This is a genomic window from Moorena sp. SIO4A5 (genome assembly GCF_010672005.1).
Lineage (GTDB): Bacteria > Cyanobacteriota > Cyanobacteriia > Cyanobacteriales > Coleofasciculaceae > Moorena.
This window is the reverse complement of the sequence record NZ_JAAHHZ010000017.1, coordinates 16660-60523: the sequence shown is the minus strand read 5'-3', so window position 1 is coordinate 60523 and position 43864 is coordinate 16660. Positions and strand designations below refer to the sequence as shown.

41 protein-coding genes are annotated in these 43864 nt (G+C 44.4%); 25 read left to right on the top strand and 16 right to left on the bottom strand.

Annotated features, from left to right (window positions below; all coding sequences use genetic code 11):
* The 6 genes from F6K57_RS08835 to F6K57_RS08810 form a co-directional block, all read left to right on the top strand.
* Window positions 1-861: methyl-accepting chemotaxis protein (locus tag F6K57_RS08835; RefSeq protein ID WP_293066663.1), on the top strand; the 861-nt coding region annotated here is incomplete at its 5' end.
* 358 nt (window positions 862-1219) lie between these two features.
* On the top strand, window positions 1220-1366 hold the full coding sequence (locus F6K57_RS08830; RefSeq protein WP_293066660.1) for a hypothetical protein: 147 nt from the start codon (window positions 1220-1222) through the stop codon (window positions 1364-1366).
* Window positions 1332-3365 (top strand): Hpt domain-containing protein, encoded by a 2034-nt coding sequence (locus tag F6K57_RS08825; protein WP_293066657.1) that lies wholly within the window; start codon window positions 1332-1334, stop codon window positions 3363-3365. The genes F6K57_RS08830 and F6K57_RS08825 overlap by 35 nt, the downstream gene beginning before the upstream one ends.
* Window positions 3366-4032: 667 nt before the next feature.
* Window positions 4033-4236 (top strand): hypothetical protein, encoded by a 204-nt coding sequence (locus tag F6K57_RS08820; RefSeq protein WP_293022230.1) that lies wholly within the window; start codon window positions 4033-4035, stop codon window positions 4234-4236.
* Window positions 4237-4429: 193 nt separating this feature from the next.
* Window positions 4430-4882, top strand: coding sequence for a helix-turn-helix domain-containing protein (locus F6K57_RS08815; protein WP_071102586.1), 453 nt, complete (start codon window positions 4430-4432; stop codon window positions 4880-4882).
* On the top strand, window positions 4842-5027 hold the full coding sequence (locus F6K57_RS08810; RefSeq protein WP_293036872.1) for a hypothetical protein: 186 nt from the start codon (window positions 4842-4844) through the stop codon (window positions 5025-5027). Before F6K57_RS08815 ends, F6K57_RS08810 begins: the two co-directional genes overlap by 41 nt.
* 239 nt (window positions 5028-5266) lie before the next feature.
* Here the strand turns inward: F6K57_RS08810 and F6K57_RS08805 are convergent, their stop codons facing one another.
* The 3 genes from F6K57_RS08805 to F6K57_RS08795 all read right to left on the bottom strand — a co-directional run bounded on the left by F6K57_RS08805 (window position 5267) and on the right by F6K57_RS08795 (window position 9340).
* The gene (locus F6K57_RS08805) at window positions 5267-7126 is read right to left on the bottom strand and encodes a TonB family protein (protein ID WP_293066652.1); all 1860 of its coding nucleotides are present in this window, start codon (window positions 7124-7126) and stop codon (window positions 5267-5269) included.
* A gap of 31 nt (window positions 7127-7157) precedes the next feature.
* Entirely contained in the window at window positions 7158-8387 is a 1230-nt protein-coding gene (locus tag F6K57_RS08800; RefSeq protein WP_293066649.1) for a transposase, read from the bottom strand.
* 242 nt (window positions 8388-8629) lie between these two features.
* Window positions 8630-9340 carry a precorrin-2 C(20)-methyltransferase gene (locus F6K57_RS08795; protein ID WP_293066646.1) on the bottom strand — a complete coding sequence of 237 codons (711 nt, stop codon included), beginning with the start codon at window positions 9338-9340 and terminating at the stop codon, window positions 8630-8632.
* 47 nt (window positions 9341-9387) lie between these two features.
* On the opposite strand from F6K57_RS08795, the gene F6K57_RS08790 reads away from it, so the two are divergent.
* Together F6K57_RS08790 and F6K57_RS08785 are read left to right on the top strand one after the other, a co-directional pair.
* Window positions 9388-10092, top strand: coding sequence for a lipase (locus F6K57_RS08790; protein ID WP_293036849.1), 705 nt, complete (start codon window positions 9388-9390; stop codon window positions 10090-10092).
* Window positions 10093-11035: 943 nt separating this feature from the next.
* A complete protein-coding gene (locus F6K57_RS08785; protein ID WP_293066643.1) occupies window positions 11036-13135 on the top strand; it encodes a pentapeptide repeat-containing protein in 2100 nt (699 codons plus the stop codon).
* 36 nt (window positions 13136-13171) lie between these two features.
* On the opposite strand, the gene F6K57_RS08780 is transcribed toward F6K57_RS08785, so the two are convergent.
* Complete coding sequence (locus F6K57_RS08780; RefSeq protein WP_293066640.1) at window positions 13172-13777, bottom strand: Uma2 family endonuclease; 606 nt, start codon at window positions 13775-13777, stop codon at window positions 13172-13174.
* 624 nt (window positions 13778-14401) lie between these two features.
* On the opposite strand from F6K57_RS08780, the gene F6K57_RS08775 reads away from it, so the two are divergent.
* The 3 genes from F6K57_RS08775 (at window position 14402) to F6K57_RS08765 (ending at window position 19156) form a co-directional block, all read left to right on the top strand.
* Window positions 14402-15076 (top strand): response regulator transcription factor, encoded by a 675-nt coding sequence (locus F6K57_RS08775; RefSeq protein ID WP_293018598.1) that lies wholly within the window; start codon window positions 14402-14404, stop codon window positions 15074-15076.
* A 367-nt stretch (window positions 15077-15443) separates the two neighbouring features.
* On the top strand, window positions 15444-17393 hold the full coding sequence (locus F6K57_RS08770; protein WP_293066637.1) for a CHASE2 domain-containing protein: 1950 nt from the start codon (window positions 15444-15446) through the stop codon (window positions 17391-17393).
* Window positions 17394-18364: 971 nt separating this feature from the next.
* Window positions 18365-19156 (top strand): DUF928 domain-containing protein, encoded by a 792-nt coding sequence (locus F6K57_RS08765; RefSeq protein ID WP_293066634.1) that lies wholly within the window; start codon window positions 18365-18367, stop codon window positions 19154-19156.
* A 16-nt stretch (window positions 19157-19172) separates the two neighbouring features.
* Here the strand turns inward: F6K57_RS08765 and F6K57_RS08760 are convergent, their stop codons facing one another.
* A complete protein-coding gene (locus F6K57_RS08760; protein WP_293066631.1) occupies window positions 19173-21971 on the bottom strand; it encodes a CHAT domain-containing protein in 2799 nt (932 codons plus the stop codon).
* A 355-nt stretch (window positions 21972-22326) separates the two neighbouring features.
* Between F6K57_RS08760 and F6K57_RS08755 the strand changes: the two genes are divergently transcribed.
* From F6K57_RS08755 to F6K57_RS08710, 10 genes are all read left to right on the top strand, one after another.
* The gene (locus tag F6K57_RS08755) at window positions 22327-27261 is read left to right on the top strand and encodes a filamentous hemagglutinin N-terminal domain-containing protein (RefSeq protein ID WP_293066628.1); all 4935 of its coding nucleotides are present in this window, start codon (window positions 22327-22329) and stop codon (window positions 27259-27261) included.
* Window positions 27262-27695: 434 nt separating this feature from the next.
* The gene (locus tag F6K57_RS08750) at window positions 27696-28565 is read left to right on the top strand and encodes a calcium-binding protein (RefSeq protein WP_293066625.1); all 870 of its coding nucleotides are present in this window, start codon (window positions 27696-27698) and stop codon (window positions 28563-28565) included.
* A gap of 177 nt (window positions 28566-28742) precedes the next feature.
* The gene (locus F6K57_RS08745) at window positions 28743-29084 is read left to right on the top strand and encodes a hypothetical protein (protein WP_293066622.1); all 342 of its coding nucleotides are present in this window, start codon (window positions 28743-28745) and stop codon (window positions 29082-29084) included.
* A gap of 41 nt (window positions 29085-29125) precedes the next feature.
* Window positions 29126-30799, top strand: a complete 1674-nt coding sequence (locus tag F6K57_RS08740; protein WP_293066619.1) for a ShlB/FhaC/HecB family hemolysin secretion/activation protein — start codon at window positions 29126-29128, stop codon at window positions 30797-30799.
* A gap of 570 nt (window positions 30800-31369) precedes the next feature.
* Window positions 31370-31639 (top strand): ribbon-helix-helix domain-containing protein, encoded by a 270-nt coding sequence (locus F6K57_RS08735; protein ID WP_293066616.1) that lies wholly within the window; start codon window positions 31370-31372, stop codon window positions 31637-31639.
* A gap of 8 nt (window positions 31640-31647) precedes the next feature.
* Window positions 31648-31992 carry a type II toxin-antitoxin system RelE/ParE family toxin gene (locus tag F6K57_RS08730; protein WP_070391078.1) on the top strand — a complete coding sequence of 115 codons (345 nt, stop codon included), beginning with the start codon at window positions 31648-31650 and terminating at the stop codon, window positions 31990-31992.
* 560 nt (window positions 31993-32552) lie between these two features.
* The gene (locus F6K57_RS08725; RefSeq protein WP_287313252.1) at window positions 32553-32819 is read left to right on the top strand and encodes a DUF1778 domain-containing protein; all 267 of its coding nucleotides are present in this window, start codon (window positions 32553-32555) and stop codon (window positions 32817-32819) included.
* 277 nt (window positions 32820-33096) lie between these two features.
* A complete protein-coding gene (locus F6K57_RS08720) occupies window positions 33097-33882 on the top strand; it encodes a Uma2 family endonuclease (RefSeq protein ID WP_293022743.1) in 786 nt (261 codons plus the stop codon).
* Window positions 33879-34049, top strand: a complete 171-nt coding sequence (locus F6K57_RS08715) for a hypothetical protein (protein ID WP_293066605.1) — start codon at window positions 33879-33881, stop codon at window positions 34047-34049. Before F6K57_RS08720 ends, F6K57_RS08715 begins: the two co-directional genes overlap by 4 nt.
* Before the next feature lie 151 nt (window positions 34050-34200).
* A complete protein-coding gene (locus F6K57_RS08710; protein WP_293066602.1) occupies window positions 34201-34773 on the top strand; it encodes a Uma2 family endonuclease in 573 nt (190 codons plus the stop codon).
* 115 nt (window positions 34774-34888) lie between these two features.
* Here F6K57_RS08710 and F6K57_RS08705 read toward each other — a convergent pair whose 3' ends face one another.
* The 4 genes from F6K57_RS08705 to F6K57_RS08690 form a co-directional block, all read right to left on the bottom strand.
* On the bottom strand, window positions 34889-35026 hold the full coding sequence (locus tag F6K57_RS08705) for a hypothetical protein (RefSeq protein ID WP_293066599.1): 138 nt from the start codon (window positions 35024-35026) through the stop codon (window positions 34889-34891).
* Window positions 35027-35029: 3 nt separating this feature from the next.
* The gene (locus F6K57_RS08700; protein ID WP_293022734.1) at window positions 35030-35353 is read right to left on the bottom strand and encodes a DUF433 domain-containing protein; all 324 of its coding nucleotides are present in this window, start codon (window positions 35351-35353) and stop codon (window positions 35030-35032) included.
* Between the two features lie 130 nt (window positions 35354-35483).
* On the bottom strand, window positions 35484-35876 hold the full coding sequence (locus tag F6K57_RS08695) for a DUF5615 family PIN-like protein (protein ID WP_293066597.1): 393 nt from the start codon (window positions 35874-35876) through the stop codon (window positions 35484-35486).
* Between the two features lie 2 nt (window positions 35877-35878).
* Window positions 35879-36253 carry a DUF433 domain-containing protein gene (locus tag F6K57_RS08690; RefSeq protein ID WP_293066594.1) on the bottom strand — a complete coding sequence of 125 codons (375 nt, stop codon included), beginning with the start codon at window positions 36251-36253 and terminating at the stop codon, window positions 35879-35881.
* A gap of 254 nt (window positions 36254-36507) precedes the next feature.
* Between F6K57_RS08690 and F6K57_RS08685 the strand changes: the two genes are divergently transcribed.
* Both F6K57_RS08685 and F6K57_RS08680 read left to right on the top strand, forming a co-directional pair.
* Window positions 36508-36762 carry a hypothetical protein gene (locus F6K57_RS08685; protein ID WP_293066591.1) on the top strand — a complete coding sequence of 85 codons (255 nt, stop codon included), beginning with the start codon at window positions 36508-36510 and terminating at the stop codon, window positions 36760-36762.
* A 1-nt stretch (window position 36763) separates the two neighbouring features.
* Entirely contained in the window at window positions 36764-37531 is a 768-nt protein-coding gene (locus F6K57_RS08680; RefSeq protein ID WP_293066588.1) for a peroxiredoxin-like family protein, read from the top strand.
* A 98-nt stretch (window positions 37532-37629) separates the two neighbouring features.
* On the opposite strand, the gene F6K57_RS08675 is transcribed toward F6K57_RS08680, so the two are convergent.
* The 7 genes from F6K57_RS08675 to F6K57_RS08645 all read right to left on the bottom strand — a co-directional run bounded on the left by F6K57_RS08675 (window position 37630) and on the right by F6K57_RS08645 (window position 42277).
* The gene (locus F6K57_RS08675) at window positions 37630-37794 is read right to left on the bottom strand and encodes a type II toxin-antitoxin system HicA family toxin (RefSeq protein ID WP_293066585.1); all 165 of its coding nucleotides are present in this window, start codon (window positions 37792-37794) and stop codon (window positions 37630-37632) included.
* Window positions 37795-37833: 39 nt separating this feature from the next.
* On the bottom strand, window positions 37834-38055 hold the full coding sequence (locus F6K57_RS08670) for a type II toxin-antitoxin system HicB family antitoxin (protein WP_293066582.1): 222 nt from the start codon (window positions 38053-38055) through the stop codon (window positions 37834-37836).
* A gap of 394 nt (window positions 38056-38449) precedes the next feature.
* Entirely contained in the window at window positions 38450-39556 is a 1107-nt protein-coding gene (locus tag F6K57_RS08665; protein WP_293022724.1) for a substrate-binding domain-containing protein, read from the bottom strand.
* A 14-nt stretch (window positions 39557-39570) separates the two neighbouring features.
* Complete coding sequence (locus F6K57_RS08660; protein WP_293022721.1) at window positions 39571-39867, bottom strand: hypothetical protein; 297 nt, start codon at window positions 39865-39867, stop codon at window positions 39571-39573.
* Between the two features lie 105 nt (window positions 39868-39972).
* On the bottom strand, window positions 39973-40320 hold the full coding sequence (locus F6K57_RS08655; RefSeq protein WP_293022718.1) for a hypothetical protein: 348 nt from the start codon (window positions 40318-40320) through the stop codon (window positions 39973-39975).
* Between the two features lie 167 nt (window positions 40321-40487).
* Entirely contained in the window at window positions 40488-42098 is a 1611-nt protein-coding gene (locus F6K57_RS08650; protein WP_293066577.1) for a VWA domain-containing protein, read from the bottom strand.
* The gene (locus F6K57_RS08645; RefSeq protein ID WP_293022715.1) at window positions 42080-42277 is read right to left on the bottom strand and encodes a hypothetical protein; all 198 of its coding nucleotides are present in this window, start codon (window positions 42275-42277) and stop codon (window positions 42080-42082) included. The genes F6K57_RS08650 and F6K57_RS08645 overlap by 19 nt, the downstream gene beginning before the upstream one ends.
* Window positions 42278-42424: 147 nt before the next feature.
* On the opposite strand from F6K57_RS08645, the gene F6K57_RS08640 reads away from it, so the two are divergent.
* Both F6K57_RS08640 and F6K57_RS08635 read left to right on the top strand, forming a co-directional pair.
* Complete coding sequence (locus tag F6K57_RS08640) at window positions 42425-43168, top strand: Uma2 family endonuclease (protein ID WP_293022712.1); 744 nt, start codon at window positions 42425-42427, stop codon at window positions 43166-43168.
* A gap of 121 nt (window positions 43169-43289) precedes the next feature.
* The coding region (locus tag F6K57_RS08635) for a Uma2 family endonuclease (RefSeq protein ID WP_293022708.1) at window positions 43290-43864 on the top strand (575 nt) is incomplete at its 3' end.

Below are 43864 nucleotides of genomic sequence, written 5' to 3'. Positions count from 1 at the left end.
TTGCTGCCACTGGCAATGGTAAGGTTACGCCAACTGGTGAATCTGATTAAGCAACTGGTTAATGGCATCTCCACCTCTAGTCAGGAAATGTTTTCTACCCTCGAACAGCAAGAACGCATTGCTGGTCAACAAGCTGCCTCGGTGAATGAAACCACCATCACCATGGATCAGCTCGAAGCGTCTTGCCGACAGTCCGCTGAGCAAGCCGATGCTGCCGCTATTGCTGCAAAGCAGGCACTTCAGCTCACTCAGAACGGTACCCAAGCAGTGGGGGAAACCCTCGACGGCATGTCTACCTTAGAAGAGAAGGTGGATGCGATCGCTAAACAGAGTATGCGTCTAAGTCAGCAAACCAATCAAATTGGTGACATCTCCGAGCTGGTTTCTCAATTGGCAAACCAAACCAATATGTTGGCACTGAATGCATCAGTAGAAGCCGTGCGTGCGGGAGAGCATGGTAAAGGCTTTGCAGTGGTTGCTGCAGAGATTCGTAAATTAGCAGACCAGAGTAAACAATCTGCCCAAAAGATTAATGTTTTAGTTTCTCAAATCCAGAACGAGATTAATTCAACGGTGATGGTGACGGATGAAGGAACTAAAACAGTAAAGACCGGAGTGCAAATCGCTCAAAAAACAGCTCAAGCTTTCACTGGGGTAGCAGATGCGGTCAACAATGTGGTGTTAAACAATCAACAAATTTCTCTGAATCTAAAGCAGCAAGTCGATGGCATTCAACAAGTTCTCCAAGCAATGAGCACTGTTAACAAGGGGGCAAAAGAAACTGTTATTGGCATCACTGAAAGTAGAGTGGGTACTGAGCAACTTAAGCAAGCTGCTGTGGAACTCAAGCGCATGGTTTAGTAAAGTTTAAACTCAGATATCTGTAAAGGTAGGGAACAGGGAATAGGGAATAGGGAACAGGGAATAGGGAATAGGGAATAGGGAATAGGGAATAGGGAATAGGGAATAGGGAATAGAAAACAGTAATAATATTTGATTATTACTTAAATAGATTCTTATTACTTCCGATATGATTTTTTTGGTACTGGTGCAAATTTAATTTAAATAAAAATAAGTGATATTTTTAATAGAGGAAGGAATATCGTGTTTTTTTTAAAAGTTATTTATTTCTGATTGTTTAAGTTAAATTAAATTATTTAACTTAAACAATTAAACTTGCTATAAAATAGTTAAGTAGTTTCTACAACTCCAAAAATTTATGTTCCCTGTTCCCTGTTCCCTGTTCCCTGCTCCCTGCTCCCTGTTCCCAGATCCGCTGTTCCCTAACATCCAAAAATTTGTACCTCACCTAATTGAAAAGTGCTGTAACCATGATAGAAGACGAAGAACTAAGAAATATTTATAAAATTACCAGCGAAGAACGTTTACAGAAATTAGAAATTGGTTTGCTGCATTTAGAAAAGTACCCACAAGACAACGCTACTTTGGAACAGTTACTGCGGGAAGCTCACAGCCTCAAAGGAGACTCCAGAATAGCGGGGATAGAGAATGTAGAAACCCTTATTCATGGTGTAGAAGACATTCTTGGCAGCATCAAACGTCAACAAACAGTTTTAACCCCACAGGTTAGCGATCGCCTTTATCAAGCCATAGATGCTATGGGTCTGCTGGTATATGAAGCAGTTACTGGTTCCGCAAGTGGTGTTGATACAGCACAGATGCTTGACTACTTGATGGCAACAGTTTCACAGCCATTGCAGCCAGACCAAGAAACTGTTCTAAAAAATGGCCATGTTTCCCAACCGGCATCAACTGTTATAGAAGATGAAGACTTGCGAGATATTTATAAAATTAGTAGCGAAGAACGTTTGGAGAAACTGGAAGTCGGTTTACTGCATTTAGAAAAGTACCCACAGGACAACGCTACCTTGGACAAGTTGCTGTGGGAAGCCCAAAGCCTCAAAGGAGACTCCAGAATAGCGGGGATAGAGAATGTAGAAACCCTCGCCCATGGTCTGGAAAACATTCTCGACAGCATAAAATGTGAACAGACCGTTTTCAGCCCACAGGTTAGCGATCGCATTTATCAAGCCATAGATGCCATGCGCCTCTTAGTATACGAAGCAGTTACTGGTTCTATCAGTGGGGTTGATATCGCCGAGATACTTGACCACTTGATCACAGCAGTTCCAGATATAGGTCAAGACCATTACTCACCCCCTGATGACTCACCCCCTCAAGTAGCTCAATGTGAACCAACTGAAGCAACTATTGAGGAGTCGCCACTATTACCGACTGTACCATTGCTTCCTAACAAAACTCCTTTAATAGTAACTCCAGAGGTTTCATCGAATCTTAGTGAACCCTACCGGATTGACACTATTCGGGTTCCAACGTCTTATCTTGATGCCTTAATAACACAAACCGGGGAACTAACAGTCACCAAAATTGGCATGGCTCATGCTATGGCTGAAATTGAGGAAGTGGCAACCCTATGGGAAGAGTGGAAAGCCTTTCATTGCCAAGAGCAATACCTGGATTCTTCATCCATAGGAACCAATTCCTATGTAAAACGCCTAGAACAAAAGATTAACTCTCTAAGAAGAGTAGCTGAAGAAAACACCACGAGACTAGACATCATTGCTGGGGAATTAGACGAAAAAATTCGCACCCTCCGGCTTCTCCCCCTCTTCACAGTGTTTCAGTTATTTCCCCGTATGGTAAGGGATTTAGCCAGACAACAATCAAAAGAGGTAGAATTAATCATCGAAGGAGGAGAAACCACTGCTGACAAACGCATCCTGGAAGAAATCAAAGACCCCTTGATGCACATGGTTCGTAACGCCATCGACCATGGCATTGAGACTCCCACTGAACGAGAAAAACTTGGCAAGTCTGCTGCGGCCACGATTTGGTTGAGGGGCTACCAAAGAACCAACACCATTGTTATTGAAGTAGTAGATGATGGACGAGGATTAGATATCGAGAAAATTAAGCAAACTGCTGTCCAGCGTGGACTCTGCACAAACGAAGAACTGGAACTAATGACTCCCAGACAGATTCACGCCCTGATCTTAGCTCCTGGCTTTTCAACCCGGACATTTATTACAGAAATTTCTGGCAGAGGAATCGGCTTAGATGTCCTACGCACGAAGGTTGAGCAGCTTAACGGCAATATCGAGATCGAATCAACCCCTGGTCTTGGATCTACCTTTCGCCTCCAGCTACGCACAACCCTGTCAACTGCTAATGTACTGCTGGTAGATGTTCAAGGGATTATCCATGGGCTACCGATTGAGTTTGTGGAAACGACTTTACTAGTTTCCCGGGAGCAAATATTTACGATTGAAGGTCGAGAAACCATCGCCTTAGAAGCAACCAAGCTTTGCTTCTTTGAAGGCTGAGCAGCATTACTACGACCGAATCTGGTTTACTCGTATTCGCTCGAAGCACTGCACCCCTTGATGACTGCCATTTTCCAAGATGTGTCAGGCAGTCAGCGTTGAATCTTTTTAAAATGCTACCCTGTCTTGATGCAATAGCGAGTGGTTTTGGCGCTGCGTGGGTCACCTGCGTCCGCACCTTCAAAGCCCCATGGGAACCCCCAAGAGCGCACTCCATAACGCTTTTATTGAAATTATTCAGAATTGCTGAAAGCACGGAATTCAAGACCCTGATTTATCCAGGGATAGCCAACTCGTCTTCCTGTGCGATTTCAGAACTATCAAGAAACTATAACTTATGACTTAGGAATTCATCAGTCGGAACTGATCAGGCAATTAACCATCCTGAAATCACAATTCTGAAGTCGTTTGACAGCCTAATTGCTCCCTGATGATGAGGAGATACACCAAAGGTTTTTTACGATTAACAGTATATTTACTAAATTTTTACATTGTCAAGCCAAATTATCATAGATCAGCCTTAAGACGTAAGTTTGGTTAAAAATACCTCAAAATTGTTGAAAAATTAATAAAATTAATATATAATTTATTTTGTAATTAATATTATTTAAATAGATAAAAAATAGCTACATAAACTAGCTAAAATAATTTAATTCAATGTAAATTTATGTCGGAACCTACCCCCAAGCCAGACACCTCTGAAATTAACGAGTGGCGCAGAAAAATCGAAATCGCTAACCACAACAACATTTTTGGCCACTGCCGGACTTGTGGCTATCAATGGGTAGATTCCTCAGTTGATAAAACCTGTCCTCAGTGTAGTAGTAATGATGTAGAACGTATCTCCTGCTGGCAGTTTCCCGATGAGTGAGTGAGCATAATCGGTGTTTGGAAGGGACAGGGAATGCGATCGCATCAAACTTGTCTCAAGTCCGACCGATAGCACACCTAAGGTCAATTTACAAAATTTTCCATAGCCTTCTCCTTTTCCTTAATCGGGGGTTGTCTTAATGCTTGCTTTTGCTTTATAATACAAGTATCGGAATAGTTTAGAATAAGAACTTATGAACAAGTGCGTTTGTACTACCGAAGCGGCATCTCTCCTAGGAATCTCTTCGAGACGATTGCGACAACTCCTAGAGAAGGGTCGCGTCCGGGGTGCTTATAAAAGTGGGAAATTCTGGATTATTCCTCTGTTCAACAATATGCCTCAAATCATTAAAGGCACTAGAGGACCAAAAGGCAAATGGCGTACCAGTCGTCCTCCGGCTCTAGCCAAGATTAATGTCAACCGCAATCACATTGGCTCGAATATCCACAAACGCCCGGAAGAGCGCAAGCCAGTGATTTCAGTAAAACGAAGTGGTAACAATTTATATGGCAACCAGGTAGAAATCCTCGGCCCATGTCGAATTACCTATCAGCCGGATAATCCACTGCCTTGTGGCGCTCGTCTATGGATTGAAACCTTCAGTGATGTCCACTTCATCGGTGGCAGTTTCCCTGCCAGTCGTTAATCGGGTTGAACGCGATGGACGTTCGCGTAGCGTCGGCTCTGCCGAGAGTCCCGCTTTCAGCGATCGCGTGGCCTATTGGCCAAGGTTGTCTCTCAGAATGCAGAATGCAGAATGCAGAATGCAGAATGTAGAATGTAGAATGTAGAAGGCAGAATGTAGAATGCAGAATGTAGAAGGCAGAATGGTTAATTCTTAATTCTAAATTCTTAATTCTTAATTCTAAATTCTTAATTCTAAATTCTAAATTCTTAATTCTAAATTCTTAATTCTTAATTCTTAATTCTTAATTCTTAATTCTAAATTCTAGAATTATTAATTCTTAATTCTAAAATAATGTTAATGCTCCATTGACCAACAACCCAGGCTTTAACTAACAGAAAGCTCTTATTTACATGACCTCGACGATGGTGTTGTAAAGGAGTCTATTCTGTTGCGCCTGCGAGCTGATCTAGATTTGAACTTGCATGCTTTATCCTCTTGTGAGTTTTGCTCTTCACTGGCTGCTGCTGCTGGAACGGATTCTTTCCCTGAGTTTTCATTAGTAGCTTGAGCTGGCTTGACTGGCACAGCTGTAGTGTTGGTAGTATTTTCCTGAGTCGGAGTATTTTCCTGAGTAGGAGTATTGTCCCGCACTGGTACTAACACCCTCCTGGGTTTAGGAGTATTTTCCTGAGTAGGAGTATTTTGCTGTACAGGCACTGCTCTAGGTTTAGGAGTATTTTCCTGAGTAGAGGTATTGTCCCGCACTGGTACTGACACCCTCCTGGGTTTAGGAGTATTTTCCTGAGTAGAGGTATTGTCCCGCACTGGTACTGTCACCCTCCTGGGTTTAGGAGTTGAGTCTTGGCTAGAGGTATTTTCCCGGACTGGTACTGACACCCTACTCGGTCTAGTGCTCGAATTTTCCCTAGCACTATTCGGTTTTACTGGAACTGATACTGTCCTATTGTTATCGGTAGAGTTATTGGAGTTATTGGTAGGAGTTTCTGGCTTAGGCACTACTATTACTGGGTTGTTGGCAGCAGCGTTTTCCCCACTAACAGTATTTGGCTTTGCTGGAACTGGCTGGTTAGCTGTTGACTCTTGGAAAACCGATAGACTAGGACAGTTGCCTTGATCATAGTCAAAGGCTACCTTGACCTGGTAGGGTTTTGTTGTACCACTTTGGTTGTTAAACTTGCGGAACTGAATATCTTCCAGTGCCTGCTGATTTAAAATGCCGTACCCTGCACTCTGAATCAGCTGTGCATTAGTCACTTCACCATCAGCACCTACTAAAATTCCGAAGACTGTTGTGCCTTCTAGTTTCTTAATACAAGCGTCTTTCGGATAAGTAGCACTAACTGTTATTGCTTCTGGTATGACTTCCTTTTTGGGTAAGGTATCTTTTACCAAAGCCATCCATTCTACCAGGTTTTTCCTAGCTTCCTCATCAGTGGTATTGGTTACATCTTTTTTCAGTTGCTTCCGCCGCATCCGCACTTGAGCTACTAAATTTTGCTCACGTTGTCGTGCGATCGCAACAGCACTAGAAGGTACTGGTTTAGTAGGCTCAGAAGGAGGAGGGGTGATGGAAAATTGTGGTGGTGGAGGAGGTGGAGTAACCGATACCGGTGGCTGTTGGTTAGGAACCTCTAATGGGTCAGGAATCTGGTTGCTAGAATTCCCAAATACTGGCAAGGAACCGGTCTGGAAGGAACCTGGATTCAAAGACTCTGTATCGAATTTGAACTGAGGTCGCGGTGGTGGGGCTGGTAGTGGTGTCCTGGGTTTTGGTGGTAGCTGGATCGGGAAAGACCCTCTGGTGATAATTGGTCTTTTGCGATTTAGCAGTGGTAAAGGATACTTACCAATTGTGGGTAAGGGTTTTATCGGTAGGGATCTCAGAGGTGGGGGTGTGGGAATTTTTTTCAGGGGCTTGAGAGGAGGTATTGAAGGTAGCGGTGGTGGAGGGGGTGGGAAAGCACTAAATAACGAAGGGATGGAGGGCTTTGCCGGAGTCTTGGCATTAGGTAGAGCTGGCAGGGTCAGTGGTGGTGCAGCAGACTTGGGCACACGGCTCAGTTGTTGAGGGCTTAACTCCAACACTTGCACCATTGAGTCTCCCTTAGGCTTTTGATTCTTCAACAAATCACCTAATATCGGTACGATTAGCATATGAACCCCCAGAGAAGCGGTAATAGAAATCACTAGGGGGTGACTCAGCATTTCTGGGATGTTTTTAATTAAAGAAGCATCAGACATGGCAGTTATTCTTGACGTATTTCCATAGTTGCTATTGACACTCCCCGGTCATTAGACGCGGGGATTCTTTAATCAACGACTCGACTTGCTGAACCTGGCCGGAACCAAGAACAGTAGAGGCCAAATCTCCTAAAGCGTTTAGGTCTGTGACCCAAGTTCCGGTGTGCCCCACCGTACTCAAAGCTCTTTTAAGGATGTTGATTGCGGCGTTGTGATCCCTATCTAGCTGACATCCACACTTACAGATGTGAGTCCTAGTCGATAGAGACTTTTTAACTATTTCGCCGCATCCGGAACAGTTTTGGCTAGTATAGGCGGGATTAACTGCGACAGTTACTTTTCCAAATTTAGTTCCAAAATGTTCCATCCATTTCCTGAATTGATACCAACCTGCGTCATTAATAGATTTGGCAAGACAAGGATTTTTTACTAGATTTTTAACTCTCAAGTCTTCGTAGGCGACCAGGTCGTTAGACCGGATTACGCAACGAGCCAGTCTCTTGGCATGTTCTTCACGCTGCCTACTTATCTTAAGGTGTGTCCTACCTAGCCTATTAATAGCTTTCTTCCGGTTAGCAGAGCCTTTCTTTTTTCGAGAAACCCGGCGTTGATGGAATTTAAGACGTTTTTCTACTGTTCTGTAAAAACGAGGATTGGGTTCAGTCTTTCCAGTGGAATCAGTATAGAAGTCTTTTAGCCCGACATCTAACCCAATGGCTGTACCAGTCGGATCTAATTCTTCTTTAATATCAGCTGAAACACAAAACTGGACATAGTAGCCATCAGCCCGGCGGACTATCCGAACTCGCTTTATTTGCTTCTTATCAAAACGCCACAATTCCCACGTTCCCTTCAACTTGAGCTTTCCAATCCCCTTTTTATCACTAAACGTAATTGACTTCTTGTCAGGGGAAAACTGCCACCCAGACTGTTTGTACTCCACTGAGCGACAGTTTTTTTGGAACTTAGGAAAACCTTTCTTTCCGGGTACTTTTTTCTTGCAGTTGTCAAAGAAACGAACGATTGATGACCATGCTCTCTCAGCACTAGATTGCCGAGCAGTAGAGTTCAACTCATTGGCAAAAGGAAAGTTTTTGGCAAGGACGGCGCTGTATTTGTTGAGGTCGAATTTATTAGCCCCTTTGTTGTCCATCCAGTACCTGAGACAGCTGTTGCGTATGAACTTAACTGTCCGGATTGCCTCATCAATAGCGGAGTATTGATGCCTTTTCCCCTTTGCCTTGAATTCTAAAACGATCACCAGTTTCGACCTCAACTTTCCTTTACTTTATTTTACAACACCCAGACTAAACTTTCGGATTATTTAGGAATATTTTTCTCACGGCGCGTCAAGCCGCTATTCGCTTTCATCCCCGGTCTAAAGACACGGGGTTGAAAGCGTTTATAATTTTATAAGAGTGATGGTCCTGGGCCTAGCTATAACAACTAAATCGATGGCTGAAACATTGCTATCTATTGGTTTGCTATCTATTGGTTTGCTATCTATTGGTTTACCTTAACAATTAGCAGAGAAAAATAGGGTAATGCCAAGTTAGGGCGATCGCATAAATTATGATAAATCACCTGCTCCGGTAGAGTTGCTCGTTCAACCACATAGGCATTTTCCAACAACTGATGTCGATGCAGCACTTGCCACACCTGCTGATAAACTGAACTGACTTTGAGCAAGACTACTACATCTGCCCAATCCAAAACCTTTTCCAGTTCCTCCACATTATAGAGAGCTGGTAGCACCACCAGCCGCTGATCACGAATGGTCAAGGGTAATCCTAAAACCGATGCTGTAGCCATGGGGGAAGATACCCCTGGTACAGTTTGAATCAGGCTTTGAGGATGTAACTGTTGTAGCTTCTGTGCCAAATAGGTAAATGTGCTGTAAAAGCTCACATCTCCTTCGCACACAAATGCTACATCTTGCCCTAATCCTAGATAATTCCAGACTTGCTCAGCAGCAACTTGCCATGCTTGGGTCAAGATAGCGGTATCCTGCACATATGGAAATGTCAAGGGTAACTGCACCTGATGATTCTCCAACCATTGAGCGACAATCTGTTGAGCCAGTCCTGGTTTTCCACGGACTCCAGTAGGAAAGGCTACTACTGGTGCCTGTTTCAATATACGTAGTGCTTTGAGGGTGATCAGGTCAGGATCCCCAGGACCAACACTTATACCATAAAGTGTACCTAGTTTCACAAAAGTTTAAAATTATCTATAAAATTTATATTAAATTAAAATTACCGATGCCATTACCAACTGTTATTTTACCGGGCTATTTTGCTAGCGCTAGTGAATACCGTGATTTAGAACAATCACTACAACAGCTAGGGATTGCCGCAACTACTGTACCAATACGCCAACAGGATTGGTTTCCTACCCTCGGTGGTCGCTCTGTGGTGCCAATTTTGCGAAAAATCGACCAAGCTGTTAAACAGCAGTTGGAGAAGCATAACACGTCAGAGATTAATTTAATCGGTCACTCTGCTGGTGGCTGGATTGCCAGGATATATCTAGGAGAAAAGCCTTACACTATTCATGGAGATGTTACTGATGACTCGGTAGGGTTATGGAATGCTCATTCCTATATCTCTACCTTAGTGACTCTGGGTACACCCCATCTCAGTCAGGAACGTTGGACTAAACGCAATCTTGATTTTGTGAATGATAACTATCCAGGGGCGTTTCACCAAGATGTCAATTATATTTGTGTTGCTGGTAAGGCAATTTATGGTAAGCGACGTTTAGGCAGTTGGTTGGCTTACAACAGTTACAAGCTCACTTGTGGAGAAGGGAATTGCTGGGGAGATGGGATTACTCCCATTGCTGCTGCTCATTTGGCTGGAGCGACTAATATTACTCTTGATGAAGTGCTACATTCTCCTAGGAGGAAAGGGCTTTGGTATGGTTCACCTGAGGTAAGGGAGGCTTGGGTGAAGTGTTTAGGTTGAAGGTTTCTTTGAAGGTTGAAGGTTTCTTTGGTTGAAGGTTGAAGGTTGAAGGCGTAGGGTGCGTTAGGGGCGGGCGAGCCATGATTTTTCGCCTCTTCGCCAGGGTTGGGATAGTCCGCACCGTAACGCACCATCAGAAGCTTGAAGGTTGAAGGCGTAGGGTGCGTTAGGGGCGGGCGAGCCATGATTTTTCGCTTCTTCGCCCCTTGTTGAAACAGCCCGCACCGTAACGCACCATCAGGTGAAACAGCTTTTAGGAGATGCACCCTATCCAGAACTTAATGCGTTCGCGTAGCGTAGCCCTTTGGGCTAATCGCTTTTAGCGGAAGCTTTGCTTCATCGCGTAGCGTGGCCAACGGCCAATCGCGTTTAGCGGTTCCTTCCCAGTATCGCAATGGTAGAAGTGGATTTCAGCTACAACAACCTATCCCTGGATATTTGTCTGGAACAGTCTGTAAGTTAAGAAACACAATCAATAGGGGTTTATTAAGAATTATTATCACTGTATTGACAATAACTGCTTATTCTAATAATGGACTTACGCAAAGCCCCCTAAATCCCCCAATTCTGGGGGACTTTGCCCCCCAATTCTGGGGGGCAAAACCAACTCAACTTCGTAAGTCCTATAATAACTAACTACAACTAAACTTCCCTCGTATAGGTGCGTTCGCGTAGCGTAGCCCTTTGGGCTAATCGCTTTTAGCGCAGCGAAGTTGATCACAAAAGCAGAACAGCGGCAGGGTTGTGAAGGGAGTGTGTATCAACACTATATAGTTTATTTTTGATGCCACTCCATAGTTATTCGCGAAAGTATTTCCAGAATCTTGATTTATTGGTTTTAATTTATAATAGAAAGCGATACATAATTTACTTCAAATAAAATAAATTGTGATAATTTTTGTTCCCTACTTTCTATTTCATTTTCTATATATGATTATCGCTGATGAAAGCTGAAGAAGTTCTGAAACAATATGCAGCAGGAGAACGGGATTTCCAAAGGGTAAATCTTAGAGGTCAGTCATTCCGGGGGAAAGAGCTTTCAGGGGCAGATTTTAGTGAAGCGGATATTAGAGGAACGAATTTTAAGAATGCTAATCTAACTGGAACTCAGTTCTGTAAAGCGAAGGCAGGATTACAGAAACGGTGGGTAATCGTTCTTCTGTTGGTTTCCTGGATAACGTCAGGACTATCAGGAATTATTTCCTCATTTGGTGGGGTGTTAGTAGCCTTAGTATTTTACTCTGGTAGCAACGTAGAACTACAAGTCTTCGGCTGGACAACACTGGTTGTAATAATTGCCTTATTTGCTGTTATTCAACGTCTAGGTATAACCTCCGCCTCCGCCTTTGCCTCCGCCTCCGCCTTTGCCTCCGCCTCCGCCTTTGCCTCCGCCTCCGCCTTTGCCATAGCCATAGCCATAGCCATAGCCGTAGCCTTAGCCTCCGGCTTCACCGTAGCCTCCGCCGTAGTTATAGCCTCCGCCATAGCCTTAGCCTCCGCAATAGCCTTCGCCTCCGCCGTAACCTCCGTCATAGCCATAGCCTCCGCCTTCGCCATAGCCTCCGCAATAGCCTCCGCCTTCGCCTTTGCCATAGCCATAGCCTCCGCCTTCGCCATAGCCTCTGCAATAGCCTCCGCTTCCGCCTTTGCCTCCGCCTCCGCCTTCGCCTTACTTGCCACTTACCTGGGCTGGCATGTTCTAAAGGGGGACCCCAGAGATGTCTGGATTCGCACTATTGCTATTGCTTTTGCTGCCATAGGAGGAACCAGTTTTTACAAAGCTGATTTAACCAATGCTGATTTTACGGGAGCTATCCTTAAAAGTACAGATTTAAGGGAGGCTACTATCACTCGTACTTGTTGGAGGGAAACTATTAAACTTGACCGAGTTAGACCCGGAAAAAAATATCTTCAATATGAAAACATTAGACAATTGTTGATAACTGGAGAGGGACAATATAAAAATTTTGATCGGCTCGATCTAAGAGGTATTAATTTAAAGGAAACTAATCTACAAGATGCTAGCTTTAGTGGAACAGAATTAAACCGAGCTAACTTACAAAATGCTAATTTATCCAGAGCTAAACTGATACAAACTCAATTAGATAAAGCCGATCTAACGGGTGCGACGCTCACGGGAGCTACGATTGAAGATTGGGGTATCACTAGTCATACTCAATTGCAGGGGGTGAAATGTCGGTATGTCTTCATGCGCTTACTCACTAAAGATAACCCGAACCCCCGTCGTAAGCCGGATAATTGGGAGGAGGAGTTTGAAGATGGGGATTTTGCTGACTTCATTAAACCCATAGTTGATACTCTAGACCTCTATCATAATCAGGATGTTGACCCTCGTGCGATCGCAATTTCTTTTAAGCAGTTAGCTGAAAATAATCCTGATGCTGAACTGGAGATTGTGGCAATGGAGAAGCGAGGTAAGGATAAGTTCTTACTTCGTGCAGCAACTGCATCTAATGCAGACCACTCTAAGCTGAATAGAGAGTATTTCACAACTTATAACAATACAAAAGCATTCGCAGAAACCGAGGCGCAGGTACTTTTAACAGAGAAAGATAGCCGGATTTCGAGTCTAGAAACTATGATCCAAACAGCACTTCAGCGTCCTATTTTTTATGCAGAAGCCTATAATCATCAAGGAGATACTATGTCACAAGCCCCTAAGAAAGTTTCTAAATTTGACCTAAACAATCCTCAGTTTGGTGGAGGATTAGTGGATGCCGATACCGTTCATGCTCAAAATATAGGTAGAGACATCAATAATAATTATTCTTCAGAGCAAAAACAAAACCTAGCAGAAGCAGCCGCTGAAATTCAGCAATTAATCCAACAACTAGAGAAAACCAACCCTACCGCCACAGAAGCACAGCAAGAAGCCTTTGTCAGTGCAGCCATTACACCAACTAAGAAAGAAAGGCTAATTAATGCTCTCAAAGAAGGTGGTCAAGGAGCAATTGAAGAATTCCTTAATAACCCATATTTGAATGTAGCAATTAGAATTATTGAAGGGTGGAGAAACCCTTAATTTTACAAGTGACAATGGTGGTGATAACTCCTGCCCTTACCAGATTTTCCCCAGCTTCAGCACGAAACCCGGCAGCACCGACTCATCCCCCTTTACCGTAGCAGGATTGTCCAACTGCTCCACTTCCCCACCAGGACGGTAAATATACACTCGACGATTATTGGGGTCAATCAACCACCCCAACCTCGCGCCATTGTCCATGTACTCTTGCATCTTGTCTTTGAGGTCTTTGAGCCTATCACTGGGGGAACGCAATTCAATCACAAAATCTGGGCATAGAGGAGCAAATTTTTCCTGTTGTTGAGGTGTTAGGGCTTCCCATCTTTCTAAGGTTACCCAAGAGGCATCAGGGGAGCGCTCCGCACCATTGGGAAGCTTAAAGCCAGCAGAAGAGTCAAAACCCTTGCCTGTGCCATCTTGTTCTACCCAACTCCACAACTGACCATTGAGACTGAAATTTCGACCTCCGGTTCCACTGCCTGTTGGGGGCATAACAATTATTTCTCCCTCTGACGTGCGTTCAATCCGTAAATCTCGATTAATCTGACAAAATTCAAAAAACTGATCATCATCCATGTCCAATGCTGGGGGCATCTTCAGCACAATCGGATTAGTTTCAACAGGTTTGGTGGCTACTGTCATGATTGAGCTACTTCCCGCACAAAAGAGTTTCTTCTATTATAATTACTGGTATTTATCTACCCCATCGGTTTGGTACCGGTGGGGTTTGGTTTGGTCCTAGCTTACTTTTAGGTGCGACCCGTGGCGAATTTAATTCTTGATGCGGAAAGCGCACCTTTGACTTCTGACTTCTAACTTCTGACTTGCGCGTAGCGCTGTATGTAGTTTTCAGCAATCCTACTGACTGAATTCTACCCAGTTATTGTCTTAAACCAGCAATCAACTTGGTAGACAAGGGGATTGCTTTATCTATCTGTGTCTTTTTAAGCTAAAAAGTCAGCAGTGGTTCTACCTATTTGTAAGCATTCAGCAGTCAGCGGTCAGCCGTCAGCTATTTTCTTCAAAAGCTGTTCGCGTAGGGTGCGCATAGCGCATAGGCTGATAGCTGATAGCTGATAGCACCTCAAGTAGCGTGCGTGGCACAGGCTTCTAGCCTGTGAGGTAGCGCTAATCGCTGATAGCTGATAGCTGAATGCTTACACCTATTTAAGACTGATGACAGGAAAAACTTGGCTGTCTTAAAACCTCGTTGGCTAAATTGCAACGATAGGTTCCAATGGTGAATAGGAAACATAGAGGGAATTGATGATGAGCCAAGATTTACCAAAGCCAGGGAAACTGAAGCTCCTTGTGGTTGATGACCACGAATTGATGCTGGGTGGAATAATCGACACCCTACGACGGAAGTATCCAGAAGCGGAAATCCTAACAGCTCAAACGTTCCAGAGCGCTCTGGAACAACTGGAACGATTTCAGCTTGACCTTGTTATTGTAGATCTTTCCATTCCAGAAGCCTCTGAGAATACAGCTAAAATCGATACGGGCATTAAACTTTTGCAGATAGTGATGAAGCAGTACCCCAACCTCAATCTTGTGGTGCTCAGCACTTACCTCAAAGCTCTGGTGCGGATTAAGGATGAGATTGACGAGCACAAAGGGGGTTTCACGGTGGTAGATAAGGGTTTCTCCGGTCAGGTTATGTTAACTAGAGTTGACTGGGCATTGCAGGGATTAACCCATACAAAAGATCTAAAGATGCTCAAAGGAGAAGTCAAGCCAGAGTGGCTGGAGGTACTCACCCTAGCATTTCATGAGGAATTGCAAGATAGGGCAATTGCTGAGCGTATGCATAAAAGTGAACGAACTGTGGTTCACTACTGGACGAAAATTCGAGACGTTCTGGGTGTTTATCCTGAAGACGGGAAGAATCTCCGAATTCAAACTGAGATGCGAGCCAGAGAAGAAGGGTTTATTGATTGATATAGCGGTTTTCAATTGGCTGAGGTACAGATTCCTGGGTTTTAGGGAACAGGGAACAGGGAACAGGGAACAGGGAATAGGGAACAGGGAATAGGGAATAGGGAATAGGGAATAGGGAATAGGGAATAGGGAAAAAATCCTGTGTACCTCATAGTTATAGCGATTTGCAGATAAGTTAATTATTAAAATGAGGCAAAAAAGATAAAGTCCAATTCTTAATTTACAATAATAAATAACTTAGGTTAGATGCCAACTGATCTATTCCCTATTCCCTGTTACCTGTTTCCTAAAAAACCATAAAATATACTTAACAAAGTCGCAAAGCGCTATCTTAAAAACGCTGTAAATTAAGCAAGGGTAAAAACTGTTGTTGCTAAGTATTTGGCCAAAAATAAGAAACAAAATTGCTACCTGGCGTGGAGGAGAATTGCCAGGAATTGCAGTGATTGGACTGGTAATCTTAGCCCGTCTCAATGGGTCACTTCAATTTAGTGAGTGGATCACCCTCGATACTTTTCTGCGCCTGCGTCCTTCTGAACCTATGGATGAACGGGTTGTTATTGTTGGAATTGATGAAAAGGATATCCAGGATGTAGAAACCTATCCAATACCAGATCAAGACATTGCAAGGCTGCTGCGGAGATTGCAAACCTACAAACCCAGAGCAATTGGTCTTGATATTGTTCGGGATCTACCAGTTGAGCCAGGTCACGAGCAACTGGTTGAAACCTTTGAGGATATCAAGAATCTCATTGCCATTGAAAAAGTATTACCAACTAAAATTAAGCCACCACCCGGATTTCCCCCGGAACGGATTGGTTTCTCAGATGTTATTCCAGATCAAGATAGCAAGCTCAGGCGCAGTATTCTTGGGATGTATAGGGATGAAACTAGGAAAGAATATGTATTCTCCCTGGCTTTACTGCTGGCGAAAGCTTATTTGGGTGCTGAGAAGGAAAAGATTGAACTTGAAAATGGCATTCACGATCGCCATACTATGCGCTTTGGTGAGACTGAGCTACCTCGCTTTTTGACCAATTCCGGTGGATATGTGGGCACTGATCACTTTGGAGTTCAAGTGCTGCTCAATTTTCGCAGTGGTCGCAAACCGTTTAGACGCTTATCTGTGAGGGATATCGAAACAGGGCAATTTAATTCAAGTTGGATTCGCGATCGCATTGTTATTGTTGGAGTCACTACTCCCAGCATCAAAGACACTGTCAATACCACTGCCATCAAGGGTTTGAACCCTCCTGGAGAAATCTATGGGGTGGAATTTCATGCCCATGCTACTAGTCAAATTCTCAGTGCCGTTCTGGATCAGCGATCGCTTTTAAGAACTTGGTCAGATCCCTGGGAATATCTATGGATTTTAGGTTGGGGTTTTCTGGCCATGGGTCTTGGTCGGCTCACTCAATCCCCATTCAAAAATCTGTTTGGTGTTGGGGTTGCCAGCTTCGGACTAGTTGGAGTTGGTTATGTGTTCCTAGCTTGGGGCTGGTGGATTCCAGTAGCACCAGCGTTGTTAATTTTAGTCATAAATAGTTTACTATTTCCTGCTTTCTATCACTATGACCAGGCTTTGAGGTCTCAGATCAATGTGCGCCAAGGGACTATCGAGGAAACATTTAATCTCATTCATAATGGTCCAATGCAAACACTAGCCTACACTATTACGCGCATTCAAAACCAGGATTTGCCACAAGACGAATTACTGTTGAAACTTCAAACTATCAAGGATGACATATGGGATATTTCAGAATACCTCAAACAAGAAACTCTGACTCAAGAAGAAACTCTCCGTCTAGGAAGTAACCTAAAACTGTCATTGAAGCGCCCAATAAGTAAGCTTTTATATGAAGTCTGTAGAGATACCCTGGAACGGAATCTTCCTTGTTTTGAGACCCTCAAGCTTAAAGTTATTAAATTTGAGCCGATACCGGAACAATATTTAACTATTGAGCAAAAGCGAAAACTCTGCCAGTTTCTGGAAGAAGCTTTGTGCAATGTCGGGAAACATGCTAAAGGAGTAACTCGTATTACTGCCATTGGCAAGCTACATGATGAATGGTACACTCTGAGTCTTAAAGATAATGGCTCGGGCATCTGTTCATCCTCTGAAAACCGAGGAACAAAGCAATGTAAAAATCTGGCGAAACAACTAGGAGGAACATTTAAGCGAGAGCCCCTTTCTCCCCAAGGAACTCTGTGCGAGTTAACCTGGCCTCTAGCAGGTCGTAACTGGAGTCTCGCCAAAGTTAGCTATGGCTTGAAAACTCTTTTTTTGAAAGGTTTGAAATATATCAAAAAACGATAAAATAGACTTCGCAGCGGGTGCATGTCAATTTTGTTAATCCCTGATTCAGATCCCCCTAAATCCCCCTTAATAAGGGGGACTTTTCAATCTAATTTCCCCCTTTTTTAAGGGGGGTTAGGGGGGATCTATGTACCTAATTACAAAGTTGACATGCTCCCCTTCGCAGCAGTTGTCGGTAATAGGGAATCGGGAATCGGGAACAGCGAAGAAAGAAGAGGGAACAGGACAAACATTATGTGTACCTCATTAGGCTAAAAAACGCTATAAACATTCAGCTATCAGTAAATTTTCGTAGGGTGCGTTAGGGGTGGGATTGCCCTGATTTTCCGCCTCTTTGCCAGCGTTGAAATAGCCCACCCCGTAACGCACCACCGGCTCAAACTAAATAATCTAAAGTCTCTGCAAATTTTCCTGACCAGAGGAACTTTTATCATGTCTTGATGCAGTCGCTCATGGAGAGCCCAATTCCCGATTCTCAATTCTCAATTCTTAATTCTCAATTCTCAATTATACTTGGTGGTGCGTTACGGGACTGGCTATCTCAACCCTGGCTACGAAGTGAAAAATAACGGCGAGCCCGTCCCTAACGCACCCTACTACTATATAGCGTTTATAGGACTCATGAGGTACAGTCTTCTTTGACGTTAATTCCCTTTGAGGTGCGCTTTCCGTTGGCGAATTAAATTCGCCACGGGTCGCACCTCTTAATGCAGCGCATCGCTATTCCCTCTTATCTCTTCCCTGTTCCCAGATCCGCTGTTCCCTGTTCCCTAAAATCCAGAAATTGTGTACCTCACAAGTAGTATAATTGCTATATAAAGCTTAGCTGTGTAGTTTTCAGCAATTAATATTACCAAACTAAGTTATCCATTTCTCTGATATTTTTCATAAAGTTGGTAGCAAGCATCCAGTCATGGCTACCCTATTCGTAGTATTGTTTCAATTAAATAAGCATCTACTCAATCAATATTATGATGGCTGAAATTGTGGGGCTTTTTAACAAACCCATTAACGTTAGAGTAGTAACTGGTTGTGTCTTGAGTTTAGCGCTGGTGGCAACTCCGGCAGTTGTAGCTAGAGCTGAGTATAAGCCTCCTGAGGATCAAAAAACTCCCGATAAAGAGACCAGAACGAATTCGGGAACGACTAGGGGGTGTGATGGAGGAGATATACCGTTAACGGTTCTTGCCTCTCAAAATTATGTTGGGCGAACCACTTCTACCCATCCAACATTTGCTTGGTTTGTGCCTGACTCCAAATCCTTAAAGCTGAAATTCACCATCTACAGCCGTGGCTCAGATGGTAACTTCACAGAAGTCCATAGCATGTCATTGCAGAGTTCACCAGGGATTATGACCCTATCCCCCTTTCCAGAAGGTGAACCAGGGCTCTTAGTGGGCAAAGACTATGTCTGGCAAGTTGTAATCCTTTGTGATCCTAGTGCCCCATCAAGTGCTTTAGTAGACAGAGCACAAATAGAGGTTGTGGAGATGCCGCCAGATTTGCAAGAGAAACTTGACAATGCAGTCGATAGCGCCGAAAAAGCAGATCTGTATGCTGAGGCTGGTTTCTGGTACAACGCACTAGATGAAGCCCTCAAACTGGCTGAAGAGTCGAAACTTGGAGTTGTGGCATCTGCTCTGTTGGAAGACCTGGCTCAGTGGGAAAAACCAAAACCATCACAAGACTTGACTGAAGAGGAGCGGGAATCGATTGAAAAACGGATGGGGTACTTGATCGACATTGCTAACGTTGCCCGATAATCCAGTGAACCCCGCTCTACAGCCAATTACCAATTATGATGAATGGTGCCCAATGGGCGGGGTGCCTTTTTGGAATCATATCCTTTTGAGCTTCTTTGAGAGCTTCTGCTTTGCTCATTCCCGATTGGAGGTTATGGTAAAACTGAGTGACTAACTCTGAAGTATCGTTATCTGGAATATACCAAAGGGAAGCTAGGGCGCTTCTGACACCAGCTTGTACAATGATACCAGCTAGACCTAGAGTTGTACGGTCGTCTCCTGTAGCAGTTTGACAAGCGGTAAGCACAAGCAACTCTACTGGTTTAGATCCACGACTTAAGCGGCGGATGTCTTTCTCTAGCTCAGTGATTGTGAGCTTTTCATTATTACCTGTGACTAAAAAAGTGTCCTCTGGAATTGTGCCGAACTTACCGTGAGTGGCAATGTGAAGAATTGGGTAAACTGTTTGTTGGAGTTCTTGCTGCAAGCTCTTGCGGGTAAATTGCTCATCCAACAGGGTTTTGCTTGCTGGGAATTGAGCTTTGACGTTTTCGATTTCCTTACGGACGTTTTCCAGTTTACTGAAACTTTCACCATCAATGACCGCTGGTTGAGTTAATCCCAAAGCGAGTGCTGCTAGTTCTTGACGGTTCAAGGCTTGGGGATTGGTTAGGGTAAGACTGGGAGTTGTGGCAATGGCATATTTTTCTACCAAAAATTCCTTACCATCATGGAGTGCCGCCATGGGAATGCTACGCAAGATGCCGTCCTGAATAAACACGAGTGTTTTTATCTGCGCTGACTCTAAATCAGAGGCAAATGGAGCAATCAGCCAGTTATACAGGTTCTTTGCTGGTGTTAAGAAAGCTTTAGTGATGTCATAAGATTCCTGTATTTTTGTCCGGAAGTCGTTGACTTCTTTGATTAGCCTTTGACTATCGACCTGTGACAACTTAAACTTTTTTAACCTCTTATCGCCGTTTGGTAGACTAACCATAATAGCAGCTTTCTCTTCCAGAATCATAAAGCTAAAGACGGCTGTGTCTTTTGTGACAAGCTCATCAATTTGTTTCTGGTTGAAGAGTGTTAAAAGACAATCATTCCCGAAGTAATTTTGTAGCTCTGCTAGTTTCAGGGAATCAACGGTTTTTAGGGCAGAATTCAGCTCTGTCTGGTACTGCTCAGAGTCAGAGGATAATGAATCGGCACGCTTGAGTGTTAGCTGAGCAAACTCGCGGTACAGAGGCTCAATGGTATCCCGAAAGTCAAATTGTAAGTTTCGCTGAGCAATCAGAATGTCGGTTCGGATACCCTGTTCACCTTTACCCTGTTCACTTTTACCCTGTTCACCTTCAAAACCTTCTAAGGTAGCGATCGCTTCTTTATAAGCATTGACCGCCTTATCTTTCTTGTTTTGGGCTTGGAAAATTTGACCCAGCTGCCACTGCCACAAATACAAGCTATCTTTTGCGGATAGATTTTGGTCAGCCATCCACCATGCCTTTTGAGTGAAGTCTAGGGCGTTTTGATAGTCTTGGCGGCAGTAATAGAGATGACCCAATTCACCCCATGCAAAAGACTCAGAACGGTAGTCCTTAATGCGTTGAGCAATGGAGACAGCTTGATTGAGGAGTGTTTCAGTCTCTGCTTCTAGCTGACGTTTGCCACAGGAATTGTGTTGGGACGTGTCAGTAACCACAGTCATCGGTTGCTCCAGTTTAGCTAAATCGATGGCTGCGTAGACTTTGTCCTGAGAATCCGGTAGTTCGTTGAACAATTCCTGAGCGTCTTGAATCCATTGGTTTCGCGCCTCTATTGATATTGATTCTTGAGGGCGGTAGGACAGTCGAATCAAATTGCGCAATGCTCGCATTTGAGCAGGTTGGTGATTTTGAGTGCGAGCTAGTTTGAGACTTTGCTGAAAATATTCCCCAGCTTGATTGTAATTATTGTTGGCATTTTTTCTAAATTCCTTGGTTGTTTCTTTCGCTCCCCGCTGTTTGGCAGAGCTAGCCCAGCGCTCCCAACGCTGAGCTTTGCTCAAGTAAGCATTACCTAGGTCGTTAAGAAATGAACTGCGATAGGGACTATCGGCGAGAATCTTGACTGTGTAATTTTTGCCCAATTTATCTATTGTACAGTCTTTTGTGCGTTGGGGGCTGATATCAAACTCAACTTTTTCAGCAATGCCTAAACCAGTCTGTAAACATTGAATTCCTTGGTCATAATCCCCTCTGAGAATATAGGCATTCCCCATACTTCCCAAAGCAGCAGCCTCTCCCTTCCAATCCTGATGAGCGCGAGCAACTTTCAAGGCACTGTCTTGGACACAACTGGGTTTGTTTTTAGAATTTTCATCAGTATTAGGGGCTCCACATAGCAGCGCCAGAGCTTTTCTCGGTTGTCCAAAACTATTGTAGGCTTGAGCCAGTTCTGTTTTCATTCGCCCCATTTGTTGCCAGTTCCTTAGCTGTTGATAGTCAAGGATGGCTTGCTCCCAATTACTGATTGCCTCCTGGATGTGACCAATCTTTTGATTGGCTCTGGCCAGATTTTCCCGGACAATTGCGCTATTGGTATAGTTGTTGCTCTGTTGGTAGAGCGTCAAGGCATTTTGCCAGAGCTCTATGGCAGCTTGATAATCTCCGGCTTGGTAATACTCAACCCCTTTTTGCACGAGTTGACTGGGGTTGGCAGGCTGGGTGGTTGCCATATTTCCCGGTTCAGCTGGTTGAGCGATTGAGGGAAGATGACCTAGCCCTATACAAACGGTAAGGCTAAACAGAAATAGTATTCCTAAAAAGCGATCGCTCCTGGATTTAGGTTTTCTGGACATCACTAGGACTGCTCTGTAACTGCTCTGGAAAACTTAGGTTAATTATCACCCTAAAGCAGCAACTAAGCTTATTTAGTTGCTGACAATAATAATTGCACAATTGCGCAATTATTATTGCTTATATTGGCAATCAAGTTTGTAGGAATCGTTAGCCTGATAGGTTAACCGAATACCTTATAATTCTTTCTCAGGGAGCAAAAAAGTAAAAACGGGAGCAAGGAGAATAATTCCATGGTTAATCAATCTTGGGGGTTGCTGAATCAAGTAATGAATAGAAGTAGAGTGGGCATCCTGCCCGCCCGAAAATATAGAGTGGGCATCCTGCCCGCCCGAAAATAAGCATGAAACTGGCAAGATGCCAGTTCCACCAAGATGCCCATTCCACACAACTCTTCAAATCATTCCATTATTAAGCAACGCTCAATCTTGGGGTCGTTGCTGTGGCTTATTGAAGGTAGCCAGTTGCTTAACACTCGGTGTGTTTTTTCCCTTTGATAAACATCAAGCCTTGGCTGAAGTGACACCAGATACGACTTTAGGGGCTGAACGTTCTCGGGTTACGCCTGATGCTCAGGTTAGGGGAGGGCTAGCGGATTTGATAGAAGGTGGAGCAGAACGAGGGGCAAATCTGTTCCACAGTTTTACTGATTTTAATGTTGAGGAGTTACAACGGGTTTATTTTGCTAATCCAGCAGGGATTGAAAATATTATCTCACGGGTGACTGGCACTAATCCCTCAAGTATTTTGGGCACCTTGGGAGTCGATGGTGCTGCTAATCTATTTTTACTGAATCCCCATGGGATTATCTTTGGAGCGAATGCTCAACTGGATATTCAGGGTTCGTTTGTGGCGAGTACAGCGAATTCGATCACCTTTGGGGATGGGTCATCCTTTAGTGCCAATCCGGACAATTCGTCGTTGTTAACCGTGAGTGTGCCTTTGGGATTGCAATATGGGACGAATCAAGCTGGTGCGATCGCTAATGCTGGGAATTTGGCAGTTGGTTCGGGACAAACTCTCAGCTTATCCGGTGGTACGGTAACTAGCACTGGCTCCCTGACAGCAGCTGGTGGCCGGGTTGAGGTTCTCGGAAATCAGGTTAGCTTGTTGGATAATGCCCGAATTGATGTCTCCTCTGACACCGGTGGCGGTACAGTATTGATTGGGGGAGACTTTCAGGGTAATGGCACGGTTCCCAATGCAGTACATACCTTTGTGGGCTCGGATGTAACGATTAATGCCGATGCCTTGACCAATGGGGATGGGGGCAAGGTGATTGTTTGGGCGGATCAGACAGCAAGCGTTCACGGAACCCTTACAGCAAGGGGAGGAACTGTTTTCGGTGATGGGGGATTTATTGAAACCTCTGGTCAACAGTTTCTTAATCTGACCAGTACTCCCGATGCTAGTGCTCCTAATGGCAGTGGTGGCACCTGGCTAATCGATCCCACTGATATCACACTCGCCAATGGTGGTGGTGCTATTGGGACCAATACAGTTGATGTTGCTAATATTAATGCTGCCCTGAATACGGGCACCAACGTCACAATTTCAACAAGTATCGGTGGCACTGATCAAGGTAACATTACTCAGAACAATGATGCACCAATTAGCAAGACAGCAGGAGGAGACGCAACTCTTACCTTGCAGGCAGAAAACGATATTTTTCTGTTCGCTGATATTACTTCCAATAGCGGTCAGTTGAATATAGAGCTGTTAGCTGATAGTGACAATAGCGGAGCAGGCGCTATTGGTATTTTTAATGCCACGATTGATACTAATGGCGGAAATTTCAGTAGTTTGGGCAGGGGAACGACGAATTCCAACGGGTGGGGACACCATCTTAACAATGCTAACATCAACGCTGGAGGTGGCAATCTTAAATTAGAGGGGACGGGAATAGCTGATGGCACTGGCAATGGCATCGGCATTTTTCTGGAGAACAGCGAATTAAAAACCACCGGGCTAGGGACGATTACTCTAATTGGCAATGGTGGAATCGGAGGGGATGATAGTATTGGCGTTGATGTTACGAACAACACGATCATTAGTTCAGAAAATGGGGATATTAGGCTAACAGGTACTGGCAAAGGTTTTAATAATGGAAGAGGTATTCAAATTCGTGACAATGGTCTAGTACGTTCCACTGGGACGGGGAATATTTTTCTGAGTGGTACTACTACGGGTACTGGCAGTGACAACTATGGCATCCTAATTCGGGAACAGTTCGCTGGAGGTCCTAGTGTGGTAGAAGCCACTGGAACAGGGAACATAACCCTAGTAGGTATTAATAATGGTATTGGGACAGACGGTAATCACGGGATAAGTATTCGCTCCGGTTCTAGGGTTTCTGCAACAACTGGAAATCTTAGCTTGACAGGTACTGGAAACGGCACTGGAAGCGGCAATACAGGTATTTTCATTAACTCTGGCAGTGTAATTCAATCAACGGGTACTGGAGCTATCACTTTGGAGGGAACAAGTGCTGCTGGAACTTCTGAGAATCAAGGCATACGAATTTATGGTAATGGTTCCAGAGTGAGTGGAAAAGATGGAAATATCACCCTCACAGGTACAGCAGCTCCAAGTAATGGAGATCTTAACCACGGCATTTATATTTTGAATCGAGGCTTGGTGCAATCGACTGGAGCAGGCTCTATCGAAATAACAGGTACTGCTAACGCAAGCAGTAATGTTGGGTTTGGCAACGAGGGCATTTCGATTGTAGCTGGCGGTGGGGTAGAATCCACTGGAACAGGAATGATTACCATGACGGGAAATGGGGGGAATGGTGGAATCGGGTCGGACGGGGATCAAGGAATCGTTGTTTTAGGTTCCAACACTAGAGTGACATCGGTAGATGGCGATATCCTCTTGAGAGGAATTAGCAGAGGAACCGGAACTAACAATTACGGTATTTGGTTAGGTGCAGCCGGCGGTGGCGTAGTGCGAACTACTGGAACTGGAAACATTACTCTAGAGGGCATTATTAGGGGCATTGGCAATAACAGTGAGGGGATTTTCTTTGGTAATGGAGGTGCAATTGAAGCTATTGGCAAAAGAAGCTTGATACTCAACGCCCTCGGAGACATTAATACTAAGGATATTTCTAATCCCAGTGGCTCGATTACCCTCACCAGCACCAATGGTAGTATCGATACTACAGCAGGTATTATCAGCACATTTTCCTTTGGCAGTGGCGGAGATATAACCCTGTCTGCTGACGGTGACCTTAACCTTGGTCCTATTGATTCTCGTGGTCGCAATGTTGCAGGGGGTGATATTACGCTGACCAGCACCAATGGTAGTATCGATACTACGGCAGGTAGTCTCAGCACATATTCCTTTGGCAGTGGCGGAGATATAACCTTGTCTGCTGACGGTGACCTTAACCTTGGTTCTCTTGACTCTAGTTCTCTTGATTCTAGTGGTCGCGATGTTGCAGGCGGTAATATTACGTTAAATAGCAATGGCGCAATCATAGCAAAAAATCAGCGCATTATTAGCGAAACTCGTGGCTCTGTTAAGGCTGGTGACATTAATATCAAGGCTCAATCCGTTTCCTTTACTGGGACGAGAGTATCGACGATAACTCGTGGGGATGGCTTGGGAGGAAATCTCAACATTAATGCCTCTGATTCCATCAATATAACCAATGGTAGTCAATTGCTTGTCCAGACACTTGGTAATGGCGATGCTGGCAACGCAACCATTAATACTCAGCAATTGGTTGTACAAAATGACCGACCTGAATTGAATAGGTATACTGGAATAGGCACAGAAACACTTAGCAGTGGCAATGCAGGGAACTTAACCATCAATGCTTCCGAGTCTGTTAAACTAATTGGCAATCAATCCATAGTATTTAATCCTAACCTTCTAGACCCAGACTCAATTCTCCAGGCAGTTGAAACTGCTACAGGTTTGACAACAGCAACTTTTGGGACTGGTGATGGTGGTACTTTAAGCCTTACTACTCGTAGTTTAGTCATTCAGAATGGAGCTGGAATTATCTCAGGACCTGTTTTAAGTGACGAAAATGATGCACAAGGTACCTTGCCTGAGGGAAAAGGCGGAGAGTTAAGTATAACTGCTACCGAGTCTATCGAGATTCAAGGTCAGGCAGGCATACTGACTGGTACTCTCGGAAATGGTGATGCAGGAAACTTATTTTTAAATTCTGGCAGAATAATTCTTGAGGAGGGAGCTACAATTTCGGCAGATACAATTATTGGTCCTGTTGCTACTTCGGCAGATACAATTATTGATTCTGTTCCTACTTTTATTAATGCTTCCGGAAATGCCGGGGATATAACTATTGAAACCAACCAACTGAGCATCCGCAGTGGTTCACGTATTGGCGCAGCAACCACAAATCGAGGTGAAGGAGGAAATATAACCATCAATGCCTCAGAATTTATAGAAGTAACTGGTCTTTCTAAGGATGGCGAAGTTCCCAGTACTATATCTACAGAACTACTGGAAGGTTCAACAGGGCCTGCCGGAGACTTGAAAATTACTACTTCCAATTTAACCATCACAGATAGAGGCCAGATATCTGCCCAAAGTGAGGGAGAAGGCGACGCTGGCAACATCAATATCAATGTCTCAGACAGGTTAACAGCTACTGACGGCAATATCATTACTGCTACCACTCAATCTGCCGGAGGTGCTATCGATATCACAGCCAAAGATATTAGGCTACGGGGTGACAGTGACATCACCACTAGTGTCTTCAGCGGTGCTGACAACGGGGGCAATATCACCATCACCACTGACTCCCTCATTGCCTTTGCTGACAGTGACATCCTAGCCTTTGCCCGTGATGGCCGAGGAGGTGATATTACCTTCAAAACCCCTATCTTCTTCGGCTTTGCCTTCCGTCCAGCACCAAAAGGCACTGACCCAGCTACTTTAGATAATAATAACCGAGTCGATATCAACGCTAGTGGTGCTATCGATGGGGTTATCACTTTACCCAACCTCGATTTTATCGAAAACAGCCTGACAGAGTTACCGGACAATCTGATTGACACCGACAATCTACTAGCCAATAGCTGCATTGTCCGAACCAGTGAACAAGAGGGACAATTCATCATTACCGGTGGTGGTAACTTACCCACCCGCCCTGGGGATGCTTCAGTTTCACGTTATCCCACTGGAGAGGTACGCACGGTACCAAGTGAGAGTGCCTCTCGTCCTTGGCAAAAGGGTGACCCAATTGTTGAAGCAACGGGGGTCTATCAACTGCCCAATGGACGCCTAGTGATGGGGCGGGAATGTTCTTGAGGCTGGGAGTGAGGAATTTTGGGCAAAAGCTTGATCCTATACTTCCTTAGCTTCAAGCTTTAGCTTTTAGCACAACTACCGTAAACCAAAAAAGAGAGGCTTACTGGATTAGAGCCTCTCTTTTTGATTACCAATATGTAGTTTTCAGCAATCCCACTGACCAAATATTGCCATTAGTATTGCTTATCCAAGTCATCACATTGGTAGATACGGTTAATGAATTATAAAAGACTTAATTTTATTATGAAAATTAAGCAACAAGCAAGCTAATACAGTTGCTGAACAAATTATCTCTAACTAATTTGTTTTTTTGGCAAACTTAACGACTAAATTGTATCAAAATTTAAGGCTTAGACATTGGGTTTATCTAGAATTTATTGACTGAATATAACCCTTTGAAGTTACACAATTAAATTCTCTCAGGAGTAAAAACCATGGGAAATTACATCGGTGACAATGCTAACAATTACTTTCAAGCCCACAAGGAAGGTTGGTGGATATTCAAGAAATGGAAGTCTTGGACAATGACGGGGAATGGGGGCAATGATACCCTGATTGGCGGTCCGAAGAACGACACTTTATATGGTAATAGCGGCAACGATAACCTCTACGGTGAGGGTGGAAACGACTATCTGGATGGCTCGACTGGCCATGACTATATCTATGGTGGCTCAGGTAACGACACCCTTCTAGGTTACTCTGGACACGATAATTTATATGGTAATAGCGGCAACGATAATCTCTACGGTCAGAGTGGAAACGATTATCTGGATGGCTCGACTGGCCATGACTATATCTATGGTGGCTCAGGTAACGACACCCTTCTAGGTTACTCTGGAAACGATTACTTAAGTGGCAGTTCCGGCAATGACAGCCTCAAGGGTCAATCTGGCCATGATACATTACTTGGAGGAACGGGAACCGATACATTAGTCGGGGGTTCCGGTAATGACATCCTCAATGGTTATGGTGGCACTACAGGAGAATACGATATCCTCAGCGGAGACTACAGTTCATCCCAGCCTGGTGTTCAAGGTTCTTATGATGGAGCAGATACATTTGTTTTGGGGAATGCCTTTGGGGCATTCTATCTAGGCTCGGGCTATGCCACAATTACCGACTTCTACTGGTCTGAGGGAGATAAGTTCCAGGTTTATGGTAGTGCCAGTGACTACTCACTGAGCTTCCAAAACTGGTCTGGCAGCAGTGCAAAAGATACCTTGATTTACTATAAGAACGATCTTATCGGTGTGGTAGAAGACACCACTAATGTTGTGATTTCTTCGGACTTTAACTTCGTTTAAGACTCTTTCCAAAAACACCCTCAGCCTCTGGGGGTTGGGGGAAGCATTTGGATAGATATAGCGCTACGCCCAAGGCAAGAGCCATGCATACAAAAGTTGACTAAAACCGCTTTTGAGCTTGTATCAATGTCCTCTGAATACGTAGTGCTATAAATACGGGATAATTTTAATAGTTTTGTGGCATGGGCATCTTGGTGGAACAGGCATCTTGCCTGTTTCATTCCCAGGCATCTTGGTGGAACAGGCATCTTGCCTGTTTCCGGCCTCGGGCATCTTAGTGGAACAGGCATCTTGCCTGTTTCATTTCCGAGCAGGCATCTTGCCTGTTTCATTTCCGAGCAGGCATCTTGCCTGTTTCCGGCCTCGGGCATCTTAGTGGAACAGGCATCTTGCCTGTTTCATTTCCGAACAGGCATCTTGCCCGTTACAATTCCCAGGCAGGCAGGATGCCCACCCCACTCCTATTCATCCGAAGATTCAGCAATGCGAACAAAGCTGAAACTATGTATCATATACTGAGATCGATTATTGTAATTTCAGGCTCTAGCATTATTCCCATCGTGAGCCTAACTATGGGAGCAGTGGCTCAGTCTACTCCACCCCCAGGAGTTAACCTTCCCACCGAAACCCCTGAAAGAATTCAGGAAACCATTCCCACCCCATCCGATTTACCTCCTCCTGTTCCTGAAGAATCTCCAGCATCACCACCGGATCCAAGTCTAGAAATTCCTTCCTCTCCCCAACTCCCTGAAGTTCCAACTCCATCCACTGTGCCATTCTTCGTCACAGAAGTGGAGGTGTTGGGAAATACGGTTTTGCAAGAAGAAATTGCAGATAAAACAAACCAATATGAGAACCGTGAAGTAAGGTTTGAGGAGTTGCTTCAACTGCGTTCTGATATTACTAAGCTCTACATTGAAAATGGTTACATCACCTCTGGCGCATTTTTGCCCGTCCAAGACTTTAGCAAAGGTGTGGTGAAAATCCAGGTAGTTGAGGGTGACTTAGAACGGATTGAACTGGAGGGATTAAACCGTCTGCGGGAAGGATATGTGCGCAGTCGCCTTGAAGTGGCCACTGACACACCATTAAATCGAAGCCGCTTAGAAGAAGCCCTGAAACTGTTGCAACTTGACCCTTTGCTCAATCAAGTGGATGCCGAATTAACTGCAGGAAGCGGCTCTGGTAGCAATATTTTGCAAGTCAAACTCAAAGAAGCGTCTGCCTTTCACGCTGGTGTTTCTACCGCCAACAACCAATCTCCCAGCATTGGTTCACTACAAACCAGGCTGTTTGTTGCCCATGATAATCTTTTAGGTTTTGGCGATCGCTTCACCACTCAATACAGCTTTACCGAAGGGCTAGACCTCTACGATATCAACTATTCTATCCCCGTCAATCCCTACAATGGCACCCTTAGTGTACGCTACAACAACAGCGACAGCGGCATTATCGAAGATCAATTCGACGAGCTTGATATCGAAAGCGAAACTCGCACCTTTTCTGTCAGTTTTCGCCAACCGATATTCCGCTCCTCAGAACGTGAATTTGCTCTGAGTTTAGCCCTAGACTTGCGTCGCAGTCAAACCTTCTTACTCGGGGAACCTTTTTCTTTCTCAGTTGGTCCAGAAGACGGCGAATCCAAAGTAACGGTATTGCGATTTTCTCAAGATTGGATAGACCGTAGTAGCCCTAGTCGGATATTAGCTGCTCGCTCTCAGTTTAGTTTTGGGTTGGGTGCCTTTGATGCAACTATCAACAACACTGGGACTGACGGGCGATTCTTTAGCTGGTTGGGACAATTCCAATGGGTACAACAGTTGTCACCGAGAGCGACCCTGATAACACAAATTAATGCTCAGTTAACCCCAGATTCTTTGCTCTCCCTAGAACGCTTCAGTATCGGTGGCGTGGATACAATCAAAGGCTATCGACAAAACCAACTGGTTGCTGATAACGGTATCCTGGGTTCGGTACAAGTCCGAATTCCTCTCACTTCAGATCCTAGCAAACTACAACTAGCCCCTTTTTTTGAAATCGGTACAGCTTGGAATAATCTAGATCCTGACCCTGACCCCGCCACCATTGCTAGCCTGGGAGTAGGTTTGCGATCGCAAATTATCTCTGGTTTAGATTTGCGCCTAGACTATGGTATCCCCTTGATTAAGGTCAACAACCGAGGAAATTCACTACAAGAGAATGGTTTCCACTTTTCATTGGGCTATCAGCTGTAGGTTCGCAGCTGAGTTTTGAGCAAAAGTCTATGCGATCGCATTTCACTGAAATTCCTCCATACTAATGTGCTAAACAACCCATAAAACCCTTTTCAAATTCGGGTTACAGCAATTGCCTCAACCAAAATATACCCATGTTTATTAGGGGTTTATTTTTGCGTTCGCGTAGCGTGACCGTAGGTCAATCGCATTCCTCTAAAACTCTAGGTGTAATCGTCTCAAGACCACCATCAGATCAGCATCATAGCAATTGTACCCATTAATGGAAGTCAAAAGGTGAATCTCTCTGGATAGGCTTTGCTAACTAGGGGGATGAGCTGAGATTAGTAGTGTTAGGCTCTTAGTGTCGATAACTACTCTTACCGGGATTAGTTTGATGGAAGCCTGGGAGCTTCATTGTTTTAGGGAGTAGAGAGCTGAGGCCGTAGGCCACGCGGGGCGCGTTCGGAGTAGGGAGTAGGCAGTGACTGTGTGACTGGTGACAGCTAAAGGGCAATATTTCGCATATATTGCCTTTTAGCTGATGTAATGTTACAGTGTTTATAGAAACTTGCTGTCAAGGAGCGTGCTATGCCGTCTGTGAAGAATCAGCCCCCCAAACGCATCAACGCTACATTGCCGGAACCACTAGCCCAATTTGTCGCCGAGATGACAGGAGAAAACGGGCTATACGAAACCCCCAGTGAATTTGTTCGGGATCTCATTCGCAAACATATGGAAAAAACTGCTGCGGCTGAACGATACGCCATAAACAGCTTATTGCGGCAGTCTCTCCATGAGAATAGTTATACCCCTCTGACAGAGGATGATGCCGACACCATTCGCCATAGCCTCAGTTAAATAGCACGATGACATTCTCCATGCAAAAAAGTGCCCTGTTTATGCGACAGTGGCGGGACTATGCACAGAATTACAAAAACCGTGCTGGAGTAGATGTGGCCGAACGATTCATCGCCGCCGTAGAGCAAGCCTTGGATTTCATCAAAAACAATCCCTATGCCTGCGCTCTCTACGATGCCGGTGAAGGATACGAGGATCTGCAAGTCTATCAATTCAGAAAATGGCGCTTGCAAGGTTTTCCCCATGCGGTGCTGTTTCGCTTAGAAGATAACGCAACCATCCTGGTGGAAGTCCTGTATGCCCATAAAATGCATATACCATCGCGTCTTATGAGTGATATGGAAGGGATTTAGCTTCCTCCGCTCTTATGCCCCACAACGAACATGCGCAGCATGAGTGTTTAAAGTTACCGTAAGGATAGTGGAGCCTTAATCAATAAGTTTTAACCCTTTTACCCATAGCCTGCCAACCATAAAGGCTCCACTAACAATCAGGATTCATCTCCAGAGATGAATCGCGGACAGGAACTCTGATAAACAGCCTGAAAAACGTTATACTAAAAATAGTAGGGAAGACAAATTAAGAGCTAACCGCCACCTACGTGCTTAAAAATAGAACTTATTGTATTGTTCCGGCGCGGAGGGGCATCCCGTGTCGTTAATAAAGCTTACCGAGTATCCGAACTGTTGGGTGGAGTTGGTAAGAAGCCCACACTGTAATCTACTGGCTTTGCCAGACGCTACGCGAACGATGAGCGTGTGGGAGTATGTCACTTAGGTAAGGTGATGTTTTCTTAAACATCAATGGGGAGAGGGGAAACACGGGGAGGCGGAAAAGCAACAAAAGTTGTTATTGTACAAATGTTGTTATTATGCTAAGATGTTGTTGTTGTTGCACAACATAGGGATTTCCCATGCCTAGGCTTTCTATTGAGATCACCCCAGAACAGCATCAGAAGCTCAAAGCGATCGCAGCCCTGAGCGGCAAAACTATTAAGGAATATGTGCTTGAACGCTGTCTGCCTGATGTGCCCATCAACCCAGAACTAAGCTCCGAAGAAGCCCTGGCTCAACTGTCTGCCTTTCTCAAGCCGAGAATAGAAGCGGCTGAACGGGGTGAATTCTCCCCTAGCACTTTTGCAGATATTAAGCAGAAAGCACGTAATAACATCCAGTCCTGAATGAAGATGCCCTGATTAGACGTTTTGCAAAAGTGGTCTGAATCCCACAGATTTCCTGGGCTAAAAATGGCTTTTGCAACAGGTCTATTGGCAATGAATGCTCTCACTAAATAACGTCAGTTCGGGTTAATATAGCGTTTCTCAGAGTAATGAGGTACACAGGATTTTTTTCCTGTTGCCTGTTGGCTGTTGGCTGTTACCTAAAATCAAAAATGTACCTGACCCAATTGAGAACTGCTATAAAATAGGCTTATCAGCTCTGGTAAAGGTTTTTCCTATGGTTCAGCAGCTCCATCCCACTACCGATGACATCTTCTATCCCGAAAGTGATGGCAAACCCTTGGCGGACAATACCCTTCAATTTGAACTAATTACCACCATTAAGTATGGCCTGGAAGCCCTATTCAAGGATGACCCCAATGTGTTTGTTGCCGGGGATTTGTTGTGGTATCCAGAACAAGGACAACCCAAAATCAACCAAGCCCCCGATGTGATGGTGGTCTTGGGTAGACCGAAAGGGCATCGGCGTTCCTACAAAACCTGGGTTGAAGATAACATTAATCCCCAGGTGGTCTTTGAAATTGCCTCATTAACTAATACCATCAAGGAATTAGAGGACGATAAACTCAAGTTTTACCGGACCCATGGAGTAGAAGAGTACTATCTCTATGATCCAAATAGAGCAAAACTAAAAGGCTGGTTGCGTTCAGCAGAAAAGTTAGAACCAATCCCCCAGATGCTTGGTTGGGTTAGTCCCCGTTTAGGAATTAGGTTTGAGTTAGTAGGCTCGGACTTGGTGCTGTATTATCCCAATGGTGAGCGTTTTGCTACGTATTTGGAAATTATTGAGCTCAAAGATCTCGCTCAACAACAGGCAGAACAAGAACGTCAACGAGCAGAGCAAGCAGAGGAAGCTTTAGAGCAAGCAGAGGAAGCTTTGGAGCTTGAAAGGCTGGAAAAACAACAGGCATCACAACGAGCAGAACAGGCAGAAGCTTCGTTGCAAGCATTGTTGGAGCAGTTAAAAGCAAAGGGCATAGATCCAGAACAGTTCGAGCTATGAACTCCACCATACCGACACGTTGTCAACTGTGGAAGGTGATTAAGGCGGTGAATGAGGTTATGAATGACTTAAGGGTGGCGCAACACTTTCCTCCTCAGGATGAGGGATTAGCTTATCTAGCAAAGGGAACAGGGAATAGGGAACAGGGAGTAGGGAGTAGGGAGTAGCGATGCAGCGCGGTCTTGGGGGTTTCCCCCACTCGCTATTGCATCAAGACGGGAGTAGGGAATATGGCATCAAAAATTATCACAATTCCTACACGGATCCCTATCTGCCAAAATTGATAAAATTAAGACAGATTAAATCAGGATAATTGATATGACTGAAACAATAGAACGAGTCAGTTGGAGAATCGATGATTTAGAACTATTGCCTCACTCTGAAGGGACAATATACGAAATAATTGAAGGAGAATTATTTATGACTCGAACGCCTCACCGACGACATCAACAAATTTGTGGCAGAATTTTTAGTTATTTGAATAATTGGTCAGAATCAACAGGTAATGGTGAAACTATTATTACTCCCGGAATCATCTTCTCAGATGCCGATAATGTGATTCCTGATGTAGTGTGGGTAAGCCAAGAAAGATTAGCTCAAATAGAAGATGAAGCCGGACATCTGACCGCAGCACCTGAATTAGTGGTGGAAGTAATTTCTCTTGGTAGAGAAAATGAAAAACGCGACCGCGAAGTTAAAGTCAAGTTATATTCAATTCAAGGGGTAAAAGAATATTGGATTGTCGATCGTTTTCGTAAGCAAGTAGAGGTATATCGCCGAGACAAGGGAAAATTAACTCTAGTTGCTACCTTATTTGAGCAGGATGAGTTTACTTCTCCTTTATTACCAAATTTTGTTGTACTAATCAATCGCTTCTTCCCGGTTAAGTAAAACAGCACGGAGAACTGAATAATATCACCAAAATTATAGGTTTTCATACTCGGTATCTTCAGGATTATACCAAATTTTAGCAAAGACCGATTCAGAAAGTTAAGTCACAAAGGTTTTAGCTAATGCTGGCATGAAAAACTGTTACTTCGACATCATCAGGTAAATTTTTGCCTTCCAGGACATCATGGGTCAAACTTCTGAGGTGTTGGGTTGCCTTCAAAGAAAATTGTTCATCAGCATAGAGAACAGCCATCGCTCAAGCCTCATCATTATCCTGGATTGCTTGGTCAATTTCTTCGGGGTGAGCATTAGCATAAACCCAAGCATTGGCAACATCGCTGGCACTTAGGGTAGGGTAATTTTGCAGAAGATCAACTTCACTGCTGCCAAGATTACGAGCTTGAACGAGAACCCAAACAGGAATACGAGTGTTGGCAATCCGGGCATCTCCCCCGCAAACACCAGGTGTTTTTTCAATGCCTGTCCAGATGTTGCTAGCTTCCTGAAGTAGCTGAATCGCTTGAGCTTTTTCAGTTAAACTAAGGGCTAAAAGTTGGGATTTAATCTCGCGCAGGGTCATGGTGGACGAAGTTGTACTGACTTGTTTTGTAAAAATTCGATTTGGGCGATCGATCAACAGATTAAGAAGGCTATCTGGCTCGTATTTGAGTTTTTATCAATACCCAACAGTATCTACCACGCTGAAAAATTTACGGAATAAAAATTCGACCGACTCCCAGGTAGTTTTCCAGATCAAGCACAATTTCAATCAATCGGGTAGCGCATTTTTGCCGATAACTACTCTCGTCAAGTCGATCTGGGTTACCAATTGTCAGAATTGGCAACGAAGTTGGTGTATTGTCCTCACGAATTGTTTGCTCTAGAGAGTCTTCTCCCTTCATATTTCGGTTAGCGGTAATCAGGATCATTTGGTTGCTCTGAGCAAAGTGCCAAACGGCGCGATCGCTACTATCCATTGGCAAGTCAGCGTCCTGAAATGTTTTGAAGCGAATAGGTAACAGTTCAAGCCATCCTTCAGCCGAGAGTGTTCCCCAAAATAGAACAGCATCGCCAGTTAAATTGTAGTCAATCAGAAAGTTCATGCCTATGCCTGGGCTTCAATTCGCGCTTTCCATGCTTGAAGTTTTGCACGGAGGGCTTCCTGACCTGGCTTCGGAGGCATTGCTGCGATCTTGGTAAATCGTTCTCGATTTCGCTCTTCCCAATATTGCCGAATTTCCTTTGCTGTTTGTAGACATTCTTGGTATTCCGCTTCAAACTCAACATGATGAGTTTCAATGTAGGCTAGCGCTGAACGAATCTGATCATGATTAAGACCGAGTTTTTCAGAGATCAACTGTTGTGGATACTGAGCCTTCAGGTAATCCATCACGTCGTAAAGAGTGATGCGTGTACCTGCGATTGTCAATCCCCGCTCTGTCCGAATGATTGCTGGTTCTTCAGTAGGTGCTGACACCATATTAAACCTCCTATCCCTGCTGGATAGCGATCTATTCCCTTGATACCCAAAGTCCATTATATCCAAAGCCCGATCGCTCACATATACCCTTTAACCACGAAATAAGATGCGTGATGGTTCGCTCACTCATTCAGTTGATCGGCGATCGTACCAGGCACAACTCGATCGTACTCTGAAGTAAGTCCCGAATTTACGATCGAGGCCGATAAATACCTTTGATTGAGGCAGCAATTTGAGTAGACCTGCTGGTAATATTGAGTATCTGCTTTGGCTGGGAATGGAAACCCACCAACAGCCTCCTGATTGAGCAGCAATTCAACAAATTACAGAAGAAGCGTTCGCGTAGCGTGACCTACGGTCAATCGCTTTTAGCGGAAGCTGAGGCCGTAGGCCACGCTTTGCGTTCGCGTAGCGTCGGCTTTGCCGAAACGCTTCATCGCAAAGCTCAAACCAATGTCGAAGCGTGCTTTACTTTTAATACAACATTCCCCTTAAAACAACCGGTTTAAAATGAATCCTTACACAATCTTAAATCAGACCCAGTGCCAGCGGGTAAGTGATGGAGTCATCCTGCCACTTCTGAGCGGTTGTGAGTCAGCCACCCGCCAGCTGGTACTTGTCTGGCCCCAACTTGGAGATTTCGACAGTCTCGAATACGCTTGGTGGCTGCAACGGGAAGCAAAAAGGTTACAGGGCGAGGGTATAGTAATACGAGCTGTTGGTATTGGCAATCGCGATTCTGGTAAGCGATTCTGTAACTATACGGGGTTTCCTGGGGATTGGTTGTTTGTCCCTGCCAATGCACAGCTGCACCACCAGCTTAATCTTTATCCAGGACTATCGCTCAAGCTACCAGGGCTCTCAATAACCCTAAATGCCTACTTGAATCTGCTGCTGATGTGTGCGGGTATTGGTAGTCCTGGCACTCTAGCTGAAGTATTTCGAGGCTATTGGGGCGATAGTCAGGCTCCGCAGTTGCTCGATGATGAGGAGGTTGTGCGAGGTATACCACTTCCCCCTATCAAGGGCTCATTCTTCAGGCTGGCTGGTGGCAAAGGTTTTCAAAGACCCTTTGAATTGGCAACCCTGCGGCTGCGGAATATGACAGAGGTTTTAAGCCACTGGAATACTTATGTGCCCAATGGGGCTTATCTGACCCAGCGAGGGGGAACTTTCTTATTCGATTCACAGGGGAAATTACTCTACCAATACCGGGATTGCGGGCTCCTTGGCTTTGCTCAGAATATGAGTCGTCCACTGTCGTTTTTATTAGATTAGTTCTACCCAAGCGATAGTAACAATGTCTTGATAGATCTTGTGTAATCGAACGCACAATAAAAGAGCGATTGGCCGTAGGCCACGCTACGCGAACGCACTTATTTTAGTTGATCAAATTCCTTCTCACTAATTCCTAACTGCTTGAGTATTTCTCGAAATAACCAACCTCCAATCTCAGCATTACCATGAACAGGAATAGTGGTTGAACGTCCATCCGGATGCTTCCAACGGGCATGACTTCCTTTTTGACGAACTTTCAGCAAAGCCTAATTGTTTAGCAACTTATTCTCACGGTTTTAGCTTTAGCTGGCATGAGAAAAAGTTACCTCGACATCATCAGGTAAATTTTTGCCTTCTTCGAGGTATTCTTCTTGAATCATCTCAAAAACAGGATTTAATTCACAGAGGGCTGCTTCAGGAGTTTCTCCCCAGGCATGACATCCTTTAATGGCTGGAATATAGGCGACAAAAGTTCCATGGTCATCGGGACGTAAAATAATTTTATAGTCCTTTAAGGATTTCATTGTTCTTTTTCCCTAGATATTATTTTTGGCTGTCTATTCTATCGTTGAAAGACCCAACAAAGAGTAATCGCTGCAGATGTTAGATTACGAGCTAGTTGGCATCAGCCTAGTTTAACACCCACGGGTTTGCTTTCATGAATCGACTGGCAGGTTATACTGGGGACGCTGCTATTGGGCAAACTCAGCGATAGACCGAAATCGACGTAAGAGACGTTTCATCTTTGTTCCTCCTAGGGTTGATTAGTTCAATTGCTTAACGGGTTATATTTAATTACTAGAATGCAGGTGTTAACCGAGGAGAGGGAACAGCGATGCAGCACCTTAATAAGGGAGTTTCACGACTGCCGACTGCCGACTCCCGACTCCCGACTCCCGACTCCCTACTCCCTACTCCCTACTCCACCCGATTCCACATCCGTTGAATTTCCCCAATCACTTCAGAATTTGGTGGTGCTAAAGTTTTTAAATTAGGGTCAGTTTTTGCACCGGGAATACGTTTTGTCCAAGGACTGCCGGAGACAGATTGCAAATCAATACCCCCAATCACAGGACGAAAACCGTATTGCACAAAGGTTTTTTGTTGTTCTGGAGCAGTTAGGAATTGGAGGAATTTCCGTGCTGCTTTTACCTGTTGCGAGTTCACATCTCTGCGCACAATGGCTGCGGTGGAAACCGTTTCAATGGTGGGATTAAAATAATAAATCTGATCGGGCTTGCTTTGAGTCTGGGCTGCTTGTTCCCAACGGTAGAGGGCAATGCTTTCATATACAGTAGCAACATCTGCCTCATTGGGGCCACGAGCAATAAACTCTTGCAATAGAGTGTCCGTTGAGCGTGGCGGTTGATAGACAGACCGCTTTACTAAACCGAACAGAGATTGAATTTCCGAGCTATTAAAATTAGTTGGGGATAAGGTTGCGCCCCCAGAATTACTCTGTGTCCAAAGACTTAAGGTCAGTTGTCCGCTATTGGAACGATTAGGATCGGTAGTCACAAAGTCAAAACTACCCCAGTTAGGATTGCCGCCAATCTCCTGCCAATTGCGCTTTTTCATGGCATTTTCTAGTTTTAACCATTGAAAACGACCATCGGGAAACAGAACTTCTCCCCGTTCTGGCCAAGCAATACCTACTAATAGGGTTTTGGCAATGGGTTGGGGGTTATCATAAAAAGGTGGAGTAGTGTTTTGGGCTTGCCAGCGATCGCTCAATTCATTCAACAAAACCCCATTGGCTGGAATTAAAATTGTGGGTTTAAAATCCTTCTTTTCATCGAGATAGCGATTGACTAATTCCTGGGAGCCTTGGAATTTAAATTCGATGTTAATATTAGAATAGGTTTCTTCAAAACGTTGTTCCAGAACAGCGAGGGGTTCTTGCAATTCTGTTCCACTTACCACATAAAGGGTTTGGTTTAATCCTGGTAAAGGAGCGTAGGCAATGCCTAGGGAAACAGCGATAATCCCCAGGGATGTAATTGTTTTAGTTGTTTTATTATCCATGAATTCTGATCAAGTTAAGATAGGAAAAGAGCCATATTGTCTTGAAAACCTGCCAATTCGGTACTGAGGGAGCGCAATTCTTCCACGGTTTGGGCATCTTCTAAATTGCTTGTCCGCAGGCGATTCTGCAACTGTTGTAAAACTCCCGCAGTATCAGTAATCAAAGTAGCTAGAGCAATCACCTGGGCTTGTCTAGCATCTTCCCCTTGTCGAGCCAGGGTAATGTTGTGCTGCAAGCTGGTCGCTAATTGCTGTAATTGTTGCCTAGCGACTCCAGAACTCTTAGTTTTTTTCGCTTCTACCTCCTGCAACTGCTGCTTTAACTCGGTTACTGAAAGCAGGGAGTCGGTACCATGGAGACGTTGGGAGAATTGGTCAATTTTGGCTGGTAATTCTAACGCGCGATTGACCGAAGGTCACGCTACGCGATCGCATGCGAATTGAATAGTAGAAAGTAGCTCCATTTCGGTGGTAGCAAGGGCAAGTTTTTCCGATTCTGAGCGCAGGCTTTCTGCTTTCTGAGCAATCAGTTGAGCCTGTTGTCGTACCTGTTGTAATTCCCTTTCCAAGGCAGGGTTTTGTAGGGTCGGGGGTCGTTGACTTTCCTTTTGCTTAAGAACAGTGGCACCAGCCACCGTGACCACTCCTGCTAGGGGTATAGCAATGGGGCTAGGAAGTCGAGCAACTCGTACTGCGATCGCATGGACTACACCTCCTGCTAAGACCGCTAGGGGATAATGAAGAGGATTTGCAAACGTTAACATGGGTTGCCTCATGGGTAATCAGCGACTGATAATTTACTGAAACTGTATAGCGTTAACTATTCTAATGAGGTACATGTAATTTTTTTTCCTGCTCCCTGCTCCCTGCTCCCTGCTCCCTAAAACCAAGTAATTTGTACTTCATCCAATTGATAACTGCTATAATTGACTTAAAACTCAACTTGTAAATCTGCGATCAACTTAGAAATCGTTTCGGGATTGCCCTGACGATAATAGCCCCCATTTAGTTCAGCAATTGTTTGCAATACTTTAGGACTAAATTCTCCTTGTTTGCCGTAACCGACGGTGAAAAAAGCAATACTTTCATCCGCTTCAAAGTTACTGCTTTGTAATTGTTTTGAGAGGTTATCGAGAGTAATTTCCGAGCCAGAATCATCACCATCGGTCAAAATCAACACCGCATTAATCGCGTTTGTTTTAAAATTTTGTTTTAACCAGTTCCGAGCAAAAAGAGCACTATCATATAATCGAGTTCCTCCCCCAGCTTTCAGACTACCAATAAATTTTATCCCCTCAGCTTTTCCTTGGGGTGTGCCTTCCACCATAAAGGGCTGCTTAATCTCATTACTGAAAGGAATAATCGCTATCTTTTCCCTTGAACCGATATTCTGCACGTAGTTCAGTAACGTATTCTGCACAGCCGAGAGTTTCTCACCTCTCATAGAACCGGAAACATCTACGACTAAAGCAACTTGGGAAGGTTTTTTGGCGTAGCTTTGCCAACTTTGCAACATCGCTTCTACCACTTCCGGTTTAGGAGGACGGTAGGAATCGTATTGAGGATTGGCTTGTACCCCAAATTCAGAGGAAAACTTACTGCCAAGGGGCCCCCCTGGAATCCCTGGACGTAAGCCCAAGTCTACCGCAATTTTTTGGGTTTCTGGTTGCCGTAGGAATTCAATAACTTTTTCCCCTGCTGCTTTTTCTTTGTCACTCACCCATGGGGCATTGGGGAGGATGGCGCGAATGTTGGAACTAAAGGTAGCAGAAGGATAAACCGCTTGATAGTTAACCGTATTATTACCTTGACTGTTGGCAGAAATCACTAAGGATTCGTAGACAGAGCCCACAGAAGCCCAAAAGGGACCGTTGTTCACCATCGATTTCGCTAAAGACCCCGTAGATTTGCCGTAACGGGTGATTTTGTTTTGGATTTTCTGAACCCGATCTTGGTATTTTTTTACATCAGCTATGGTGAGTTCTTCAGGACGCTTACCGGAAACCGAAGCAAATTGAGCCACTAGGGTTTGCAAGCCAGAATTGGAACGGGTTGGGGCGGTGTGAACGTAGGTTATTGGTAAAGCAGCCGCCTTGGGGTCTAGATCCTGGTGATTTTTCGCCTCTACCAAGGAAACATAGAGATCGTCCACTGCTGCTAAACTTCCGGCTAAATCAGCTTGGGTCATAAAAACCATCGGACTGTAAGCAAGCAGAGGTGATTCAGTTAAATCTGGGATATAGTTCTGTCCTGGAAAAATTTTATTAATCTGGAAGATCAGCTGACTCTGGTAAATTTCTCCATCGACAGAAATTAAAGTAGGAAATTGGGAGTCTTCAGGAGCGATCGCACCAGATTGCAATTGTTTAGTAAGATTAAGAACTTCCTCCACCACATCCCCACTTCCTTTAGTATCGCAGGTTAGATAAAAGGGAGTACCATCCTCTAGTTTAGGCTGGGAGTTATTGAGTTTGGTGGCAGCGCGATTGACCGTTCGCGCAGCGTCGGGCAAAGCCCGAAAGGTCACGCTACGCGATCGCAAAAATCTTTTAAGTCACTCCCTGCCAGAAAGCGAATTTCTAAACCTCGGTTAACTGTTTGGTTGATTGTTGGACTAGTCTGACAAGCACCAAGGAGCAAGAGAACAGAAGAGAAAGGTACCAAAGAGAGTTTCCAAGAGATTGAAGTAAAAATCTTGGGGAGATTGCTATAATTAAACATCACACATCCCTTAGTTGTTGAATCTAAGATCAAGCACCAATTAAATTATAACACGTTTGCTTCACCAAAAATCTGTTAAAATGGTAGTTTGTTTATGGGGTGTGATAAGATAGAATAGGCTTCCAGTATTTGGTGAAAATTTATCCTATGATTCAGCAAATTACTCCCACCACCGATGACATCTTCTATCCCGAAAGTGACGGCAAACCAATGGCCGACAATACCCTTCAATTTGAACTAATTACCACCATTAAGTATGGCCTGGAAGTCCACTTCAAAGATTACCCCAATGTATTCGTTGCCGGGGATTTGTTGTGGTATCCAGTACAAGGAGAACCCAAAATCAACCAAGCCCCCGATGTGATGGTAGTTATCGGTAGACCGAAAGGGCATCGACGTTCTTACAAGACCTGGGTTGAAGATAACCTTAATCCCCAAGTCACCTTTGAAATAGCATCAGAAACCAACACCATCAAGGAATTAGAAGAGGATAAACTCAAGTTTTACCGGACCCATGGAGTAGAAGAGTACTATCTCTATGATCCAAACAGAGCCAAACTAAAAGGCTGGTTGCGTTCAGGAAAAAAACTAGAACCCATCCCCCAGATGCTGGGTTGGGTGAGTCCCCGTTTAGGAATTACCTTTGAGTTAGTAGCATCTCAATTGGTGCTGTATTATCCCAATGGTGAGCCTTTTGCTAGCTATTTAGAAATTAGTGAGCAAAGAGATATGGCTCAACAACAGGCAGAGCTCGAAAGGCTCGAAAAAGAACAAGAACGCCAACGGGCAGAACAAGCGGAGCAAGCTTTAGAGCTTGAACGAATTCGTATGAAAGCATTGCTAGAGCAATTAAAAGCCAAAGGGATAAATCCCGAGGATTTTAACCTATAATCTCTAGCAATTCTCCTAGTAATCAGGTAGACAGGATTTTTCCTGTTCCCTACTCCATTCCCCCCTTATTAAGGGGGGCTAGGGGGGATCCCGACTCCCATTAACCCAAACAATTTTTCCTATGATTCAGCAAATTACTCCCACCACCGATGACATCTTCTATCCCGAAAGTGACGGGAAACCCATGGCCGACAATACCCTTCAATTTGAACTAATTACCACCATTAAGTATGGCCTAGAAGTCCACTTCAAAGATGACCCTAATGTATTCATCGCTGGGGATTTGTTGTGGTATCCAGAACAAGGAGAACCCAAAATCAACCAAGCCCCCGATGTGATGGTAGTTATCGGTAGACCGAAAGGGCATCGACGTTCTTACAAGACCTGGGTTGAAGATAACCTTAATCCCCAAGTCACCTTTGAAATAGCATCAGAAACCAACACCATCAAGGAATTAGAAGAGGATAAACTCAAGTTTTACCGGACCCATGGAGTAGAAGAGTACTATCTCTATGATCCAAACAGAGCCAAACTAAAAGGCTGGTTGCGTTCAGGAAAAAAACTAGAACCCATCCCCCAGATGCTGGGTTGGGTGAGTCCCCGTTTAGGAATTACCTTTGAGTTAGTAGCATCTCAATTGGTGCTGTATTATCCCAATGGTGAGCCTTTTGCTAGCTATTTAGAAATTAGTGAGCA

What these genes read in the sequence shown, in the direction of transcription:
- F6K57_RS08830 (WP_293066660.1), top strand. Translation starts at nt 1,220, where the DNA reads ATGTTCCCTGTTCCCTGTTCCCTGTTCCCTGCTCCCTGCTCCCTGTTC.
- F6K57_RS08825 (WP_293066657.1), top strand. Translation starts at nt 1,332, where the DNA reads ATGATAGAAGACGAAGAACTAAGAAATATTTATAAAATTACCAGCGAA.
- F6K57_RS08820 (WP_293022230.1), top strand. Translation starts at nt 4,033, where the DNA reads ATGTCGGAACCTACCCCCAAGCCAGACACCTCTGAAATTAACGAGTGG.
- F6K57_RS08815 (WP_071102586.1), top strand. Translation starts at nt 4,430, where the DNA reads ATGAACAAGTGCGTTTGTACTACCGAAGCGGCATCTCTCCTAGGAATC.
- F6K57_RS08810 (WP_293036872.1), top strand. Translation starts at nt 4,842, where the DNA reads ATGTCCACTTCATCGGTGGCAGTTTCCCTGCCAGTCGTTAATCGGGTT.
- F6K57_RS08805 (WP_293066652.1), bottom strand. Translation starts at nt 7,126, where the DNA reads ATGTCTGATGCTTCTTTAATTAAAAACATCCCAGAAATGCTGAGTCAC.
- F6K57_RS08790 (WP_293036849.1), top strand. Translation starts at nt 9,388, where the DNA reads ATGCCATTACCAACTGTTATTTTACCGGGCTATTTTGCTAGCGCTAGT.
- F6K57_RS08785 (WP_293066643.1), top strand. Translation starts at nt 11,036, where the DNA reads ATGAAAGCTGAAGAAGTTCTGAAACAATATGCAGCAGGAGAACGGGAT.
- F6K57_RS08780 (WP_293066640.1), bottom strand. Translation starts at nt 13,777, where the DNA reads ATGACAGTAGCCACCAAACCTGTTGAAACTAATCCGATTGTGCTGAAG.
- F6K57_RS08775 (WP_293018598.1), top strand. Translation starts at nt 14,402, where the DNA reads ATGATGAGCCAAGATTTACCAAAGCCAGGGAAACTGAAGCTCCTTGTG.
- F6K57_RS08765 (WP_293066634.1), top strand. Translation starts at nt 18,365, where the DNA reads ATGATGGCTGAAATTGTGGGGCTTTTTAACAAACCCATTAACGTTAGA.
- F6K57_RS08760 (WP_293066631.1), bottom strand. Translation starts at nt 21,971, where the DNA reads ATGTCCAGAAAACCTAAATCCAGGAGCGATCGCTTTTTAGGAATACTA.
- F6K57_RS08755 (WP_293066628.1), top strand. Translation starts at nt 22,327, where the DNA reads ATGCCAGTTCCACCAAGATGCCCATTCCACACAACTCTTCAAATCATT.
- F6K57_RS08750 (WP_293066625.1), top strand. Translation starts at nt 27,696, where the DNA reads ATGGGAAATTACATCGGTGACAATGCTAACAATTACTTTCAAGCCCAC.
- F6K57_RS08735 (WP_293066616.1), top strand. Translation starts at nt 31,370, where the DNA reads ATGCCGTCTGTGAAGAATCAGCCCCCCAAACGCATCAACGCTACATTG.
- F6K57_RS08730 (WP_070391078.1), top strand. Translation starts at nt 31,648, where the DNA reads ATGACATTCTCCATGCAAAAAAGTGCCCTGTTTATGCGACAGTGGCGG.
- F6K57_RS08725 (WP_287313252.1), top strand. Translation starts at nt 32,553, where the DNA reads ATGCCTAGGCTTTCTATTGAGATCACCCCAGAACAGCATCAGAAGCTC.
- F6K57_RS08720 (WP_293022743.1), top strand. Translation starts at nt 33,097, where the DNA reads ATGGTTCAGCAGCTCCATCCCACTACCGATGACATCTTCTATCCCGAA.
- F6K57_RS08715 (WP_293066605.1), top strand. Translation starts at nt 33,879, where the DNA reads ATGAACTCCACCATACCGACACGTTGTCAACTGTGGAAGGTGATTAAG.
- F6K57_RS08710 (WP_293066602.1), top strand. Translation starts at nt 34,201, where the DNA reads ATGACTGAAACAATAGAACGAGTCAGTTGGAGAATCGATGATTTAGAA.
- F6K57_RS08705 (WP_293066599.1), bottom strand. Translation starts at nt 35,026, where the DNA reads ATGGCTGTTCTCTATGCTGATGAACAATTTTCTTTGAAGGCAACCCAA.
- F6K57_RS08700 (WP_293022734.1), bottom strand. Translation starts at nt 35,353, where the DNA reads ATGACCCTGCGCGAGATTAAATCCCAACTTTTAGCCCTTAGTTTAACT.
- F6K57_RS08695 (WP_293066597.1), bottom strand. Translation starts at nt 35,876, where the DNA reads ATGAACTTTCTGATTGACTACAATTTAACTGGCGATGCTGTTCTATTT.
- F6K57_RS08690 (WP_293066594.1), bottom strand. Translation starts at nt 36,253, where the DNA reads ATGGTGTCAGCACCTACTGAAGAACCAGCAATCATTCGGACAGAGCGG.
- F6K57_RS08680 (WP_293066588.1), top strand. Translation starts at nt 36,764, where the DNA reads ATGAATCCTTACACAATCTTAAATCAGACCCAGTGCCAGCGGGTAAGT.
- F6K57_RS08670 (WP_293066582.1), bottom strand. Translation starts at nt 38,055, where the DNA reads ATGAAATCCTTAAAGGACTATAAAATTATTTTACGTCCCGATGACCAT.
- F6K57_RS08665 (WP_293022724.1), bottom strand. Translation starts at nt 39,556, where the DNA reads ATGGATAATAAAACAACTAAAACAATTACATCCCTGGGGATTATCGCT.
- F6K57_RS08655 (WP_293022718.1), bottom strand. Translation starts at nt 40,320, where the DNA reads ATGTTAACGTTTGCAAATCCTCTTCATTATCCCCTAGCGGTCTTAGCA.
- F6K57_RS08645 (WP_293022715.1), bottom strand. Translation starts at nt 42,277, where the DNA reads ATGTTTAATTATAGCAATCTCCCCAAGATTTTTACTTCAATCTCTTGG.
- F6K57_RS08640 (WP_293022712.1), top strand. Translation starts at nt 42,425, where the DNA reads ATGATTCAGCAAATTACTCCCACCACCGATGACATCTTCTATCCCGAA.